The organism is Kitasatospora sp. NPDC048722 (assembly GCF_040650235.1).
In the GTDB taxonomy this organism is placed as follows: Bacteria; Actinomycetota; Actinomycetes; order Streptomycetales; family Streptomycetaceae; genus Kitasatospora.
In genome coordinates, this window is the sequence record NZ_JBEZGX010000015.1 from 1 (window position 1) to 57,671 (window position 57,671).

At 70.6% G+C, this 57,671-nt stretch carries 47 protein-coding genes (1 of these 47 running past the window's edge); 22 read left to right on the plus strand and 25 right to left on the minus strand.

Annotation, left to right across the window (positions count from 1 at the left end):
* Positions 1-133: 133 nt before the first annotated feature.
* The gene (locus AB0C76_RS13670; RefSeq protein WP_359964074.1) at positions 134-898 is read right to left on the minus strand and encodes a polyprenol monophosphomannose synthase; all 765 of its coding nucleotides are present in this window, start codon (positions 896-898) and stop codon (positions 134-136) included.
* 335 nt (positions 899-1,233) lie between these two features.
* Here AB0C76_RS13670 and manA point away from each other — a divergent pair, with 335 nt between their 5' ends.
* Positions 1,234-2,433: a mannose-6-phosphate isomerase, class I gene (manA, locus tag AB0C76_RS13675; protein ID WP_359964076.1), complete on the plus strand. Its 1,200-nt coding sequence runs from the start codon at positions 1,234-1,236 to the stop codon at positions 2,431-2,433.
* A 90-nt stretch (positions 2,434-2,523) separates the two neighbouring features.
* On the opposite strand, the gene AB0C76_RS13680 is transcribed toward manA, so the two are convergent.
* A complete protein-coding gene (locus AB0C76_RS13680; protein WP_359964078.1) occupies positions 2,524-3,948 on the minus strand; it encodes an acyltransferase in 1,425 nt (474 codons plus the stop codon).
* A 131-nt stretch (positions 3,949-4,079) separates the two neighbouring features.
* Between AB0C76_RS13680 and AB0C76_RS13685 the strand changes: the two genes are divergently transcribed.
* The gene (locus tag AB0C76_RS13685; protein WP_359964080.1) at positions 4,080-5,018 is read left to right on the plus strand and encodes an ATP-binding cassette domain-containing protein; all 939 of its coding nucleotides are present in this window, start codon (positions 4,080-4,082) and stop codon (positions 5,016-5,018) included.
* Positions 5,015-5,776, plus strand: a complete 762-nt coding sequence (locus tag AB0C76_RS13690; RefSeq protein WP_359964082.1) for an ABC transporter permease — start codon at positions 5,015-5,017, stop codon at positions 5,774-5,776. The genes AB0C76_RS13685 and AB0C76_RS13690 overlap by 4 nt, the downstream gene beginning before the upstream one ends.
* 23 nt (positions 5,777-5,799) lie before the next feature.
* On the opposite strand, the gene AB0C76_RS13695 is transcribed toward AB0C76_RS13690, so the two are convergent.
* On the minus strand, positions 5,800-8,976 hold the full coding sequence (locus AB0C76_RS13695) for a BTAD domain-containing putative transcriptional regulator (RefSeq protein ID WP_359964084.1): 3,177 nt from the start codon (positions 8,974-8,976) through the stop codon (positions 5,800-5,802).
* Between the two features lie 540 nt (positions 8,977-9,516).
* Here AB0C76_RS13695 and AB0C76_RS13700 point away from each other — a divergent pair.
* A complete protein-coding gene (locus AB0C76_RS13700; protein ID WP_359964086.1) occupies positions 9,517-10,077 on the plus strand; it encodes an AbiV family abortive infection protein in 561 nt (186 codons plus the stop codon).
* A 216-nt stretch (positions 10,078-10,293) separates the two neighbouring features.
* Here the strand turns inward: AB0C76_RS13700 and AB0C76_RS13705 are convergent, their stop codons facing one another.
* Genes AB0C76_RS13705 through AB0C76_RS13715 form a run of 3 tightly spaced genes read right to left on the minus strand, consistent with a single transcriptional unit; the run spans position 10,294 to position 12,096 of the window.
* On the minus strand, positions 10,294-10,695 hold the full coding sequence (locus tag AB0C76_RS13705; protein ID WP_359964088.1) for a DUF6527 family protein: 402 nt from the start codon (positions 10,693-10,695) through the stop codon (positions 10,294-10,296).
* Entirely contained in the window at positions 10,692-11,861 is a 1,170-nt protein-coding gene (locus tag AB0C76_RS13710) for a ThiF family adenylyltransferase (protein WP_359964090.1), read from the minus strand. The genes AB0C76_RS13705 and AB0C76_RS13710 overlap by 4 nt, the downstream gene beginning before the upstream one ends.
* Positions 11,836-12,096, minus strand: coding sequence for a multiubiquitin domain-containing protein (locus tag AB0C76_RS13715; protein ID WP_359964092.1), 261 nt, complete (start codon positions 12,094-12,096; stop codon positions 11,836-11,838). The genes AB0C76_RS13710 and AB0C76_RS13715 overlap by 26 nt, the downstream gene beginning before the upstream one ends.
* Before the next feature lie 151 nt (positions 12,097-12,247).
* On the opposite strand from AB0C76_RS13715, the gene AB0C76_RS13720 reads away from it, so the two are divergent.
* Positions 12,248-12,610 carry a helix-turn-helix domain-containing protein gene (locus AB0C76_RS13720; protein WP_359964094.1) on the plus strand — a complete coding sequence of 121 codons (363 nt, stop codon included), beginning with the start codon at positions 12,248-12,250 and terminating at the stop codon, positions 12,608-12,610.
* A gap of 1 nt (position 12,611) precedes the next feature.
* Positions 12,612-13,196 (plus strand): ImmA/IrrE family metallo-endopeptidase, encoded by a 585-nt coding sequence (locus AB0C76_RS13725; protein ID WP_359964096.1) that lies wholly within the window; start codon positions 12,612-12,614, stop codon positions 13,194-13,196.
* A gap of 129 nt (positions 13,197-13,325) precedes the next feature.
* Here the strand turns inward: AB0C76_RS13725 and AB0C76_RS13730 are convergent, their stop codons facing one another.
* The 6 genes from AB0C76_RS13730 to dnaB all read right to left on the minus strand — a co-directional run bounded on the left by AB0C76_RS13730 (position 13,326) and on the right by dnaB (position 23,163).
* Positions 13,326-14,618 carry a hypothetical protein gene (locus tag AB0C76_RS13730; protein WP_359964098.1) on the minus strand — a complete coding sequence of 431 codons (1,293 nt, stop codon included), beginning with the start codon at positions 14,616-14,618 and terminating at the stop codon, positions 13,326-13,328.
* Between the two features lie 135 nt (positions 14,619-14,753).
* On the minus strand, positions 14,754-17,387 hold the full coding sequence (locus AB0C76_RS13735; RefSeq protein WP_359964099.1) for a TniQ family protein: 2,634 nt from the start codon (positions 17,385-17,387) through the stop codon (positions 14,754-14,756).
* Positions 17,384-18,502, minus strand: coding sequence for an ATP-binding protein (locus AB0C76_RS13740; RefSeq protein ID WP_359964101.1), 1,119 nt, complete (start codon positions 18,500-18,502; stop codon positions 17,384-17,386). The genes AB0C76_RS13735 and AB0C76_RS13740 overlap by 4 nt, the downstream gene beginning before the upstream one ends.
* Complete coding sequence (locus AB0C76_RS13745; protein WP_359964103.1) at positions 18,499-20,628, minus strand: Mu transposase C-terminal domain-containing protein; 2,130 nt, start codon at positions 20,626-20,628, stop codon at positions 18,499-18,501. The genes AB0C76_RS13740 and AB0C76_RS13745 overlap by 4 nt, the downstream gene beginning before the upstream one ends.
* Positions 20,625-21,344: a TnsA-like heteromeric transposase endonuclease subunit gene (locus AB0C76_RS13750; protein ID WP_359964105.1), complete on the minus strand. Its 720-nt coding sequence runs from the start codon at positions 21,342-21,344 to the stop codon at positions 20,625-20,627. Before AB0C76_RS13750 ends, AB0C76_RS13745 begins: the two co-directional genes overlap by 4 nt.
* 202 nt (positions 21,345-21,546) lie before the next feature.
* Complete coding sequence (dnaB, locus tag AB0C76_RS13755) at positions 21,547-23,163, minus strand: replicative DNA helicase (protein WP_359964106.1); 1,617 nt, start codon at positions 23,161-23,163, stop codon at positions 21,547-21,549.
* Positions 23,164-23,589: 426 nt separating this feature from the next.
* Between dnaB and AB0C76_RS13760 the strand changes: the two genes are divergently transcribed.
* Positions 23,590-24,924 (plus strand): MATE family efflux transporter, encoded by a 1,335-nt coding sequence (locus AB0C76_RS13760; protein ID WP_359964108.1) that lies wholly within the window; start codon positions 23,590-23,592, stop codon positions 24,922-24,924.
* 72 nt (positions 24,925-24,996) lie between these two features.
* Here the strand turns inward: AB0C76_RS13760 and rplI are convergent, their stop codons facing one another.
* The 4 genes from rplI to rpsF form a co-directional block, all read right to left on the minus strand.
* Positions 24,997-25,443 carry a 50S ribosomal protein L9 gene (gene rplI / locus AB0C76_RS13765; RefSeq protein WP_359964110.1) on the minus strand — a complete coding sequence of 149 codons (447 nt, stop codon included), beginning with the start codon at positions 25,441-25,443 and terminating at the stop codon, positions 24,997-24,999.
* 17 nt (positions 25,444-25,460) lie between these two features.
* The gene (gene rpsR / locus AB0C76_RS13770) at positions 25,461-25,697 is read right to left on the minus strand and encodes a 30S ribosomal protein S18 (RefSeq protein WP_030304537.1); all 237 of its coding nucleotides are present in this window, start codon (positions 25,695-25,697) and stop codon (positions 25,461-25,463) included.
* A gap of 80 nt (positions 25,698-25,777) precedes the next feature.
* A complete protein-coding gene (locus tag AB0C76_RS13775; RefSeq protein WP_359964112.1) occupies positions 25,778-26,383 on the minus strand; it encodes a single-stranded DNA-binding protein in 606 nt (201 codons plus the stop codon).
* Between the two features lie 96 nt (positions 26,384-26,479).
* Positions 26,480-26,770: a 30S ribosomal protein S6 gene (gene rpsF, locus AB0C76_RS13780; RefSeq protein ID WP_063348486.1), complete on the minus strand. Its 291-nt coding sequence runs from the start codon at positions 26,768-26,770 to the stop codon at positions 26,480-26,482.
* Between the two features lie 315 nt (positions 26,771-27,085).
* Here rpsF and AB0C76_RS13785 point away from each other — a divergent pair, with 315 nt between their 5' ends.
* The 3 genes from AB0C76_RS13785 (at position 27,086) to AB0C76_RS13795 (ending at position 29,743) form a co-directional block, all read left to right on the plus strand.
* A complete protein-coding gene (locus tag AB0C76_RS13785; protein WP_359964114.1) occupies positions 27,086-27,385 on the plus strand; it encodes a hypothetical protein in 300 nt (99 codons plus the stop codon).
* 191 nt (positions 27,386-27,576) lie between these two features.
* A complete protein-coding gene (locus AB0C76_RS13790; protein WP_359964116.1) occupies positions 27,577-28,695 on the plus strand; it encodes a peptidoglycan bridge formation glycyltransferase FemA/FemB family protein in 1,119 nt (372 codons plus the stop codon).
* Positions 28,696-28,708: 13 nt separating this feature from the next.
* Positions 28,709-29,743 (plus strand): alanine racemase, encoded by a 1,035-nt coding sequence (locus tag AB0C76_RS13795; RefSeq protein WP_359964118.1) that lies wholly within the window; start codon positions 28,709-28,711, stop codon positions 29,741-29,743.
* 34 nt (positions 29,744-29,777) lie between these two features.
* Here AB0C76_RS13795 and AB0C76_RS13800 read toward each other — a convergent pair whose 3' ends face one another.
* Both AB0C76_RS13800 and AB0C76_RS13805 read right to left on the minus strand, forming a co-directional pair.
* Positions 29,778-31,355 (minus strand): glycosyltransferase 87 family protein, encoded by a 1,578-nt coding sequence (locus tag AB0C76_RS13800; RefSeq protein ID WP_359964120.1) that lies wholly within the window; start codon positions 31,353-31,355, stop codon positions 29,778-29,780.
* Positions 31,356-31,529: 174 nt separating this feature from the next.
* The gene (locus AB0C76_RS13805) at positions 31,530-33,983 is read right to left on the minus strand and encodes a transglycosylase domain-containing protein (RefSeq protein WP_359964122.1); all 2,454 of its coding nucleotides are present in this window, start codon (positions 33,981-33,983) and stop codon (positions 31,530-31,532) included.
* Between the two features lie 514 nt (positions 33,984-34,497).
* On the opposite strand from AB0C76_RS13805, the gene AB0C76_RS13810 reads away from it, so the two are divergent.
* From AB0C76_RS13810 to AB0C76_RS13830, 5 genes are all read left to right on the plus strand, one after another.
* Positions 34,498-35,199, plus strand: a complete 702-nt coding sequence (locus AB0C76_RS13810; protein WP_359964124.1) for a PadR family transcriptional regulator — start codon at positions 34,498-34,500, stop codon at positions 35,197-35,199.
* A gap of 120 nt (positions 35,200-35,319) precedes the next feature.
* Positions 35,320-36,402, plus strand: a complete 1,083-nt coding sequence (locus AB0C76_RS13815; protein WP_359964126.1) for an inositol-3-phosphate synthase — start codon at positions 35,320-35,322, stop codon at positions 36,400-36,402.
* Positions 36,403-36,592: 190 nt separating this feature from the next.
* Positions 36,593-37,930, plus strand: a complete 1,338-nt coding sequence (locus AB0C76_RS13820; protein WP_359964128.1) for an MFS transporter — start codon at positions 36,593-36,595, stop codon at positions 37,928-37,930.
* A gap of 98 nt (positions 37,931-38,028) precedes the next feature.
* The gene (locus AB0C76_RS13825; RefSeq protein WP_359964130.1) at positions 38,029-38,661 is read left to right on the plus strand and encodes a hypothetical protein; all 633 of its coding nucleotides are present in this window, start codon (positions 38,029-38,031) and stop codon (positions 38,659-38,661) included.
* A gap of 84 nt (positions 38,662-38,745) precedes the next feature.
* Positions 38,746-39,720, plus strand: a complete 975-nt coding sequence (locus AB0C76_RS13830) for a hypothetical protein (RefSeq protein WP_359964132.1) — start codon at positions 38,746-38,748, stop codon at positions 39,718-39,720.
* Positions 39,721-39,776: 56 nt separating this feature from the next.
* Here AB0C76_RS13830 and AB0C76_RS13835 read toward each other — a convergent pair whose 3' ends face one another.
* The gene (locus tag AB0C76_RS13835; RefSeq protein WP_359964272.1) at positions 39,777-41,204 is read right to left on the minus strand and encodes a CCA tRNA nucleotidyltransferase; all 1,428 of its coding nucleotides are present in this window, start codon (positions 41,202-41,204) and stop codon (positions 39,777-39,779) included.
* A 395-nt stretch (positions 41,205-41,599) separates the two neighbouring features.
* Here AB0C76_RS13835 and AB0C76_RS13840 point away from each other — a divergent pair, with 395 nt between their 5' ends.
* The 7 genes from AB0C76_RS13840 (at position 41,600) to trxA (ending at position 52,265) form a co-directional block, all read left to right on the plus strand.
* Positions 41,600-44,113, plus strand: coding sequence for a DUF6049 family protein (locus tag AB0C76_RS13840; RefSeq protein ID WP_359964134.1), 2,514 nt, complete (start codon positions 41,600-41,602; stop codon positions 44,111-44,113).
* Positions 44,114-44,170: 57 nt separating this feature from the next.
* Positions 44,171-46,594, plus strand: a complete 2,424-nt coding sequence (gene murJ / locus AB0C76_RS13845) for a murein biosynthesis integral membrane protein MurJ (RefSeq protein WP_359964136.1) — start codon at positions 44,171-44,173, stop codon at positions 46,592-46,594.
* A 304-nt stretch (positions 46,595-46,898) separates the two neighbouring features.
* Complete coding sequence (locus AB0C76_RS13850) at positions 46,899-48,905, plus strand: serine/threonine protein kinase (RefSeq protein WP_359964138.1); 2,007 nt, start codon at positions 46,899-46,901, stop codon at positions 48,903-48,905.
* A gap of 40 nt (positions 48,906-48,945) precedes the next feature.
* Positions 48,946-49,677 (plus strand): RNA polymerase sigma factor SigM, encoded by a 732-nt coding sequence (sigM, locus tag AB0C76_RS13855; protein ID WP_359964140.1) that lies wholly within the window; start codon positions 48,946-48,948, stop codon positions 49,675-49,677.
* Positions 49,674-50,612: a hypothetical protein gene (locus AB0C76_RS13860; protein ID WP_359964142.1), complete on the plus strand. Its 939-nt coding sequence runs from the start codon at positions 49,674-49,676 to the stop codon at positions 50,610-50,612. Before sigM ends, AB0C76_RS13860 begins: the two co-directional genes overlap by 4 nt.
* A gap of 214 nt (positions 50,613-50,826) precedes the next feature.
* Positions 50,827-51,792: a thioredoxin-disulfide reductase gene (gene trxB, locus AB0C76_RS13865; RefSeq protein ID WP_359964144.1), complete on the plus strand. Its 966-nt coding sequence runs from the start codon at positions 50,827-50,829 to the stop codon at positions 51,790-51,792.
* 146 nt (positions 51,793-51,938) lie between these two features.
* Entirely contained in the window at positions 51,939-52,265 is a 327-nt protein-coding gene (trxA, locus tag AB0C76_RS13870; protein ID WP_329931281.1) for a thioredoxin, read from the plus strand.
* A 91-nt stretch (positions 52,266-52,356) separates the two neighbouring features.
* Here trxA and AB0C76_RS13875 read toward each other — a convergent pair whose 3' ends face one another.
* The 6 genes from AB0C76_RS13875 to yidC all read right to left on the minus strand — a co-directional run.
* On the minus strand, positions 52,357-52,974 hold the full coding sequence (locus AB0C76_RS13875; protein ID WP_359964146.1) for a GNAT family N-acetyltransferase: 618 nt from the start codon (positions 52,972-52,974) through the stop codon (positions 52,357-52,359).
* 125 nt (positions 52,975-53,099) lie between these two features.
* Positions 53,100-54,170, minus strand: a complete 1,071-nt coding sequence (locus AB0C76_RS13880; protein ID WP_359964148.1) for a ParB/RepB/Spo0J family partition protein — start codon at positions 54,168-54,170, stop codon at positions 53,100-53,102.
* A complete protein-coding gene (locus AB0C76_RS13885; protein WP_359964150.1) occupies positions 54,167-55,144 on the minus strand; it encodes a ParA family protein in 978 nt (325 codons plus the stop codon). The genes AB0C76_RS13880 and AB0C76_RS13885 overlap by 4 nt, the downstream gene beginning before the upstream one ends.
* A gap of 246 nt (positions 55,145-55,390) precedes the next feature.
* Positions 55,391-56,221 carry a 16S rRNA (guanine(527)-N(7))-methyltransferase RsmG gene (rsmG, locus tag AB0C76_RS13890; RefSeq protein WP_359964152.1) on the minus strand — a complete coding sequence of 277 codons (831 nt, stop codon included), beginning with the start codon at positions 56,219-56,221 and terminating at the stop codon, positions 55,391-55,393.
* A 179-nt stretch (positions 56,222-56,400) separates the two neighbouring features.
* Positions 56,401-56,931, minus strand: coding sequence for a R3H domain-containing nucleic acid-binding protein (locus AB0C76_RS13895; RefSeq protein WP_359964154.1), 531 nt, complete (start codon positions 56,929-56,931; stop codon positions 56,401-56,403).
* Between the two features lie 67 nt (positions 56,932-56,998).
* On the minus strand, positions 56,999-57,671 hold the 3' portion of the coding sequence (gene yidC, locus AB0C76_RS13900) for a membrane protein insertase YidC (RefSeq protein ID WP_359964156.1). 485 nt of this gene lie beyond the right edge of the window; 673 of the gene's 1,158 nt are visible here — the last part of the coding sequence; its start codon lies off the right edge, out of view; it ends in the stop codon at positions 56,999-57,001.

Genomic DNA, 57,671 nt, shown 5'->3' on the forward strand with positions numbered 1-57,671 from the left:
AAACGCTCGGCTGGGAAACCCCAGCCGAGCGCCTGCATAAACTCATCGCGGCCTAACCAACCGACCACGTGTTGCGACGACCGCTAGAAACCGCCACACAGCCGGCGGGCCCTTCGCCCGGAAAGTCAGAGGTTCAGCGCCGCCCAGCGCCCCGCAGCCGGGCCACCCGGTCCGCGATGCCCCACGAGGTCACCCGCCAGAGCGCCTCGATCACGATGTTGCGGCTCATCTTGGACGCGCCCAGCTCGCGCTCGACGAAGGTGATGGGCACCTCGGCGACCTTGAACCCGGCCTTCACCGTGCGCCAGGCCAGGTCGACCTGGAAGCAGTAGCCGGCCGAGGCGACCTCGTCCATGCCCAGGCCGAGCAGCGTCTCCTTGCGGAAGGCGCGGTAGCCGCCGGTGACGTCCCGGATCGGCACGCCCAGCATCAGGCGCGAGTAGGTGGACCCGCCGCGGGAGAGCAGCAGGCGCGACTTCGGCCAGTTCACCACCCGGCCGCCGGGCACCCAGCGGGAGCCGAGCACCAGGTCGGCGCCGCGCAGCGCGGCGAGCAGCCGGTCGAGCTCCTCGGGCTGGTGCGAGCCGTCCGCGTCCATCTCGACCAGGACGTCGTAGCCGTTGTCGATGCCCCAGCGGAAGCCCGCGAGGTAGGCGGCGCCCAGGCCCTCCTTGCCCTTGCGGTGCAGGACGTGCACGTGCCCGTCCTCGGCGGCCAGCTTGTCGGCGAGCTCGCCGGTGCCGTCGGGGCTGTTGTCGTCGGCCACCAGGACGTGCGCCTCGGGCACCGAGGCGCGGACCCGTCCGACGATCCGCTCGACGTTCTCCGCCTCGTTGAACGTCGGAATGATCACCAGCACCTTGCCGAGATCAGCAAAACGCGGCTGGTTCACGGTCACGTACAAACCTCTCGGCCAATGGCGGGAGTGCCGGTCACCGTCGCGCCCGCACTCCGGAACGCCGCTCCCGTCGGCGGCCCGCCGAGGGGTTCCGCGGCGGAAACTGCTGCGCACGGTGGAAACAATGGGTCCTGGCATCCTACTACCGCGCCTGCCGGACACCGGCCCGATCGCCGCCGCGACCACGGCACTCGCACCGGACGCCCGCCGTTTCCCCTCACGTGACGCGCGTCGGCTAGGGTCGATGCCTCGCCCCGGCCCGGACCGCCCGCCCGGCCCGTTTCCCGACGATCCGGCACACCCCGCCACCGCAGCGAAGGAGTAGGACCGCGCGCATGGACAGGCTCGTCAACACCATCCGCCCGTACGCCTGGGGATCGGTCACCGCCCTCCCCGAACTCCTCGGGCAGGACCCCACCGGCGAGCCGCAGGCCGAACTGTGGATGGGCGCCCACCCCGGCGACCCCTCCCGCACCGACCGGGGCGCGGGGCCGCGCCCGCTGGACGAACTGATCGCCGCGGACCCCGAGGGCGAGCTCGGCACCGCGACCGTCGCACGCTTCGGACCCACCCTGCCGTTCCTGCTCAAGATCCTCGCGGCCGGCATCCCGATCTCCATCCAGGCCCACCCCACGCTCGACCAGGCCCGGGCCGGCTTCGCCGCCGAGAACGCCGTCGGCATCCCGCTGGACGCCCCCCGGCGGAACTACCGCGACGCCAACCACAAGCCCGAACTCATCTGCGCGCTGGACGAGTTCGAGGGCCTGTGCGGCTTCCGCCCGGCCGCCGAGGCGGCCGCGCTGCTGACCGGCCTGGCGGTGCCCGCGCTCGCCCCGGTCGTCGAGCTGCTGAGCACCGGGGACGAGCCCGAGGCGCTGCGCCGCGCACTGGCCGCGATCCTCACCATGGACGACGCGACCGCCGCCGACGCGGTCCGGCAGGCCGCCGCGCAGGTGGACCTCGCCGCCAAGGAGGACCCGCGGGGCCCCTACGCGGCGTACGCCCGGATCACCCGCGACTTCCCCGGCGACCGCGGCCTGATCGCCGGCCTGCTGCTCAACCACTTCCGGCTGAACCCGGGCGAGGCCCTCTACCTGGGCGCCGGCGTGCCGCACGCCTACCTGCACGGCGTCTGCGTCGAGCTCCAGGCCAACTCCGACAACGTGCTGCGCGCGGGCCTCACGCCCAAGCACATCGACGTGCCCGAGCTCATGAAGGTGGTCGTCTTCGAGGCCGGCGCCCCCGACGTCCTCCACCCCACCCCGGTGGACGGCACCCCGGGCGAGGAGCTCTACCCCGTCCCGATCGACGAGTTCCGCCTCTCCCGCTTCCGGCTGGACGGCACCGACCGCGAGATCGACGGCCGCACCCCGCAGATCCTGCTCTGCACCACCGGCACCGCCCGCCTCACCGGCGCCGACGGCACCGTCCTCGACCTCTCCCGCGGCGAGTCCGCCTTCCTCCCCGCCGCCGGCACCCCCACCCGCCTCTCCGGTACGGCCACCACCCTCTTCCGCGCCACCGTGACGATCTGAGGGCGGCGAGCGCCGGGGGAACGCAAAGGGCCGGGGTCGGATCACGGGGTGCGCACCCGTGATCCGACCCCGGCCTTCACGTCCCTCGGATCAGCCGGAGCGTTCCGCCCCGCCGGACGAACCCGCACCCACCAGCTCCGGTTCCTGGCGCGGCGCCGGTACGGCGGCCGACGGCACCCCCGGTGCGGCCGGCTCCAGCGACTGCGGCGGCCAGCGGCGGTTCATCGCCTTGGTCAGCTTGCGGCCCAGGTTCTGGAACGGCACCTCCACCAGCCGGTACACCGCCCAGCAGACCACCAGCAGCACGGCGACGTACCCGGCCACCCACGACCACCGCTCGGCGAACGGCATCGCGGCCAGCTTGACGTAGTAGCGGTTGCTGTCCCAGCCGAGCTGCCACAGCAGGAACTTCTTCACCGGCCAGTGCAGCAGGTAGACCGAGAAGCTCACCGCGCCCAGCCAGGTCAGCACCCGCGGCAGCCGCCGGTTGCGCAGCAGGAAGAAGAGCCCGAACGACGCCCACGCCGCCAGGTAGGCGTTGGTCCACGCCGGCCAGGTGAAGGTCGAGGTCGCGCGCGCCATCGCGTCGCGGTTGTACATCCACCCCACCATGGCACCCGCCACCACCACGAAACCGACGGACAGCCAGGCCTCGATGCGCTCGATCTGCCCGTGCTGCGCCCGGTAGACGACCGTGCCGGCGAACATCGTCGCGAGGATGGTGAAGCTCTCGTACGCGGGGTCCCGGCCGTTGGTGAACACCAGCAGCAGGCCGAGGCCGCCCAGCAGCAGACCGCCGACCCGGGCCAGCGCCGCATTGCCGCTGAGCATGCAGAGCACGCCCATGACCACGACGACCACGGTGGCGGCGACGAGGTTGTTGGTCTCCGTGAGGGTGTGGTTCAGGCTGTACGACGGGATCCAGACGCCAAGCACGAGTGCGATCGCCGCCGCCGCGACCGCGACCGGCGTGCTGCGCCGGTGCCAGGCGACCGTGAAGAGGCTGCTGACGAAGAAGTAGAAGAGCATCTCGTACGCGAGCGTCCAGGAGATGCCGAGCGCGTTCACCACGCCCAGCATGTCCGACAGCAGCAGGCCGTTGGCCGCCAGCCAGAGCTTGTGGTACGGGACGCCGTCGTAGCTGACGACCTGGTAGGTGAGCGGCAGGACGAACTCGGCGAAGAGCACGGTCACGATCAGCGCCGGGTAGATCCGGAAGATCCGGCCGATCCAGAAGGCCCGGACGTCACCGCGGCGTTCCAGTGAGGCCGGGATGATGTACCCGCTGACGATGAAGAACGCGATGACCCCGTAGAACCCGAGGTCGAAGTGGGCGGCGATGACGTCGCCGTACGGGACCAGCCTCAGGATCTCGAAGTGGTGCGCCGCCACGGCCAGCGCGGCGATGCCCCGCAGGGCGTCCAGCCAGCCGAGCCTGCTCGTCGGTGCGGCCGCACGGTCCGCACGACGCTCCTTGTATGCCCCCCACCGAGGCAGCGATCTGATAATCGTCACGCGCTGGAGGGTAGCCCATTCGAACACAACCCTTTCACGACTCCTTGATCACTTCGTGTCGGAGGCCGTGTCAGAGGCCGTGTCAGGGGTGTGACAGGGGGGTGTCAGGCCCGCCCGGGATCGTTCCGGGCATGAGGAATTCGGCGATCGCGGTCTCGGGACTGCGGAAGGCATACGGCGACCGGGTCGTGCTCGACGGCATCGACTTCGAGGTCGCCGAGGGATCGGTCTTCTCGATGCTCGGCCCGAACGGGGCCGGCAAGACCACGACGGTGAACGTCCTGACGACGCTGGCGAAGGCCGACGCCGGGACGGTGCGCGTGGCCGGGCACGACGTGGTGACCGGGACGCGCAGGGTCCGCTCGGCCATCGGCGTCACCGGCCAGTTCGCGGCGGTGGACGAGATCCTGTCGGGCCGGGAGAACCTGCGGCTCATGGCGGACCTGAGGCGGGTGCGCCCCGTCGACCGGGTGGTGGCCCGGCTGCTGGAGCGGTTCGACCTGGGCGGGGCGGCGGACAAGCCGGCGGCGGAGTACTCCGGGGGCATGCGCCGCAAGCTGGACCTGGCGATGACGCTGGTCGGCGACCCGCGGATCATCTTCCTGGACGAGCCCACGACCGGGCTCGACCCGCGCAGCCGGCGCACGATGTGGGAGATCGTCCGCGAGCTGGTCGCCGACGGCACCACGATCTTCCTCACCACGCAGTACCTGGAGGAGGCCGACCAGCTCGCCGACCGGATCGCGGTGCTCCACCGGGGCCGCATCGCCGCGCACGGCACGCCCGCGGAGCTCAAGCGCCAGGTCCCCGGCACCCACGTCCGCTTCCGCTTCGCCACCCCGCAGGACCTCGACGCGGCGGCCCTGCTCCTCGCCGGCTCCACCCGGGACGACCAGGAGCTGACCCTGCGGGTGCCCGGCGACGGACGGTCCCGGTCCGTGCGGGCCCTGCTGGACCGCCTCGACGACCACGCGATCGACGCCGAGGAGTTCTCCGTGCACACGCCGGACCTCGACGACGTCTTCTTCGCCCTGACCGGACACGCAAGCACGGAGGACCCCGCGCGATGAGCACTCTCCCGACCCCGCTGGGCGACGCGGCGATCATGCTGCGCCGCAACGTCAGGCACACGCTGCGGAACCCGGTCACGGTGTTCCAGGCCGTGCTGTTCCCCATCGTGATCATGTTCATGTTCGTCTACGTGCTGGGCGGCGGCTTCGACGTCGGCGGACGGTACGTCGACTACGCCATGCCCGGCCTGATCGTGATGGCCGTCAGCTACGGCCTGGGCCCCACCGCCACGGCCGTCAACGGCGACATGACGAAGGGCATCATCAACCGGTTCAGGGCCATGGACGTCTCCCACGGCGCCGTCCTGGCCGGCCACGTCGTCGCCACGACGGTCCGCGGCCTGATCGCCGACGCGGCCATCGTCGGCGTCGGCTTCGCGATGGGCTTCCGGCCGCACGCGGGCGTCCTCGGCTGGCTCGGCGCGATCGGCCTCATGCTGCTGCTCGGCTTCGGCGCCAGCTGGCTCACCGTCGCCATGGGGCTGGCCTCGAAGACCGCGGAGTCCGCGGGCATGGCCACCGTGCCGCTGATCATGCTGCCGTTCCTGAGCAGCGCGTTCGTGCCCGCCCACACGATGGGGGCCGGCGTACGACAGTTCGCGGAGTACCAGCCCTTCACCCCGATCATCGAGACCCTGCGCGGCCTGCTGACGGGCACGGCCTCGACCGGCACCGCGCTCACGGCCGTCGCCTGGTGCGTCGGGTTCGCGGTCGTGGGCTACGCGTGGGCGGTCGCCACCTTCCGGAAGCGGGCCTGACCACGCGAGCGCGACCCCGGCACTCAGCGCACGAGCGCGACCTCGACCAGCCGGGACCAGTCGCTCCCCGCCCCCTCCCGAGCCGCCTCGGCGAATCCCGCGTCGCCGAGGCGGCTCCGCGCCCTCCCCTCGATCCGGGCCGCGTCCGGCTGGAGGAGGTCCGGCAGACCGCGCACCGCCGTGCTCGCCGCGAGCAGCCGCGCCGCCTGCCCGAACTCCTCCCGGCGCAGCGCCAGGTCCGCGACCCCGACCAGCACCTGGGCGATCAGCGGCGCGTGCCCCGCCTCGGCCGCCGCGGCACAGGCCACCGCACGGTGTTCGCGGGCCTCGTCGAGGCCGTCGGCGAGGTACCCGAGCAGGTCGTGCCGCACCGCCCGGAGGCTCGCCCGCTCCGCCCCGTCGCCCAACAGGGCGGTCGCGACGCCGAGTTGCTCGTACGCCGCCTCGACGTCACCGTCCCACCTGGCGAGTTCGGCCTTCGTGAGGGCCAACTCGGCCAGCGCGTCCGGCCAGGCGACCCGCTCCGCGCAGCGCTGCGCCTCGGCGAGCGCGGCCGCGCTCGCCGCCTCGTCGCCCAGCCGCCGGTACAGCTGCGCCTGCCGCGAGCGCATCCGGATGACGTCCTCGGTCGCGCCGAGCTCGGTGACCACCGCGACGGCCCGCTCGTAGTGCTCGCACGCGGCGGCGAACTCCCCGCGCACGGCGATCCGGTCCGCGAGCTCGGTCAGGGCGAAGGAGATCCCGAACCGCTCTCCCAGCGCCAGCAGTTCGTCGAGCGCCGCCTCCAGGTGCGCGTCCGCGTCCCGTCCCGCGTGGCCGAGCATGATCCGCATCTTGCCCAGCTGCAGCCGGGCCAGCGCCCGCGCCCACGGGTCCTCGTGCTCCAGCAGCGGCTCCCAGGCGGCCAGGACCGCGCCGGGCTCCCGCAGCATGCGCTCCAGCGGGGCGACCAGGCCCGGAGCCGGGTGGCGCGTCCGACCGCCCCGGGCGAACCGGTGGGCCTTGTGGATCCACTCCGCGGCCTGGTGCTCGTCTCCCCGTCCGGAGCTCACGAACATCACGAGGATCGCGTACACCGTGGCCCTGACCTCGTCGGTCACCTCGCCGGGCAGGGCGGCGGCCGCGGCGATCAGCTCCATGCCCTCGGCCCGGCGACCGCCCAGCCACCAGTACCAGCCGGCCCCCGCCGCCAGCCGCATCGCCGCCTGGGCGTCGCCGACCGCGAGGGCGCCGCGCATCGCGGCACCGAGGTTGTCGTGCTCGGCCTCCAGCACGGCGAGCCACTCCAGTTGCTCGGCCCGGCGCAGGTGCGGGTCGGCGGTCTCGGCGAGCTCGGTGACGTACGCGAGGTGCGCCCGGCGCAGCGCGTCCGCCTCCCCCGCCTCCGCGAGGCGGTGCGCGGCGTACTCCCGGATCGTGCCGATCATGCGGTAGCGCGGCGCGTCGCCGTCCTCACCGTCCGCCACCAGCAGCGACTTCTCGGTGAGCGAGGTGAGCAGTTCCAGCACCTGCTCCTCCCCGAGCGCGCCGTCCGCCCCGGCCGCGCCGCCCTCCCCGACCGCACAGACGCGTTCGGCCGCCTCCAGGCCCGCGCCGCCGGCGAACACCGAGAGCCGCCGCAGCACCGTCCGTTCGGCGTCGGTGAGCAGCTCCCAGCTCCAGTCGACGACCGCGCGCAGCGTCCGGTGCCGAGGCAGCGCAGTGCGGCTGCCGCCGGTCAGCAGGCGGAACCGGTCGTCGAGGCGGTGGGCGAGCTGGTCGACGGTCATCGTGCGCAGCCTGGCCGCGGCCAGTTCGATCGCCAGCGGCATCCCGTCCAGGGCGCGGCAGACGCGGACCATCGTCGCCAGCGTGTGCGGGTCGGCCGTCAGGTCCCGCCGCACCGCGCCGGCCCGGTCCCGCAGCAGCCGGACGGCGGGCGAGGACGCGATCTCCTCCGGGCCCGCCCCCCACGCCGGCAGGGACAGCGGTTCGACCGACCACAGCGCCTCGCCGGTGATGCCGAGCGGCTCCCGGCTCGTCGCCAGGATCCGCAGCTTCCGGCACTCGCCGAGCACGCGGTGGGCGAAGAGCGCCGCCGCCTCGATCACGTGCTCGCAGTTGTCCAGGACGAGCAGCACCTCGCGCTCGCGGATCGCGGCGACGAGGCGGTCCACCGGGTCGGCACCGGAGGTCTCCCCGAGCAGGGCGTCGCGCAGGCCGAGGGCGGCGAGCGCCGACTGCGCCGGGTCGCCGTCGGCGCCGAGCGGGGCGAGCTCCACGAGCCAGGCCCCGTCGGGCAGTTCGGCGAGCAGGGCGCGCGCGGTCTCGGTGGCGAGCCTGGTCTTGCCGGAGCCGCCCGGTCCGATGAGGGTGGTGAGGCGGTGCTCGGCGACGAGTCCGCGGACGGCGGCGACGTCGGCGTCCTTGCCGACGAACGTGGTGAGTTCGGCTCGCAGGTTGGTCGTGCGGGCTTCCTCCCGGCGTCCCAACTCTCCGCGGAGCAACGCGACATGGAGAGCGGACAGCTCCGGCGACGGGTCGACGCCCAGTTCACCGGCCAGGGCCTCCCGCGCGGCCTGGAAGGCCTGCAGGGCCTCGCTGTCCCGGCCGGCCGCGGCCAGGGCCCGCATCAGCGCGGCGACGAGCCGCTCCCGCACGGGGTGCGCGGCCACCAGATCGGTCAGTTCGGTGACGAGCTCCGCCCCGCGCCCGTGGGCGACCTCGGCCTCGAAGCGCTCCTCCACGGCGGTCAGGCGCAGCCCCTCCAGCCGGACGACGGCGGCGTCGAACGGGCCGCTGCCCTGGAGCCCGACGTCCTGCAGGGCCGCCCCGCGCCAGAGTTCGAGGGCCTCGCGCAGCAGCCGCAGGCGACCCGCGCCGTCCTCGGAGCGGGCCCGTGCGGCGCCGACGAGGCGTTCGAACCGCACGGCGTCGACGGTGTCGGGCTCCACCGCCAGCAGGTAGCCGTCCGTCCGCCCTTCGAGCACCCCGGCCGGCAGCACCTTCCGCAGCCGGGAGACCAGGCGCTGCAGGGCGTTCGTCGCGTCGGCGGGCGGGTACTCGCCCCAGATCCAGTCGACCAGCGAGGCCCTGGGAACGACGCGCCCCGGCCGCAGCGCGAGGGCGACCAGCAGGCCGCGCAACCGCGCCCCGGGCACGTCGACCGCGTCGCCGGCATCCGTGCGAACCTGCAATGTCCCCAGCATCCCGATCTGCACCCGCCGATTTTGTCACGGGCGCCCTGGAGCCATCCCCCGCAAAGCCAGGGCCTCGTGCGCCGGGAGCTGTAGGATCTCGCGGCTCGTGTCACAGGCCGTCGCTGTGACCTGCGGCTCCCGGATCCGTCTCACCACCTGTTGCGGTTGATCAGTCTCACCACGGTGGCAGATCCCCGGAGCTGATCTCGTCACCCGTCGAAGTCGTAGGGCGGGCTGCTGCATCGCACCACCATCTCGCCCGCCGCAGCGGGTATCGCCCTTCGACTACCACCCGCCCCGGCGACGCCACCCTTCATGGTGGAGCCGACGGCCTCTCCACCACGCCCGAGTCGTACGGGATGTTCGGCGGCGCCCTGGCCGCCTTGGCCGGGTGGGCCTGACTATCGCACTGTGTCCACCCCGTCCCATTTGAGCACTTTCACCAAGAACCAAATAATCCAAGCGAGTTGTCAGCATTTCTGCTTACCATCCTGATGGTTGGCTCGCGCCCTGCGGGCTACCGCACACACCTCCGACATCACCGAGAAAGAAGGCCCCTGGATGGCGAAGAAGCGCCTCCCCACACAGGACGAGGCAGCCATCGGCCTCAAGATCGCCGCGGCGAACGCCCGCGAGATGCTGGACAGCGCGGACCTCGTGGCCGCCGGCCAGCTCTTCGGGCAGGCCGCTGCTCTTGCAGTGCTCGCGTTCGAGGAGTCGGTGAAGTCCCGGACGCTCGCCGCCGTCGCGGTGGGCGGCCAGCACATCGCCTTCACCGAGGACGCCCTGAGCAAGATCATCTACAGCGGTCACAAGGAGCGCCACACCGCAGGGTTCTACCAGCACCTCTTCACCGAGCACCCGGGCATCTTCTCGAAGGCTCTGACGGGTCACCAGCTCAAGGCCGACGAGGGCACGCTGGTGACCGAACTGCTGGAGCTGCTCGACTCCGCGAACCGGAAGAAGCAGGCCGGTTTCTACACGGACTTCGACCCGGACTCCTCGTCCTGGGGGAGGCCCGCGGACATCACCAAGGCCGAGTTCGACAATATCCGTGCTCTGGCTGAGGCATACCAGGCCGAGACCGAGCGACAGGTCCAGAACTTCCCGGCGGGGCAGTAGGCCCGGGGTCGGACTCCGACAGCCCGGAGTCCGACCCACCAGCGGCTGTCGCGCACCCAGCCGAGCGGCGGCAACGTGAACTCGGCTCAGGAGAGAGCATCAGAAATCGCACGCAGTCCGGACCGAGGGCCTGGGGGTCCATCTGCTTGTGGCGGCGGATTCCTAACGGGAGACTCTAAATGGTCCAACCACAGATCCGTCCCACTCAGCAAAGACTCACCGATGCCGCAAGCCCAACCGCGCGCGCATCCTGGCAAACCGGCCTCCCATGATCTCGCCAGCTTGCTGCGCGAGCTCGTGCCGATCGCGTTCACGGTTCTCGGCAACCTCGTCGGGCGAGTACCGGCGGCTCCACTGCACCGCGCCCTTGCGGATCCAGTAGTGCGATCGGCACGGCAAAGCCCAGTTGCCGACCGAAGGGGTCAGGGAGACGTTCTCGCCGTCGTAGGTGAACGACCACTGTGCGGGCGACAGCGGCGTGATCACCTCCTGCCCGCAGCCGCAGCAACAGAGGTGGCCGCAGGTGCTGTACGTAATCGAGATGTACAGCACCCCCTGCTCCATCGTCGCTGGGAAGCTCTCGGCAAACTCCGGCCGAAGAAACCCGACTGCGGTCACGACAGGTCCTCGTTGGAGATCTCGTTCGTGATCAACGAATAGGTGGCGAAGCCCTCACCTGTGGCGTCCGCGTAGGTGCCGACGTAGCGCTTCCAACGGATGATCGCGAGCATCGCGTTGAGCGCGTTCAGGTCGGCGGTCTGGATGTTGCGCCCGTAGTCGTCTCGTTCGGGTGCCGGGATCGGAACCCTCCGGCGCGCCTGCTCGCGCCGCCCCGGCAGACTTGTCGTGACCCGCAGCAGACCGCCGAGCCGACCATCGGTTTCGTCGATGCCCAATCCAACATCGATGAACGGCACGTCCTGGGCCTCCAACCAGTCCATGATGACGGGCTTGCCCGCGGCGTCGTCGGACGCGAGAAACACGAAGGTCGCCCCTTCGAGAATTTCGAGGTTGTCCTCGTCCAGGTACTGCTCGTACGCGGTTATACCGCGGTGCATGTTCGAGTAGACCGTCGCGAAGTACGCGGCCTTGTTCGGGCGGTCGCGCAACGTGTCGAGCGTGGCCGCACCCGGAGCTCGGAAGGCGTTGTGATTGTCGAAGGTGTCGCCGTCGACGAGGACGATCGTGTCAACCTCCGTCTTGGCAACCTGGTCGAGGATGTAGGTCCCGGTCCCGCCGAGGCCGACGATCACGATTCGGTGGCCCCGGTATCGCCGGTTGACGGCGGCGAGGCCGGCACGCGACGTCGCCGTGTCCCGGTACACGAACGGCGTGTCATCGTCGATCATCTGCCAGGCCGCGCCAGGGGTGGGCGTCACCGCGCGGTCAATCGCCTGCGCTTGGTCAGCGATCATTCGCGCGTACGCCGTGACCTTGGAGTACTGGTCGGGGTACCCATTCGGCGTCGGCTTGCTGGAGAGCATGAAGCTCGCCTGCAGCCCGTCGGCAATGGCTCGGGCTTCGGGATTGGCCAGCGGGAGCTTCCGGCCGTGCTCGTCGCAAGGGGCCGAGCCTCCGAACCAGATGCGATGGTCGGTGTCGGATACGACGCGGTCTCCGCTGACAGTCACCGGATAGGCGAGGAAGCCGTACTCGATGGTCCGCACCTCGGTCACATAAGGAATATGCCGAACGAGCAGGTGCCCTGCCTGCACGACGACATCGAAACCGTCGTCGAGCAGGCGCGACAGATCGGGATCACGAACGAGAGGTGCGGTAGACATCGAAGACCATCCCCTCCTTCGCCCGCACGCTGTGGCCGGCCGTCAAGCTCCCCGACCCGTGACCGTCATGGCCACGGCTGTACCGGACCGTGAAGGTGTCCTCGCCGGTCCCCGGCTGGCCGGGGTAGGCCAGCTCGACGACCTGCTCGAAGGAAATCTCCTTCGAGTCCCAGTGGTGCGGTCGGGTGTTAACGATGATCGTGACGGGGCCGGGCCCGTGGCTCTCCTGCGACATCGGTACTCCTACGGCGTGTGAACAGGCCGACAGACACCCACGCCGAATGTCAATCGATGCTCGAAGTTTCGAGCAGGTACACTGTAGCAGAAGTGATCGACATGTCGAGCACCATGAGAAGTCAGGGGCAGTGATGAGTGACGGCCCAAGCGTGGACGTGAAGGCCTTGCATGCGGCCTTGGAGGCGGCCCGCCTGGAAAAGGATCTATCCGGTCGACAGCTGGCGAAGGAGATCGGGGTAAGCGCCTCGACCATCTCGCGCATGGCCAACGGACTGAAGCCTGATGTCGTGGCGTTCGCGGCGATGACGACGTGGCTGCGTATGCCGGCGGAGGCCTTCTACGTGGTCCCAGGTCGGGAGGCCCACGCGGAGGAGCCAGAGCTCGTGGCCTCCCTCGTCCCGCTACTCCGGGCTCGTAGCGATCTCTCCGAAGGCGACGTGGCCTACCTCCAAGAGGTAATCGGCGCGGCTGCGCGGCGCTTCCGCACGGAACGTGGCACTCGGAGCCACTGAGATGCGCTGGACGCAGGCCTTGATGCGAGAGGTCGCACAGGAGGAGCGAGCCGCGCTCGACCTGAGGCCCAACGACCCGTTCGACCCGTATGTGCTCGCCGAAGAGCACGGCATCGACGTGTACACACTCAGCAGTCTGGTCGAGTTCGGAATCGGAACCGAAGTCCTCAACCACTTCACCGCGCTCGACTCGTCAGCCTGGTCGGCCGCGCTGGTGCCCTTGGGCACAGCGCGGGTCATTGTCGAGAACGAGTCGCATGCTGTGGTCCGGCGCCGGTCGAACATTGCTCACGAACTCGGCCATCACCTGCTGGAACATCCCTTTGACAACGTGATCTTCGGCGAGGACCACAAGCGGCAGTTCAATGAGGAGCAGGAGAAGCAGGCAACCTTCATGGCAGGCGAGCTGCTGATCCCGCTCGCCGCGGCGGAGCGCATGGCGTTCGACGGTTGGGACAACGCACGCGTCGCCACCGCGTACAGAGTGAGTGAGCAGTTTGCGCAGATGCAGATGAAGGGCCAGCGAGTGCGCGCACAGCGGGCCGCGCAGAAGTATGGATTCCGGAGTTCGGCTAGTCGATCCTGAGATCGTTCAGCAAGTCCTGAGACCCTACCGTCGGCGTAGGATCTCTTCGCTCTCGCCGCCTGGATAAGCTGCGACCAGGCTATCCTCATAGGATCTGAACGTCGACTAGCCCACCGGCCTCGCCACCCCTCAGTTTGATGAGCCAGCATTCCTATGGTAATTCACTAGCCAGCCGTTACTGGTGACTGAAATCGTCTTCCTTCGCTGATCATCTTCGTCAATCGCACTATCGATGAGGTTCGCTTCCTCCAGTCGCTGCAGATGGAATCGCATGGCCTGGGCACTATTGAAGCCAAATGCTTCATAGTCCCCCGGAGCCATCACCCCGCCGGCGGCAATGATTTTGTCAAACAAGGTCCACTGCATTGGCTGGAGCGGCGAGGCAACAGCATACTCCGATGCAGTGATTTCGATCCAGCGCTCCAGCAATTCCTTTTTCTCCCCTGGGGGAGCCGCAAGATTATCTTCTTCATCCAGCCATACTGCAAAGTCCTGAGCATGCTTGAATGAGTTGCGGAGGTTCATATTTGAGATCTTGTAGAGATGGGCAAATTCTTCAGGACCGACTGGAGCATCCGGGTCGGGCCTTGTCGCAAAATGAGATAGCCGACGCCGCACAAGCTCGGGGACATCCGCATCCAGAACAGGCTGAAGGTCGATCGGCCTTCCGATCCTTCCCGATAGCCGCGGGGAGGAGACAACACTCCGAACGATCCCCTTGGCCCCACAGAGGACCCACCTGATACCGGGCAGAGACAAAACGCCATCGCGAACGGATTCGAGGACCCTGCGGGCCTCGGCAGACGTCCGCAGTAGTTCGATATTATCGATGACGCCAACAAATGCGCCGTGCTCTCGGGTTGGGAAGGTTGTCTCCAGGCAGATCTTCACCAACTGCCGAAACCCTGCCTCAGTGAATCCTTGGCTGGTATTGGCCGCAACGCTGCGAGTGAAATTCCCCCCGAAGCCAGCCGCAGAAACCCCTCCACCACCTCCGTAAATAAACGGGGCTTCTAGCCACTTCTTCAACTCCGAGGCGTCGACGACTTCAAACCCAAGGTCATCCAGCTTTTGGGCGTTGGAGACATACGCCTTCGCAATTGCAAAGTATGCCGACCGCTCGAACTCGGCCACGTCGGACGTCATCTGAACGAGGTCAGGGATCGCGAGGAGGAGCTGCTTCTGCACCCCATTGCGGTACTCTTTCTCCGCCCGGTACGCGGCCACTGCAACCAGGCTTGTCTTGCCAGAGCCATTTTCCCCTTCGATAGTGGGGTGCGTATCCGTCGACCTCAGCTGGATCGTCAACTTGCGCAACTCTTTGTCGCGGCCGACGATTAGCTCGGAACCTTCCTCATTAGACCCCAGGGGACTAACCGCATACGGGTTCGCCGAGTAGCCGATCTGGTTCCACAAAGACACGGGGGTCCCCCTCGGAGTGTGGGCATCGCGCAAGACTGAGCTCAGACGCTCATAGCGTAGACGTTTCGAGGTTGGTCGGGGCGTGCAACGCCCAGTCCCAGAAACCGCCAGCGTCTTCGATGACGGCCCAGCCGGTCAACGGGCAGTGCCCGAGTGGTCGTCCATCATGGTCTTCGGAACGGCTGCGGCGACCGCCCGTCCGAGCTCGGTTAGTTTCATGGAGTTACTGCGTTTGGCACGTTCCAGCAGTGCTCCTCCGAGGTCCTGTTCGAGACGCCGGATCTGGGAGGAGAGCGTCGACTGGGAGATACCCAGGCCGTCGGCTGCCTCTCTGATCGTGGAGTAGCCGGTCGCTCGGGCGAAGCGTCTCAGACGCTGTCTGGCGTAGGCACTGGTCAGCACGGGTTGGAGGATGGCCGGAGCTCGTTCCACCGACTCTGCGTTGCGGAGTGCGTCTGCGTGGCTCGCGCCGCCGCTGGGGCGCATCGGGAGCTTGTGGATCCGGGCCCACCTCCGCATGTTGGCCTTGCTCATGCCCTTCTCCTGAGCAAGGTCAGACAACGGCCGCTGACGGAGTACGTACTGCTCAAACAACCAGTCGCGGTCGACAGGTTCGTGGTGCGCATAGCCGTGCGCTGGGCGGAGAGGGGCTTCGTACTCTCCCGCGAGAGCAGTGAGGGTTCCTCGGGAGAAGCCTGTTAGCTGTGAGATGCGGTCGAGGGACAGGTGCTCGTCCACGTACAGGCGGCGGAACTCCTCAGCGGGGATGCTCTCCCTGGCCGCTGCGCGGAGGAGGCGGAGGCTGTCCATGGGGAGGCCAGGTGCCGGATGCTCGTCGAGAGTGTGCCGAACAGCGTCAAGGCTGGTACTGAGCGCTTCGGCAGCCCGTTGCAGCGAGTGCTTCTCGCCCCGAATCAACTCGTGCAGGCGGACGAGATCGATCCGGGCTGGATCAGGCCCAGGAAGATCGAGACCGTCGAGCAGCCTCAAGGGAGGTTGCCAGGAGACAGGTTCGTCTCGGATGCCGTGTTGCGCGAGGAACTCGTGGGCGCCCTGGCGAAGGGCCCTTGCCAGCTCAGGGTTCTGGGTGATCGGGAAGGTGGTGATCTGATGTCTGAAGTGATCGTCGGTGATGTCAGCGTTGGCGGGGTCGGCCGTGAAGGGCAGACCGCTGATGCGCTGAAAGACGATGGCGCGGACCACTCGCTGTCGGCGTCCGTTCCCTGCCATCGCTTTAGTGTGGCGGCAGATCCTCAGCCACTCGTCGTCGGGGAGAAGGCCGCTGTAGTCGAGCTGGCGACGGCGTCGGTAGTCGATCGGTGTCTCGTGGCTGTCGAGGTAGGTGACAAGGCGGTCCATCGCGCGCTGGATGTCGGGCCAGGTCGGGCCGTCGCGAAGGACCTCAAGCACGCGGGAGACGTTCACTTTGTCGGTGGCAGAGCCAAGTTCAGCTGCTGCTTCGTCGCGTTCGGTTCTGCTGCCGATCAGAAGGAGGGCGCTCGCCAGGACGGACTGGAGCACGGTGTGGCTAACACCGGCGGCTGGCGTTAGCCGGATAGTCCAGGCCGGCCAGAGCATGGTCGGAATCTTGCGGGCCCGGAGTGCGGTCTGCTCGCTGCCGGACGTGGCTCGACGCGGGAACTCGGTGATGGTCCGGTGCCGGAGCTGCAGGCTGGGCCGCATGGACGGTCCGTGGGCCGCGAGACAGACGGCGTGCAGGAATGGGCTGATGTCCTTTCCCCAGATCTGTGGAGTGCCCGGACTGGTGGCCGACTGCTGCTCGTTCTTAATCTCGTTAAAGAGGCTCCGAAGCGCGCTTCCTGCTTGCTGGATGTCGGGCTGGCGCAGGATCTGCATGGCTGCGGTGACTGCGGCCGCCGTACTGGCTGCGGAAGGGGGCGCCATGAATCCGGGCCGCTTCTTCGGTGTCGCGCGGTGGCCTGGTAGCGCGGTCAGGTGCGCCTGGGCAAGGTCATCGGGTATCAGATGGGACAGTGCGGTCGCTCCAGCGTCGGCCAGGATACAGCTGGCCAGTGCCCGGATGTCCGACAGGACGGCGGTCACCGGCTGGGGCGAGATGGCGTAGACACCGAAGGCCGGTGCTCCGGATTCGATGGCCTCCAGGATGAGTTGCTGCGCTGCGAGAGCGGGATGTCCGGTCGGCAGCGGCAGCGTGGTGGTTGCGGCGAACGGGTGATCGCAGCGCGCTCGGCGGCCACGGTCCAGCAGGGTTGTGCAGTGTCCAGGCCGTGGAACCTCATGGAGGTGATGCGGGCGCTCCCTTGGGGTACGGCGGCACCGCGGACATGAGTCGGCGAGCAGACGCTGGTGGCGGGGACAGGCGAAGGACCAGCCGAGCCGCCATGTGGTCTGCCAGCGGCCGGCGGTGTCGTCCAAGCAGCCGGGGCAATACCGCGATCCGGAGCCGCGACCCCACAGAACATGCCGGTTGACCCGAGGCCGGTGTTCTTCCATCAGCAGAGCTCGGTTGTGGAAGTGAGCGAGTGTCATTCTGCTGATCTGCTGTGGATGCAACCCACTGGCGAACGCGATGCGGGCGGCATCGTCGGGCCGAAGGACCGTGACCCAGCTCAGGGGAGCGTCCTGCGAAAGACTCGCCTGGCCTGCTTGCTTCGGCAGTCCCAACTGCGAAAGTACCTCCTCCAGCGGGGTTTTGAGGCGCTCGGCTAATGCCTCCAGCCAGGAGTCGAGGGCCTCGCCCGGAAGTGGCTGCAGCCGGATCGGCAGCGTTCTCGAGGCGCTGGTCACGCGACCTTCTTGCGTGAGGGCCGAGGGCGGCTGGTCAACCGACGGGCCTCCAGTGCGGCTTCGAGCTCCTGGCGGGCCTTCTCGGATGCCTCGTCGTTCTTCACGCGGTTCAGCAGGTCCCGATCGAGGCATTCGTCGCCGTTTCGGATGGCTCGCTGGCATCCGCGGTTGATCAGCGTCATCAGCGAGCCGATGTGCCCGGTGCTCCGGGCGAAGAGGTAGTCGGACAGGTCGTCCGCGAGCATGCCGGGGCGCTTGTTACTCAGGACCACGCGCTGTTCGAGGGCGAGGAGCATCTGCCGCCATTCTCGGCGGCCCTTCTCGTTCTCGATCGTGAAGGGCCGCATGCCCAGCCGGGTGGTGCGGCGGCCTGTCTGGGCCAGTGCTGCGTCACCGGTGGTGCCACCTTCGCTGAACAGGCCCTTGTCGGCGAGGCCGACACCGATCATCAGCAAGGTGACCGGGAACTCGTTGGCGATCCACTTCAGGTGGTTGCTGACCTCAATGCCGCTGGTGTTGCCCCACTTCAGAAAGTGCAGGTCGTCGATCGCGAGCACGCGGACCTCACAGGACAGCACACAGTCCAGCGCCCGTTGGCCGAACTGGGCGGTGGTTCCGCGGTTTCGCCCAGGGTGACCGAAGAACTCCAGCATGGCCCGGTTGAGATCCTTCATACCGGTATTGCCTGTCAGCCCGACCCGGCAGACCGGCAGCCGTTCGTGCCCTTGGGCGGTGTACTCGCCCTGCTCGGCGACCTCCCGACGATGAAACTCCCGCAGGAACGCGAGCGCCGAGGTGGTCTTCCCCAGGCCGGGAAAGGCGTCAACGGCCACGGCCCCTTTGGCCTTGTCGCCGTCCTGGAGGTTGCTGTCGACGATGTCCCACAAATCTTCGAGGAACTCGATCAGTTGGGGGGTCTTGATCGGGCCGAGGTTCGCGTGCCATTCCCGCCGCCGGCGGTTGTACTCAGCCCGCGCCTTCATACCCAGTGCTTCCAGCTGAGCCTGAGTCAGAGACTCGGGCTGGTCGCGGCGCGGTGCATCAACGAAGGCCTTGAAGTCCTCCTTCCGCGACAGCGCCAGGTTGCTCAGATTCTGCAGGCTGGTGTCGGTCACACATCCTCCAGGGCGTCCGCGTAGAAGTCGCCCTCGTTAGTGAGGCCCTCCAGGTCGGCCTCGTCGTCATCGCCAAGCTCAGTCGGCTCCGGTTGCTCGGGCTCCGCCATGTCCGAGTCCGCCCCGAGGGCCTTGCGTACGGACGAAAGCGAGATGACCGTCTCGGCCTCGGTATCCGGCAGTTCGATCGCAGCCTGTTCACGGGAGAGCCGCAATGCCATGCGCCGTTCAGCCAACGTCGTTCCCAGCCCGAGGTTCCACCGTTCCAGCAGGTCGGCAACAGCGAGCCGGTCGTCCGGGTAGCGGTACTTCGAGGCGGCCAGCTTCCGAGCGAAGGCCAGGGCGTCCTCGCTCAGCGGCATGTGCGCCGCTGGAGCATGCTCCCAGAGCAGGGTGTGCCAGCGACGGCTGTCAGGATCCCGGAAGTAGATCTTGGTGATGTCGTCGGGGTCCACCTGGAACGGCCAGCTGTTCTTGACCGGTCCGTCGTAGGGGCTCTTGAGGTTGCGGTAGGCGTTGAGCGCGGGTCCGTTGTAGCGCCGGCGGTCAATCTCGACGCCGTAGTGCTGGATCGTGCGCCACTTGGTCTGCAGGAACTCGAAGGCGAGGTTCGGATCCCGCGGGGCCTCGATGTAGCCGGCCCTCGCCATGCCGTGCTCGAACATCTTCGCCGGGGACATCCTCATCCCGGGCAAGCCCGGGTCGAGGAGACCGGAGTGAGGTCGGCAGTGATAGACCACCGCGGTCCACTCACGGATGATCGCCTCCAGCTCGTCCAGGAAGAAGAACGCGTCGTCCTCCGGTCTCTCGCCCCGGGAGTGGATATCGGGCCCCTTGTAGCCGGGCAGGGCCTGTAGGAGGTCCTCGCGGATGGTCCGGAAGAACCGCTCGACCGGGCCCTTGTCTCGGCCTGTACGCAGCCGGGCTGGCTGGATCGAGATCCCCATTCGACGGCAGACGCTGGTCAGATGTTCCGAGACGTAGACCTTGCCGTGGTCGACCACCAGCGTCTCCGGAACGAGAGCCGGCGAGGCGAGCCCTGGGCCTTCGGCCGCGTCGACGTCCACCAGCACCGTTCTGGGGATGCCGTGCTCGGGCCAGACCGCGTGCCTGGGCCAGTCTCGAACCGCCGGGCGGGGCCGGAAGGACTGGTAGAGCACCGCGCTGACGTCCACCGCCTTCGTAGAGACCGGCGTGATCCGGATCCCGGTGATGCAGCGGGTGTACCAGTCCATCCCGACCGAGAGCTCGGCCTGCACCCACCGCAGCGTGATCGGGTCGAACGCGAAGACATCCAGCCGGGTGGAGTCCATCACGAGGTACTCGCCCGGCCTGGTCGGGCGAAGCTTGCCGTAGGCACCCTCGGGCCGGTCGGCGATGTCCCGGTTCCGCTTCGTGCTCAGCCGGAACAGAGGGTGCCGCCGTTCCAACTCAGCCAGCAGCCGAAACGCCGTCGCCCGGCTCGGCTGAGGCACCACGTCCGGACCAAACCTTGCGATCACCCGTGCCCGCGTTCGATCGATGACCATCGTGCGGGACGGCTTGGACTGCCCCGTGTGCTCGACCATCACCTCCAGCGCGGTCTCCACCCACCGGTCGTCGGCTGTGACCTGCGACTTCCTCTCCAGCCCCTTCCTAGGAGCCAGTCCGGCCTCGCCGTGCTCGCGGAACGCAGTGACCCAACGCCTTACCGAGCGTGCGGCAACCCCGAGCTCCGCACCCTTCGCGGCGTACTTGGCCTCCAAAGGCTTCTCCGGCGCGTACTCGGGACGAGGCTCGCCTTCACGCGCCAGTTCCGGGCTTCCGGACCGATATCCCGTCAGGACCTCACGAACGTGCTCGGCTTGGTCGAGGATCTTCCGCCTCTCAGCCTCGTGGAGCTGGCCCAGCACTACCGAGGCAATCTCGTCGACATCGTCGGTCGCCGGTCCGGGCTGGTCCGCAACGACGGTGGCGTGGTCGGAGAACAGCAGTTGCCTCAATGACAGCCGAAGCAGTCGGCCCCGGCCGTCCTTGAGGACCACTTCGTTCCCTGCGGTGGTCGCGACCATCTCCACAACCTCGACGGTCTCCCCGTCGTAGCGGAAGCGAGTGCCAACTCCTACCCGGGTGCCGGCCCGGGTCACGCGCCCCTCCTCAAGGTCTGGGAAGGAACGAGGGGTTGGTCGAGGTCGGTGACGAGATCGTGCGTCCAGAGCAGGTGATGGATCGCGGACCGCACTTGAGGCGCCGGATGGCAGGGCAGGAGACTTTCGGCTTGGCCAATAGAGACTCCGTCAAGCTCGGCCTCGCGGAGTTCGTCCAGGAGATCGGAACTGAAGAGCCAGTCCCGACGGTAGCCCGCCAGGAAACGGATGTTCTCCAACTTCGGGGTCGGCGGCTCGCTCCAGACCTCGTACTGCCATCCCTGTGACTCCACCGCCCACCGAGTCCAGTCGAAGGTGAACGCCACCTCGGGCCTGGACAGCCGGCTGAGCGGCTTGACGTCCACGACCATTGGTCCTTGCCCAGTCACCAGCAAGTAGTCCGGGACGTGCCTACGGAGTTGCCCTTCCACCTGAGCCTTCAACAGGAAAGGCTGGGCCGTGATGCGCTGCACGGAGGGATCGAAGTCGGCAAACAGCAGTCGAGCCAGCTCAAGGCGCGACTCGTAAATCACGTGGTCCTGCATCGTCGCCGACCAGTAGACACCGGAGTAGTGCCTCTGCCCCTTGTACCAGCGGAAGGTTCGCCACGGCACGGCCGTCTTCAGCAGCCCGACCGACACTTCAGCCCACGCTCGGTCTTCGACGACCTCGCCACCTCGATGACGAACGCTGACAGTCGCAGCGGCACCGTCCATCGTGCACCCCCAGCCTCGGGCAACTGCCCGTACGGCCACGGTGCCAGCACGCTGTTCACGGACGGTCCGCGTCGCGATCAGAATCACTCAAACGGATGAACGGCCTGACCGGCCGGTCTCAGATCCGCGTCCTATCGGCCATCACTTGGCCATTGATCCTGAGATTAGGACACGAAATCTGAGACCCTACAGGAGCGCGGGATCAGTCCCGGGTCATGTCCACGAAGCGCGAGTAGTGGCCCTGGAAGGCGACGGTGATCGTCGCCGTCGGGCCGTTACGGTGCTTGGCGACGATCAGGTCGGCCTCGCCCGCGCGCGGGGACTCCTTCTCGTAGGCGTCCTCGCGGTGCAGCAGGATGACCATGTCGGCGTCCTGCTCGATCGAGCCGGACTCGCGCAGGTCGGAGACCATCGGCCGCTTGTCGGTGCGCTGTTCGGGACCACGGTTCAGCTGGGACAGCGCGATCACCGGCACCTCAAGCTCCTTGGCCAGCAGCTTCAGGTTTCGCGACATGTCCGAGACCTCCTGCTGGCGGTTCTCGGCCCGGCGGGAGCCGCCGGACTGCATCAGCTGGAGGTAGTCGATGACGATCAGCTTGATGTCGTTGCGCTGCTTGAGCCGGCGGCACTTGGCCCGGATCTCCATCATCGACAGGTTCGGCGAGTCGTCGATGAACAGCGGCGCCTCGCTGACGTCCGGCATGCGGCGGGCGACCCGCGTCCAGTCGTCGTCCGTCATGTTCCCGGAGCGCATGTGGTGCAGTGCCACCCGGGCCTCGGCGGAGAGCAGGCGCATCGCGATCTCGTTGCGCCCCATTTCGAGCGAGAAGATGACGCTCGGCAGCTTGTTGTGGATCGAGCAGGCCCGGGCGAAGTCCAGCGCGAGCGTGGACTTGCCCATGGCGGGACGGGCCGCGATGACGATCATCTGGCCCGGGTGCAGGCCGTTGGTGAGCTGGTCGAAGTCGGCGAAGCCGGTCGGTACGCCGGACATCTGGCCGTTGCGCGAGCCGATGGCCTCGATCTCGTCGAGGGCGCCCTCCATGATGTCGGCGAGCGGGGCGTAGTCCTCGTTGGTGCGCTGCTCGGTGACGGCGTAGATCTCCGCCTGCGCCGCGTTGACGATCTCGTCGACGTCGCCCTCGGCCGCGTAGCCCATGCCCGCGATCCGGGTGCCGGCCTCGACCAGGCGGCGCAGGACGGCGCGCTCGTGGACGATCTGGGCGTAGTACTCGGCGTTGGCCGCGGTCGGGACGGAGTTGACCAGGGTGTGCAGGTAGGGGGCGCCGCCGACGCGCTGGAGCTCGCCGCGCTTGGTGAGCTCACCGGCCACGGTGATGGGGTCGGCCGGCTCGCCGCGGGCGTAGAGGTCGAGGATCGCGCCGTGGATCATCTCGTGCGCGGGCCGGTAGTAGTCGGCCGGCTTGAGCACCTCGACGACGTCGGCGATCGCGTCCTTGGAGAGCAGCATGCCGCCGAGCACGGACTGCTCGGCCGCGAGGTCCTGCGGCGGGACGCGCTCGAAGCCGTCGGCGCCGCCCCGGCCCTCGTCGTCACGGCGGTCGCGGCGCTCGCCCTGGCCGTTCTGGGAGCCCTTCTGGAAGCCCCCGCCCTTCTGGGAGCCCTTCTGGAAACCGCCGCCCTTCTGGAAGCCGTCGCCCTGGCCCCCGCCGCGACCCCGCGAGACCGGGAGCCGGTCGCCGGGCCCGTCCGGGAACGGCGCGTCGTCGAACGCACCGGCCGGGAAGGGGTCCTCGGCGGTCTGCCAGTCGTCCTCCGGCGGCGGGGCGTCGTGGTCGTCGTACTGGGGGCCGGTCACGCGTGTTCCCCGATCAGCGAGTGGTGCGAGTTGGAGCGGAGCCGCTCCTCTTTGTACGCCACGGGGCCGACAAAACGGACGCCGGGGCGGGTGGGAGTGTCGGGCGGAGAGCCCACGCTAAGGGGCCGGACGCCCTTCAGCCAACACGGTTATCCACAGGGGGTGTGGACGAGCGGGCCCGGGCTGTGGAGAACTGCCGCAAAGCTGTGGACGCCCCTGTGGAAGGTCCTGTGGATAACCGGACCATCGACCCCACGTCAACTCTCTGACCTGGAATTACCTCTTCCGGGGTCTGTGCATGAGAAATTCTTCACACACCACCGGACGGCTGTGGGCGCGGAGCCCGCCGGGCTCGCCACTCATCCGTTCGAGTAATAGCCAATTAGTCCTAGCAGTCATTACCTGTGGATGAGTAACCTGGAGCGCATGACCGCCGCCACCACCGGACCCTCCAGACGCCGGCACGACCGCGAGATCCTCGCCCTCGCCGTCCCCGCCTTCGGCGCGCTCGTCGCCGAGCCGCTCTTCCTGATGGCCGACTCGGCGATCGTCGGCCACCTCGGCACCCCCCAGCTGGCCGGCGTCGGCGTCGCCGCGGCCGCGCTCTCCACCGCCACCGGCATCTTCGTCTTCCTCGCCTACGCCACGACCGCCGCCGTGGCGCGCCGGATCGGCGCCGGGGACCGCCGGGCCGCCGTCCAGCAGGGCGTCGACGGCATCTGGCTCGCCCTGGGCCTGTCCGTCGCGGTGGTCGCGCTCACCCTCCTGCTGGCCCCCTGGGCCGCGGACGTCCTCGGCGCCTCGGACACGGCCGCGCCCTACGCCGTGACGTACCTGCGGATCAGTTCCCTCGGCATCCCCGCGATGCTCATGGTCATGGCCGCCACCGGCGTGCTGCGCGGCCTCCAGGACACCCGCACGCCGCTCGTGGTCGCCGTCGCGGGCTTCACCGCCAACATCGGCCTGAACGCCGGCCTGGTGTACGGCGCCGGGCTCGGTGTGGCCGGCTCGGCGTGGGGAACCGTGCTGGCGCAGACCGGGATGGCCGCCGTCTACGTGGTCGTGGTGGTCCGCGGCGCCCGCCGGGAACGGGCCTCACTGCGGCCGGACCCCGCCGGCATCCGGGCGAGCGCCAGGGCGGGCGGGCCGCTGCTGGTGCGGACGGCGAGCCTGCGGGCCGTACTGATGATCGCCACCGCGGTGGCCGCCCGGCTCGGCGACACCCAGGTCGCCGCGCACCAGATCGCCATGACGCTGTTCAGCTTCCTGGCCTTCGCGCTGGACGCGATCGCGATCGCCGGCCAGGCGATCATCGGCCGCTACCTGGGCGCCTCGGACGTCCCGGGGGTGAAGGCGGCCACCCGGCGGATGGTCGAGTGGGGCATCGGGTCCGGCGTCGTGCTGGGCCTGCTGGTCGTCGTGGCCCGCCCGCTGTACGTCCCGCTGTTCACGCCCGATCCGGCGGTGCAGGCTCAGCTGCACACCGCGCTGCTGCTGCTCGCGCTCACCCAGCCGCTGAGCGGCCTGGTGTTCGTGCTGGACGGGGTCCTGATGGGAGCCGGGGACGGCCCGTACCTGGCGTGGGCGATGCTCGCGACCCTGGCCGTGTTCGCGCCGGCGGCCCTCGCGGTCCCGGCGACGGGCACCGGGCTGGCCGGGCTGTGGTGGGCGATGAACCTGTTCATGCTGGTCCGCGCGGGGTTCATGGTCCTGCGCGCCCGCAGCGGCAGGTGGCTGGTCACCGGCGCGGTCCGGGGCTGAGTCCCGTCCCGGGAGAGCGCAGAGGGCCGGACTCCGTGGAGGAGTCCGGCCCTCGGGCCACTGCTATGCGGTTCAGGCAGCCACGACGGCGACGTCGAGGTTGGCCACGACGTCCGAGTGCAGCTTGACCGAGACCTTGTGGGTGCCCACGGTCTTGATCGGCGAGGCGATCGCGACGGCGCGCTTGTCCACGGCCGGGCCGCCGGCGGCCTTGATGGCCTCGACGACGTCGGACTGGGTCACCGAGCCGAACAGACGGCCGGCGTCGCCCGAGCGGACGGCCAGCTTGACCTGGACGCCCTCGAGCTTGCCCTTGACCTCGTTGGCGGCCTCGAGCGTCTGGATGGCGTGGATCTTGCGGGCGCGACGGATGGCGTCGACGTCCTTCTGGCCACCCTTGGTCCAGCGGATGGCGTAGCCGCGCGGGACCAGGTAGTTGCGGGCGTAGCCGTCCTTGACCTCGACGACCTCGCCGGCGGAGCCGAGACCCGGCACCTCGTGCGTGAGGATGATCTTCATTACTCGGTCACCCTCTCTTAGCGCGCGGTGCTGGTGTAGGGCAGCAGCGCCATCTCACGGCTGTTCTTCACGGCCGTGGCGACGTCACGCTGGTGCTGGGTGCAGTTGCCGGTGACCCGGCGGGCACGGATCTTGCCGCGGTCGGAGATGAACTTCCGCAGCAGGTTCGTGTCCTTGTAGTCAACGTAGTTGACCTTGTCCTTGCAGAAGACGCAAACCTTCTTCTTCGGCTTGCGAGCAGGCGGCTTCGCCATTGTGTGCTCCATTTGGGGTTCACGACCCGGCGGGCGTCCGGGGACGCCTGCGGCCGGGCCGCACGAAATCTGTCAGCTCTTTAGAACGGGGGCTCTTCCGAGAAGCCGCCACCGGACGGGGCACCCCAGCCGCCGCCGCCCTGGTTGCCGCCGGACGGGGCGCTGGAAGCCCACGGGTCGTCGGAGGGACCGGACTGGCCGCCGGAGTTTCCACCCCAGCCGCCGCCCTGCTGGCCGCCACCGCCGCCCCAGTTGCCACCGCCGCCCTGGCCGCCCTGCTGGCCGCCGAAGCCGCCACCGGGGCCGCCGGGGCCACCGGAGCGGTTGGCCCGGGTGACCTTGGCAGTCGCCGAGCGCAGGCTCGGGCCGACCTCGTCGACCTCGACCTCGAAGACCGTCCGCTTCTCGCCTTCCTTGGTCTCGTAAGACCGCTGGCGCAGTCGGCCCTGCACGATGACGCGCATGCCGCGCTGGAGCGACTCGGCCACGTTCTCCGCCGGCTGCCGCCAGACGTTGCACGTGAGGAAGAGGCTCTCGCCGTCCTTCCACTCGTTCGTCTGGCGGTCGAAGGTGCGGGGGGTGGACGCGATGCGGAACTTCGCGACCGCCGCACCCGACGGGGTGAAGCGCAGCTCGGGGTCGTCGACGAGATTGCCGACGAGGGTGATGACGGTCTCGCCTGCCATGGTGGTGATGACCTCTCGGGAAGATGTCCGTTCACCGCTGTTTCACGTGAAACAGCGGTCGCGAGCTACCCGAGACCCGAAGGCCTCAGAGGTGGCTCAGTGGGTGTCCGGGCGCAGGACCTTGGTCCGCAGAACCGACTCGCTCAGGCCCATCTGGCGGTCGAGCTCCTTGACGACCTCAGGCGTGGCCTTCAGGTCGATGACCGAGTAGATGCCCTCGGACTGCTTGTTGATCTCGTAAGCCAGACGGCGACGACCCCAGGTGTCGACCTTCTCCACCTTGCCGCCGGCGTTGCGGACGACGGTGAGGAAGTTCTCGATCAGGGGGGAGACAGCGCGCTCCTCGACCGAGGGGTCGAGGATGACCATCACCTCGTAGTGACGCATGGGTAACCCACCTCCTTTGGACTCAACGGCCACGGTCTCTCCGTGGCAGGAGGGTTGTGCAGCGTCGGCACCGGAGCTCGTGACGACACCGGCCACCGTAGCGGCCGGGTCCGACAGTCGGGCCCCGCTCACCCGATCGGGCGGCCGCCCGCAAGAGGGCGCAAGGGGGCACAACTACACCAGTGCAGACGGCACAGCCTACCCGCACCCGTACGGCCGAACAAAACGCATAGGGGTTGTGAGACCAGTCCAACCGCCGCAATCTGGACGGAACGGGATCCTGCCCGTTCGTCTCCACGCCAGGAGGTGGGACACATGGCACAGTCCGTCCACCGCATGCCCGCCCTCACCCTCAACACCGACGGCCACCCGCACCCGCGGGAGAACACCCTGGTGGCGCTGACCGCGCTGCTGGGCGTCATCTCCTTCACCACGTCGTTCTTCCACAACCTGCACCTGTTGACCTCGTGGACGGGCCTGCTCGGCATCGTCGCGGGGCTCTGGGGCGTGTTCGTCTCGGTCACCACCGCCGAGCGCTTCGTCCTGATGATCACGCTCGGCGCATCCGCCGTCGGTTTCTACCTCGGCGTCGCCCGGGGCGGCCTCTGGGGCTGATCCCGGGCCTCCGGGACCGGTTCCGGCCCCCCGCGCCAGGAACCCTCGGCGCCCCCGTCGCGTATCTGCAGGAGACAGGTACGCACGGGGGCGCCGTCACGCCCGCGCCCACGGGCGCCGGTGCCGCTGGACGATAAGGTCACCCCGAGAACCCGGGGCCGCCACAGCCCGACCGACGAGGAGCACCGAGCATGAGCCTGCGCCTGAGGACGATCACCCGCGAGGAGCACCTCGCCTTCATCAGGAGCCGCGCCTCGGCCAGCCACATGCAGGTGCCGTCCTGGGGCGACGTGAAGGCCGAGTGGCGCTCGGAGTCGATCGGCTGGTTCGACGAGGGCAACCAGCTCGTCGGCGCCGGCCTGGTGCTCTACCGGCAGCTGCCCAAGGTCAAGCGCTACCTGGCCTACCTGCCCGAGGGTCCGGTCATCGACTGGTTCGACCGCGACCTCGACCGCTGGCTCTCCCCGATGCTCGCCCACCTCAAGTCGCAGGGCGCGTTCTCGGTGAAGATGGGCCCGCCGATCGTCATCCGCCGCTGGAACGCCCCCACCATCAAGGAGGCCATCGCCGCCAAGCAGGCCAAGCGCCTGCGCGACGTCGAGGCCGACTGGTACGAGGCGCGCGCCTTCGAGGTGGCCGACCGGCTGCGCAAGGCCGGCTGGCTGCAGGGCGAGGACGGCGGCGCCGGCTTCGGCGACGTCCAGCCGCGCTACGTCTTCCAGGTGCCGCTGGCCAACCGCTCGCTGGACGACATCCACAAGAACTTCAACCAGCTCTGGCGCCGCAACATCAAGAAGGCCGAGAAGAGCGGCGTCGAGGTGTACCAGGGCGGCTACGACGAGCTGCCGATCTTCCACCAGCTCTACCTGGTGACGGCCGAGCGCGACAAGTTCACCCCGCGCCCGCTGTCCTACTTCCAGCGCATGTGGAAGGCCCTCACCGCCGAGGACCAGAACCGGATGCGCCTCTACATCGCCTACCACGAGGGCGAGCCGCTGGCCGCGACCACGATGCTCGTGGTCGGCGAGCACGTCTGGTACTCCTACGGCGCCTCGGCCAACCACAAGCGCGAGGTCAAGCCGTCCAACGCCATCCAGTGGCGGATGATGCGCGACGCCTACGCGCTGGGCGGCGGCGTGTACGACCTGCGCGGCATCAGCGACACCCTGGACGAGAACGACCACCTGTTCGGCCTGATCCAGTTCAAGGTCGGCACCGGCGGGCAGGCGGCCGAGTACCTCGGCGAGTGGGACTTCCCGCTCAACAAGCTGCTGCACAAGGCCCTCGACCTCTACATGTCCCGCCGCTGAGGAGGCTGACCCGATGACGCTGTCGCTCTACCTCGAAACCGAACGCTGGCGCGCCCACCAGCGCTCCGTCCTCGCCGAGTTCCCCGGCCTGGTGCCGGTCGCCAAGGGGAACGGCTACGGCCTGGGCAACCACCGGCTGGCCGAGGAGGCGACGCTGCTCGGCACCGGGGTGCTGGCCGTCGGCACCGCGTACGAGGCAGCCGACGCCGCCGAGTGGTACGGCGGCGAGCTGCTGGTGCTCACCCCCTACCGGGTCGGCGAGGAGGTGCTCCCGCTGCCGCACGCCCGGGTGATCCGGACGGTGGCGAGCGTGGACGCGCTGCGCGCGCTGCACGGCGCCCGGGTGGTCGTGGAGTGCATGACCACCATGCGCCGGCACGGCGTGAGCGCGGCCGACCTGCCGGCGGTGGCCGCCGAGCTGGAGGGCGTCTCCTTCGAGGGCCTCGCACTGCACCTGCCGATGGACCGGCCGGACGGCTCCAGCCCGGTCGAGGAGGTCGCGTACTGGGTGGACACCGCCCGGGCGGCCGGGATCCCGGTGCACACCGTGTTCGTGAGCCACCTCGGCTCGGCCGGCATGGACCAGCTGGCCCAGCGCTACCCGGGCACCGTCTTCCGCGCCCGGATCGGCACCCGGCTCTGGCTGGGCGACCACGGCGCGCTGGAGGTCCGGGCCACGGTCCTGGACGTCACCCCGGTGAAGAAGGGCGACCGCTACGGCTACCGCCAGCACCCGGCGCCCTCCGACGGCCACATCGTCGTGGTCGCCGGCGGCACCGCGCACGGCATCGGTCTGGAGGCCCCCAAGTACGTGGCGAGCATGGGCGCGCGGGCCAAGGGCATCGCGCGGGCCGGTCTGGCGACCGTCAACAAGACCAAGTCGCCGTTCCACTGGGCCGGCAAGCAGCTCTGGTTCGCCGAGCCGCCGCACATGCAGGTCTCGCTGCTGTTCCTGGACGGCGAGACCAAGCCGCCGGTGATCGGCGACGAGCTCGGCCTCCAGGTCCGGCACACCACGACGCACTTCGACCGCGTCGTGGACCGCTGAGGCCCCCCCGGAGGCCCCTCCCACCAGCCCTCCGCTAGCCCTTCTCGGCCGGCTCCGGCAGTTCCGGCTCGTCCAGCCACTGCCCGGGGCCGGCCGCCGCGTACTCCGCGTAGCTCTCGTCCTCCCGCAGGCGGCGGGCGGCCCCGATCACGACCGCGTCGGGGGCCCGGTCGAGCACCCCGCCGGACGGGTCGTCACTCCCGTCCCAGCGCACCGGGTCGCGGTCCGGCAGCAGGACGTCGCGGACCACCAGCGCGACCAGGTAGAGCGTGCCCAGCAGGTGCAGCACGATCGCGAAGTGGTACCAGGCCTCGCCGATGCCGTGCTGCTTGGTCCCGGTGACGAAGCCCAGGTGAGACCAGATGCCCAGGGTGTAGAGCACCTCGCAGGCCTGCCAGACCAGGAAGTCCCGCCAGCGCGGCCGGGCCAGCACCGCGAGCGGCAGCAGCCAGAGCGAGTACTGCGGCGAGTAGACCTTGTTGGCCACGATGAACAGGGCGACGACCAGGAAGGCCAGCTGCGCGAAGCGCGGGCGGCGGGGCGCCGAGAGGCCCAGCCACGCTATGGCCGCGCAGCCCAGCACCATGAGCACCGCGATGTAGGAGTTGAGGTGCTCCAGCCCGGTCCCGCGGTTCTGCATGACGATCAGCCAGAACGAGCCGTAGTCCTCGGCGCGGTGGTTGCTGAAGACGTAGAAGGTCGACCAGCCCTGCCAGTTGGCGATCATGATCGGCAGGTTGACCAGCAGCCAGGCGCCGAGCGCGCCGCCCAGCGCCGCGCGGAACTCGCGCCACTTGCCGGCCCGCCAGCACAGCACCAGCAGCGGGCCGAGGAGCAGCAGCGGGTAGAGCTTGGCGGCGGTGGCGAGGCCGATGAACACGCCGGCCCAGAACGGCCGGGAGCCCGCCCACCAGGCCATCGCGACGGCGGCCAGCGCGACGGCGAGCAGGTCCCAGTTGACGGTGCCGTTGAGCAGCAGGACGGGCGCGAGCGCGAACAGCATCGCGTCCCACGGGCGGCGCCGGTGGGTGCGCGAGAGCGCCACCGCGGCGACCACCGCGCAGGCCATCAGCAGGCCCGCGTTGATCGCCCAGAACCACTGCTCCTGGTCCTGCTGGGTGCCGCCGCCCGGCGTCAGCCAGGCCGCGATCTGCATGAACAGACCGGTCAGCACCGGGTACTCCAGGTACTGGAGGTCCCCCGAGGAGCCCGGGATGCGGTCGACGTACGGGTGCAGCCCGGCGGCGAAGCCGCGTCCGGCGAACAGGTGCGGGATGTCGCTGTAGCAGGCGTGGATGTACTGCGGCGAGCCCGCCTGGAACCACGCGTGGCTGTAGCAGGGCGCCTTCTGCACCATGCCGAGCACCGAGATGACGATGACGGCGAGCGCCAGGACGCGCACCGGGATCCACCACGAGACGCCCAGCAGCGCCCGGCGGCCGGGCGGGCCGCCGAAGAACTCGCTGCCGGCCGCCGCCACCGGGTCCTCGTCGGCCGGGACCACCACCGTGTTGGCCGGCGGCCCGGCGACGGCGGCGGGCGCCGGGGCAGGCCCGACGGCGTCGCTGGGCCCGGTCAGGCCGGCGGATTCGTCAGGTGCGCTCGACGTCATGCCGGACATCCTGCCGCACCGGCCCCGCCGGGACGAGGAGGCCCCCACGGCGGGGCCGCCCGGGCCGTGGCGAATCATGACGAAACGGCGGTGGCGGCCCTCCGTGGAGGGCCGCCACCGCCGTTTCACCGCTTGTCCGCCTGTCCGGCCGTCCGGCCGTCCGGCCGGTTCCGGCTAACCGCCTGCGGGCGGCGCCGACGGGGTGATCTTGCCCGGCTTGGTCGGCGGCGGGGTGCTGTCCGTCGGCGTCGGCGAGGGCTGCTGCGTCGGGCACAGGCCCAGCAGGCAGGAGCTCGACGGACCGGGGTGGGTCTTGGGCGGCTGGGTCGGCTGCGGACCGGGACAGTCGACGCCCGGGACGCAGGCGCCGCCCTGGGTGGGCTGCGGGGGCTGCGGCTGGCCGCCGTTCGACGGGGGCTGGTTGCCGGTCGGCGGCTGGGTGGCCGGCGCCGACGGGGTGTCGGTCACGGTCGGCGTGGGCGTGGCGGTCGGCGAGACCGGAGCGCCCGAGGAGTCGACCTCGCTGCCGATCGCGGTCGGCGCCGGGAAGTCCAGCTTCTTCTCGTTCGCCAGCGCGACCTTCATGTACCGGGTGAAGATGTCGGTCGGGATGTCACCACCGTGGATCGACTCCTTGCCGCCGGTGCCGTTGAGCGAGAGCCGCACGTGGTTGTTCGGGTCCTCGCGCCACATCGCGACGCTGGTGACCAGCTGCGGGGTGTAGCCGACCCACCAGGCCGACTTGTTCTGGTCGGTGGTACCGGTCTTGCCCGCGACGGGGCGGCCCAGGTCCTTGCTCTTCGTACCGGTACCGTTCTTCGCCACGTTCACCAGCACGTCGGTGACGTTGTCGGCGACGGGCGCCTCCAGCGCCTGCTTGAGCTGGGGCTTGGTGAAGCCGGTCCGCTCCACGCCGTTCACCTCGACCTTGGTGACCGAGTAGGGCTCGGCCTCCTTGCCGCTGGCGGCGAGCGTCCCGTAGGCGGTGGCCATCCGGATCGGGCTGATGGTCGAGGTGCCGAGCGGGAAGGTCGGGGTCTTCGGGTCGGCCAGGCTCTCCTTCTTGATGCCCATCTGCACGGCCATGTCGGCCACGTTCTGGCCGCCGACATCCTGGTTCAGCTGGACGAACGGCACGTTGTACGAGAACTGCATGGCCTGCCGCAGCGAGACGTAGCCGTGCTTGCTGGAGTCCTCGTTCTTCTGCCGGTAGGGCTTGCCGTCGTCGCCGATCACCAGCGAGCCGTCCGGCTTGCGGATCTCGGACAGGTCGTCGGCGAGGTAGCGGCTGTCGGCGTTGATCCGCTTCGGCTTGCCGCTGTCGTCCTTCGCGGTCTGGACGCCGACCTGCATCGCGGTGGCCAGCACGAAGGGCTTGAAGGTCGAGCCGACCTGGACGCCGGTGGCCTCGGCGTTGTTGTCGAAGTGACCGTTCTCCACGCCGTCACCGCCGTAGATCGCGACGAGCGCGCCGTCACCGGGCCGGATGCTGGCGGAGCCGAACTGGATGAACTTGTCGTTGTCGGGACGCTTCTGCGGGTCGAGCGTCGCGGCCTTGACGTCGTCGACGGCCTTCTTCAGGGCGTCGACCTTGTCCTTCTCGAAGGTCGTGTAGATCTTCAGACCGCCCTTGTCGATCACCTGCTGGGTGATCGAGGGGTCCTTGCTGGTGACGTACCGGTTGGCGGTGTCGACCAGGTAGCTGATCTCGCCGTTCATGTTCGAGGAGGTCTTGCGCTGGATCGGGACCGGGAACGCCGTGCACTTGGCACGCTCCTCCGGGGTGACGGCCTTGATCTTCACCATGTTGTCGAGGATCCACGACCACCGCCCCTCGGCCCGATCCTTGTTGGCCGGGACGGTGGGGTCGTAGTACGCCGCGCCCTTGAGCAGGCCCGCCAGCATGGCGCTCTGGCAGAGGTTGAGGTCCTTGGCGTCCACTCCGTAGTACGCCTGGGCGGCGGCCTGGGCGCCGTTCGCGCCGCGACCGAACCAGCTGGTGTTCAGGTAGCCCGTGAGGATCTCATCCTTCCCGATCTGCTGGTTGAGCTTCAGCGTGATGAAGAACTCCTTCAGCTTGCGGCTGAGGGTCTGCTCCTGGCTCAGGTAGGCGTTCTTCACGTACTGCTGGGTGATCGTCGAGGCGCCCTGGGTCTCGCCTCCCCTCGCCATGTTGTAGACGGCGCGGAGCATGCCCTTCGGGTCGATGCCGTTGTCGTTGCGGAAGTCCTGGTTCTCCGCGGCGATGACGGCGTTCTGCAGGTTGGGGCTGATGTCCTTGAGCTCGACGATCTGACGGTTCGTCTCGCCCTTGCGCACCATCTCCGAGCCGTCGGCCCAGTAGTAGATGGTGTTCTGGTCCTTCACCAGGTCGTTGAGTTTCGGGACCTCGGTGGTCTGGTACAGGTAGAACACCAGGCCCACGAAGCAACCGAAGACGAGCAGGAAGCCGCTCAGCCACTGCTTCCACGACGGCAGCCAGCGCCGGACGCCGGTCTTGCCGAAGCGCGGGTAGTCGATGAACCGCTTCTTGCCGGGCCCGGCCGCCGCGGCGGAGGCCGCGGCAGCGGCGCCCTGGCCGCCCTTGCCCTTCTTCTGCCCGGCCTTGCGCATCTCAGCTCTGGTCATCCGAGGCTGCTGAGCGGTGTCCCGAACGCCCGGGGGGCGACGCCGGCCCAGCCCCTGCGAGCTCAGTTCGTCCGGTCCGGGCCCGCCCCGGCGGGCTCCGTCACCCGGGGGCCGTTGGCCCTCGTCACCCGGGCCCGGCGTCCTCCGCCGTCGTTCGCTCATGTTCCAGCCACTCCTCGCCAGGCGGTTCCAGCCTGAAGGCAGGGTTCACGTTCGATGCCCGCCAACCGCCCTAACCCCGGAGGTGGTCCTCGTGCACACGCGACAGCGTACGCAGACCTGAAATGCACCTAATCGGGCATCAGCCGCCAAATACCGCAAAAGGGCAGCAGATCATTACACGCCCGTTGCCAACCATCCCCGCGCGTCGGCTTGTGATCACATTCACGCGTGCCCCCCTTGCCCGTTCGGAGGGCCAGGTTTACTGTTCTCGATATATCGAGCCGATACATCGAAGCGGCATACCGCCGGAGACGGCGGCCGGACACCGGTCGAAGGGAAGGAGGACGACGGCATGGGCAGGCGCTCAGGAGTGCTGGAGTTCGCCGTTCTCGGCCTGCTCCACGACGCCCCGATGCACGGCTACGAGCTGCGCAAGCGGCTCAACATCCTGCTCGGAACGTTCCGGGCCCTCTCCTACGGAACGCTCTACCCCTGCCTGAAGAGCCTGGTCGCCCAGGGTTTCCTGGTCGAGGACAACCCGGACGTCGAGTACGTCCCGGCCACGGCGCTCAACGGCAAGCGGTCCAAGATCGTCTACCGGCTCTCCCCCGAGGGCAAGCAGCGCTTCGAGGAGCTGCTCGCCGACTCCGGCCCCGACGCCTGGGAGGACGAGCACTTCGGCGTCCACTTCGCGTTCTTCGGCCAGACCGACCGGGCCGTGCGGATGCGCGTCCTGGAAGGCCGGCGCAGCCGGCTGGAGGAGCGCCTGGAGCGGATGCGCAACTCGCTGGCCCGGGCCCGCGAGCGGTTCGACGACTACACCATCGAGCTGCAGCGGCACGGACTGGAGTCGGTGGAGCGCGAGGTCCGGTGGCTCAACGAGCTGATCGAGACCGAGCGGGCCAACCGCACCGGCCGGACCGGACCCGCCACCGGCGGCAACCCCGCCGCCGGACACCCCAAGACTTCGGACGGCCGTGGCCAGGAGACCGGGTCCCCCGACCCGTCCGGGCCACCGTACGACCGCCCGGGGCGCTCCGCCCAGGAGCGCTGAGCCCGCGTCAGCCACGCGGCAGGAGTGGGCGCCTCGCGCCCGTACAAGCAGTCATTCGAAGAAGCAGGACGAGTGCCGCCGACCTCGGCGGCCCTCATGAGATCACAGGGAGCAACCGGAATGGGTTCGGTTCGCGTAGCCATCGTGGGCGTGGGCAACTGCGCCGCGTCGCTGGTGCAGGGTGTCGAGTACTACAAGGACGCCGACCCGGCCGGCAAGGTCCCCGGGCTGATGCACGTCCAGTTCGGTGACTACCACGTCCGTGACGTGGAGTTCGTCGCCGCGTTCGACGTCGACGCCAAGAAGGTCGGCTTCGACCTGGCCGACGCCATCGGCAACAGCGAGAACAACACCATCAAGATCTGCGACGTGCCGCCGACCGGCGTCACCGTGCAGCGCGGCCACACCCTCGACGGCCTGGGCAAGTACTACCTGGAGACCATCGAGGAGTCCGACGAGGCGCCGGTCGACGTCGTCCAGGTCCTCAAGGACCAGCAGGTCGACGTCCTGGTCTGCTACCTGCCCGTCGGTTCCGAGCAGGCGGCGAAGTTCTACGCCCAGTGCGCCATCGACGCCAAGGTCGCCTTCGTGAACGCCCTGCCGGTGTTCATCGCGGGCACCAAGGAGTGGGCGGACAAGTTCACCGAGGCCGGCGTGCCGATCGTCGGTGACGACATCAAGTCCCAGGTCGGCGCCACCATCACGCACCGCGTGATGGCGAAGCTGTTCGAGGACCGCGGTGTCATCCTCGAGCGCACCATGCAGCTGAACGTCGGCGGCAACATGGACTTCAAGAACATGCTGGAGCGCGAGCGCCTGGAGTCGAAGAAGATCTCCAAGACCCAGGCCGTCACCTCGCAGATCCGCGACCGCGAGCTGGGCGCCAAGAACGTCCACATCGGTCCCTCGGACTACGTGGCCTGGCTGGACGACCGCAAGTGGGCGTACGTCCGCCTCGAGGGCCGCGCGTTCGGCGACGTCCCGCTGAACCTGGAGTACAAGCTCGAGGTCTGGGACTCCCCGAACTCCGCCGGCGTCATCATCGACGCCGTGCGCGCCGCCAAGATCGCCAAGGACCGCGGCATCGGCGGCCCGATCCTGTCCGCGTCCTCGTACTTCATGAAGTCGCCGCCGGTGCAGTACTTCGACGACGAGGCCAAGGAGAACGTCGAGAAGTTCATCCGCGGCGAGGTCGAGCGCTGAGCGCAGCGAGGTTCGCGACTGTCGAACGCTGAGCGCTGGGCACTGAGCTCTCGGCTCGCTCGGGTGTGACGGCTCATAACCGCTCATAGCTCCTCGGAAGGGCCCACGATCGCGAGATCGTGGGCCCTTCACCGTTTTCCGGCGAATGTTTCACGTGAAACGGCGACCGGTTCCGTGGCACCCTGGGCGGGTGGCGATCACCGAGAACGGCAGCACCCACCAGTCCGCGCAGCGCGCCACGCTCCTCCAGCTGCTCCGGGGCCGGGACTTCCGCAGACTGCTGACCGCCCGGGTGCTCTCCCAGCTCTCGGACGGCGTCTTCCAGGTCTCGCTGGCCGCCTACGTCGTGTTCTCCCCGGAGAAGCAGTCGTCCCCCGCCGACATCGCCTCGGTGCTGGCCGTGATGCTGCTGCCGTTCTCGGTGATCGGCCCGTTCGCCGGCGTCCTGCTGGACCGCTGGCGCCGCCGCCAGGTGCTCTACGTCGGCAACCTGGCCCGCTTCGGGCTCGGCCTGGTGACCGGGGCGCTGCTCCTGGCCAAGGCGCCGACCTGGCTCTTCTTCGCCTCGGCCCTGCTGGTCACGGCGCTCAACCGGTTCATCCTGGCGGGGCTCTCCGCCGCGCTGCCCCGGGTGGTGCGGCAGGACCAGCTGGTCACCGCCAACGCGCTCTCCCCCACCCTCGGCACCGTCGCCGCCGCCCTCGGCGGGGGCATCGGCTTCCTGCTGCACCAGGTGATGACGCCCGGGCCGAAGGCCGACGCCGCGCTGGTCACGGTGGCCGCACTGCTGTACCTGTCGGCCGCGCTGGCCGCCCGCCGGATGGACCGCGACCTGCTCGGCCCCGAGCGCCACGGCGAGCGCCCGGCGCTCGGCCAGGCCCTCGTCCGGGCCGCGGTCGACCTCGGCGCCGCCGTCCGCCACCTGGTGCGCGACTGCCGGCCCGCCGTGCACGCGCTGGCCGCCGTCACCGCCGCCCGGTTCTGCTACGGCGTGCTGATCGTCGTCGTGGTGATGCTCGCCCGGTACACCTTCAACGACCCGGCTGACAGCGCGGCCGGGCTGGTCACCCTCGGCCAGGCGGTCGGCCTGTCCGCCGCCGGGTTCTTCATCGCCGCGGTGGTCAGCCCGTGGTGCTCCCGCCGGCTCGGCCTGGCCGGCTGGATGACGGCCTGCCTGGTCGCGCCGGTGCTGTTCGTCCCGGCGCTCGGACTGAGCTTCTCGCTGGTGCCGTGCCTGGTGGCCGCGCTGCTGCTCGGGGTGGTCACCCAGGGCACCAAGATCTGCGCGGACACCGTGGTCCAGGAGTCCGTCGAGGACGACTACCGAGGCCGGGTGTTCGCCATCTACGACGTGCTGTTCAACGTCGCGTTCGTGGCCGCCGCTGCCGTCACCGCGCTGGTGCTGCCACTGTCCGGGCGGTCGGTGGCGGTCGTCGTCGGGGTGGCTGCGGTGTACGCGCTGTCTGCGCTCCTGTACTTCCGCGCGGCCCGGCGCCACGGGCCGCTGCCCGGTGACCGGGCCTCCTGAGGTTTCGCGGGGGGCTCGAAACCGGGAGCGTCGGAGAGGGTCGCTAAGGTACGTCAGACCTGTCGGAGCGACAGCACTCGGTCACGGGGGACTACCTGATGAGCACACCACCCGGCCCCTACGGGCCTCCACCTCAGTACGGGCCGCCCCCGCAGGCCCCCCAGTACGGTCCGCCGCCGGGGTACGGGGCGCAGCCGTACGGTCCGCCGCCCCCGCAGGTGCCCGCCCAGCCCGGCCCGCCGGGGTACGGGCCGCCGCCGCCCGCGTACGGGGCTCCGCAGCAGCCGTTCGGCGGGCCCCCGCAGCCGGCGCAGCCGTACCCGCCCGCCGGGCCGTACGGCCACCCACAGCCCGCCCCGGCCGCCGGTGCGCCGGGCGGCAAGCGCACCGCCCGCTCGAAGCTGAAGGCCGTCGGCGTGCTGATCGCCGCCGCCGTGGTGGGCGGCGGCTACCTCTTCAGCGGCCCGAGCGTCAGCAGCGCCAAGCCGGGCGACTGCGTCCGGGTGAGCGGCACCCGCGACGTCGAGATCGTCAAGTGCACTGACAGCAAGGCGAATTACCGAGTCCTGTCGAAGTTCGAGGACACCACCGACACCAACCGCTGTCGGCAGACGCCGCAGTCCACCAGCGCCGTCTCCGGCAAGAGCGGCCGCCGCTGGAACAAGAAGCGGTACGTGCTCTGCCTCGGCCCGCTGAAGCCCGCCGGCACCGCGCCGGTCGGCGCCTCCTGACCTCCGGCCGGGTTTCCCGTCCGGCCGTCCGACTTGTCCGTCACCGTTTCCCCGGGGGACCCCTTGTCCGTTCCGCCTCCCCAGATGCCCTACGGCGCCCCGCCGCCGAACGACGCCAACCCGTACGCCGGCGGCAACCCGTACGGCCAGCCCGCCCCGCCCCCGCCGCCGATGAACTACGGCTACCCGCCCGCCGCGCCCGCGCCCGACCCGTCGGCGTACGGCTACGGCTACCCGGGCGGCGCCGTCCCGCAGGGCCCGGTCTGCCGCTTCTGCGGCGGCTTCCCCGCCGTGGAGGCCACCGTCCGCGGCCACCAGGGCATCATCGTGATCATGCGGTTCCTGAAGCTGCGGGGGCCGTTCTGCCGCGTCTGCGGCGACGCCACCGTGCGCGACATGTCCGCGAAGACCCTGGTCCAGGGCTGGTGGAGCTACCTCGGCGCGCCGATGACGATCATCACGCTGCTGCTCAACCTGGGCCCGCACAACAAGCTCAAGCAGCTGCCGCCGCCCGCCCCGGGCACCCACGGTCCGCAGCTCGACCCGGGCGTCCCGCTGTCCAAGCGCCCGCACGTGTTCATGCTGCTGCTGCCGGTCGGCTGGATCATCACGGTGATCGCGCTGATCGCCACGGGCGCGTTCGTCCCCAAGAACGACCCGTACGTGCCCCACCCGATCGTCATGCCCACCGTGTCGGTGCCGCCGATGCCGAGCTTCAGCCTCCCGCCGGTCCCCACGCCGACCTTCTCGCTGCCGCCGGACACCTCCGGCAAGCCGCAGGCCCCGGTCCCGGCGCCGGCGAGCATCGACTCCGCCAAGGTCGGCGACTGCCTGCGCAACGAGAACGGCACCGGGGCGACGTACGATCCGACCCCCCGGATCACCATGCTGCCGTGCACCGACCAGCGTGCCCAGTACAAGGTGCTCTGGAAGTACCTGGCCACCTCGGACGAGAAGGTCTGCGAGGCGCAGCCGAAGTCCGACAGCAACTACGTCCGCACGAACACCGGGATGCCAGCGCTGAGCTACGTCCTGTGCCTGCAGTCGATCCACACCTGATCGGGCACGCGTGAGGGGCGGTCCCGGCACCCCGGGACCGCCCCTCACGCGTTCGCTCAGCCCTGCGGCTGCTCCGCCCACCAGGCGCGGAGGGCCGCCACCGCCTCGTCGTGCTCCATCGGACCGTGCTCCAGCCGGAGTTCGAGCATGTGCTTGTAGGCCTTGCCGACCTGCGGTCCCGGCCGGAGGCCGAGCAGCTCCATGATCTGGTTGCCGTCCAGCGCCGGGCGGATGGCGTCCAGCTCCTCCTGGGCCTTCAGCTCGCCGATCCGCTGCTCCAGGCCGTCGTAGGTGCGCGACAGCGTCGCCGCCTTCTTGCGGTTGCGGGTGGTGCAGTCGGAGCGGGTCAGCTTGTGCAGGCGCTCCAGCAGCGGCCCGGCGTCGGCGACGTAGCGGCGCACCGCGGAGTCGGTCCACTCGCCGCCGCCGTAGCCGTGGAAGCGCAGGTGCAGCTCGACCAGGCGCGAGACGTCCTCGGTGAGCTCCTTGGAGTACTTGAGCTCGCGCATCCGCTTGCGGGTCATCTTGGCGCCGACCACCTCGTGGTGGTGGAAGGAGACCCGGCCGTCGGACTCGAAGCGACGGGTGCGCGGCTTGCCGATGTCGTGCAGCAGCGCGGCCAGCCGCAGGGTCAGGTCGGGGCCGTCCTGCTCCAGGTCGATGGCCTGTTCCAGGACGGTCAGCGAGTGCTCGTAGACGTCCTTGTGCCGGTGGTGCTCGTCGCGCTCCAGGCGCAGCGCGGGCAGCTCGGGCAGGACGTGCCCGGCCAGGCCGGTGTCGACCAGCAGGCGCAGGCCCTTCACCGGGTGGGCGGCCAGCAGCAGCTTGTTGAGCTCGGCCTGGACCCGCTCGGCCGAGACGATGGTGATCCGCTCGGCCATCGCCGTCATCGCGGCGACGACCTCGGGGGCCGGGTCGAAGTCGAGCTGGGCGGCGAAGCGGGCGGCGCGCATCATCCGCAGCGGGTCGTCGGAGAAGGACTCCTCGGGGGTGGCGGGGGTGCGCAGCACCCGGGCCTCCAGGTCGTCCAGGCCGTGGTGCGGGTCGACGAAGCCGCGCCCGGGCAGGTCGACGGCCATCGCGTTGACGGTGAAGTCGCGGCGGACCAGGTCCTGCTCGATGGTGTCGCCGTAGGTGACCTCGGGCTTGCGGGAGGTGCGGTCGTAGGCCTCGGACCGGTAGGTGGTGATCTCGATCAGGAACGAGCCCTGCGGGGTGTCCTTGCGGGCGCCGACCGTGCCGAAGGCGATGCCGACGTCCCAGACCGCGTCCGCCCAGCCCTTCACGAGCTTGAGGACCTGCTGGGGTCGGGCGTCGGTGGTGAAGTCCAGGTCGTTGCCGAGCCGGCCGAGGAGCGCGTCCCGCACGGAGCCGCCGACCAGCGCCAGCCGGTGCCCGGCCGCCTGGAAGCGGCGGGCGATCTCGTCGGCGACCGGCGACACCCGCAGCAGCTCTTGGAGGCCCAGGGTCTGGGCCTCGCTCAGGCCTGGTACGACCTGGGTGGCGGTGCTGGAAGGATGGGTGAGGGCGGTGGGCTCATTGGCAGTGGACACGGCTCACAAGGGTACGTGCCCGCGCAGGTCAACCGCCCGCGCGTTTTCGGCGTCTCACCCCAAGACCCGCAACACCGCACCCGGTGCCGCATCGTTACCATGCCGGTGAACGAGTTCTCGGGCACCGGACAGGGGATTGCGGTGCCGCGTGCCACCACGGCCGGCCGGGCGACCGGAGGCCGCACTCTTCACGGCCGCCCCACCCGGCTGCTTCGCACGGCTGATCCTCTCGGCCCGCGGCGGCGGTCGCGGCACCGAGCGGCGAACAGCGTCAAGCGAACAGCAACAGCAGCAGCGAGCGAGCGAGAACGGCGAGGGCGAAACGAGTGAGTGAGCCGGCACGGCACTCGGGCCTGGGGGCGTACGGACGGCCTGGACGGCCCGGGGATCCCGCCGACGGGCGGCGCCCCGGCCGCCGCACGGCCCGGCGGCTCGCGGCCGCCCTGGGAGCCGCGCTGGCGGTGGTCGCGGCCGCCCCGGCCGGCGCACTGCCGGCCGGCGGCAACGTACCGGCCACGGACGGGGCGGTCTCGGCCGAGTCACCGGTGATCATGACGATCGACACGGTGGCCCCGCAGGTGGCCAGCCCCAACGGCACGGTGACGATCACCGGGCACGTGACCAACGGCGGCAAGTCGGTGCTCAAGGGCGCCCACGCGGCCGTCCGCAAGCCGTCGCTGGGCAAGCCGCTGCAGCGGCGCAGCGAGCTGCAGAACGTGGTCGCCCGCACCGCACCGCTCGGCGCGGACGGCATAGAGCTGGACAGCCCGCAGTACGCGCTGCCCGAGCTCGCCCCCGGCCAGAGCCAGGCGTACACCCTCGGTGTCGCGGTCAACGACCTCTCGCTGAACGGCGACGGCGTCTACGAGCTCGCGGTGGACGCCTGGGGCTCGACCGCGGACAACCAGCACGAGCGGGCGCTGGGCATCGCCCGCACCTTCCTGACGTACAGCTCGAACGCCGACGCCCAGCCGACCAGGGTCGCCACGGTCTGGCCGCTGGTGCACGGGCCGGAGCTGGCCGCACAGACCGTCACCGAGGGCGAGCAGACGCTCTCGGTGCTGCGCGACGACAGCCTGGCGACCGAGTTCGCCCCCGGCGGCCGGCTGTACGAGCTGGTGGACACCGGCTCGAAGCTGACCGGCCTGACCTGGACGATCGACCCGGACCTGCTGGACACCGCGTTCGCGATGACCAAGGGGTACAAGGTCCAGAAGCCGGGCACCGAGAAGAACGGCAAGCCGGCCAAGGACGACAACGTCGTCAACGGCACCGGACAGGCGGCCGCGACGGCCTGGCTGGAGAAGCTGCGGGCCGCCGTCGCCAAGCCCGGCAACCAGGTCGTGGCGCTGCCGTACGCCGATCCGGACGTCGCCTCGATCGCCCACAACGGCGCCGACCTGGGCGGCATGGGCACCGCCCTGAACAAGGCCGCCACCGCAGGCCGGCTGACCGTCGAGGGCCGGCTGTCCGTGGACACCCGCTCCGACGTCGCCTGGCCCTACCAGGGCTACCTGGACCAGCAGATCGCCGGCGTCGCCAAGCAGGCGGGCAGCGACCTCCTGCTGGTGAACGGCGCGAGCATGCCGGAGCCGGACGCGCTCAACCACACGCCGACCGCGGTGCGCCCGGTCGGCAACGGCCAGAACGCCGTCGTGGCGGACGAGACCGTCTCCTCCCTGTTCGACGGCGACCTCGGCACTCCGCAGGCGCAGACCCTGGCGGCCCAGCGCTTCCTCGCCGAGACCTACGCGATCACCCACGAGCAGCCGCAGAACCAGCGCGGCCTGCTGGTCCTGCCGCCGCGCGACCTGACCGTGAGCACCGCCAAGGTGCTGGCGAGCGCCCTCCAGACGGCGGCGAGCGGCAAGTGGGTCGAGCCGGTCAAGCTGGACGCCGTGGCGCAGGCCGCGCCCGACTCCGGCGCCGCCACCGCCGTCCCGGCCGCCGCCGACTACCCGGCCAAGGCCCGCTCCTCCGAGCTGTCGGCCGCCGACCTCAGCAACACCGACAGCGTCCAGTACGACCTCGACACCCTGATGCAGGTGCTCACCCTGCCGCAGCGCGTGCGCGGCCCGTTCAGCGCGGCCATGGTCCGTTCGCTGTCCACCGAGTGGCGCTCCGACGCGCCCGGGGGAGGCGCGTACCGCGACGGTGTGAAGAGGTACCTCGGCGAGCTGACCGGCGCGGTGCAGGTGCCCAAGAAGACGGTCGTCACCCTCGCCGGGAACACCGGCCAGCTCCAGGTCAGCGTCCGCAACGACCTCACCCAGACGGTCACCAACCTGAGCCTGCACCTCGTCTCGCACCAGCAGAACCGGCTGTGGGTCGCCCCGCAGGAGGACCTGGTCATCCCGGCCGCGCAGGGCGTCACCGTGCGGTTCCAGGCCCAGGCCCGCAACAACGGCCCGGTCCAGATGACCGCCCAGCTCTTCACCACCGGACCCAACCCGCGCCCGTACGGCCTGCCGCAGAACTTCCAGGTGGAAGTCACCTCGGTGACCAACGGGGTGCTGTACGTCTTCGCGGGCGGGGTGCTGCTGCTCCTGCTGGCCGCCCTGCGGTTCTTCCGCCAGCGCAAGCGGCGGGCCGGGCAGCCGCACGAGGACGGCGACCAGCCGATCGGCGAGGCCGGGGCGGACGGCCCGACCGGGGAACCCGAGGACGCCGACGACGCCGACGACGCGGACGACGCCGACGAGCGGGGCCGCGGGGACCGTACCGACGAGGACCACGCCGACGGGGACGGCCCCGCCGGTGACGATCCCGCGCAGACACCGCGCGGCAGCAGCGCCGATGGCCGGGATCGGACCTCCAGTGATGAGAAGGTTGGTCCTTGATACCGCCGACCCCGCACCCGACCGGGCCGGCCTCCCCCACGAACGCGAAGAGGTGACATGACCGGGCGCAGCGAGGAGCGGCCGCCGGGCCGCGGTGAGAACCGGCCGGGTGCCGAGTCGCCGTCCGGCGACTGGTACGTGGCCGACACCTACGCCCAGGACCCGTACGCGGCCGACGCGTACGGGGGGCCGCAGGACGGCCAGGACCCGTACGGCCTCCGGGCCGCCGGGCCCGCAGCACCACAGCCGCAGGCCGCCGCGTACGACGTGCCGCCGCAGCTGCCGCCGCAGGCCGGCGGCTACCCCGCGCCGGTCCCGGCGACGCCGTTCGTGCCGCCGGTCCCGCCCGTGCAGCCCGGGTGGGACACCCCGGTCGGCTGGCGGGAGCCCCGCGAGGAGGCCCCGGCGGCCGACGGTCAGTGGGGTGCCGCGGAGCAGCCGCAGCAGCAGTGGGAGCCCGGCCCCGCGCACTCCCGGTGGGACTCCGAGACCACCGAGTACGTCGGCGTGGACGCGCTGTTCGGCGGTGGCCGGGCGGAGACCGCGCCCCCGCCGCAGGCGCCCCGGCCCGCGCCCGTGCCGCCGGTCGCCCCCGTGCCGTCCGGCCCCGGGCCGTTCCCGCCCGCAGGCGGGTACCCGGCGCAGGATGGCCGCGGCGACGGGCCGCGCCCGTTCGTGCCCCCGATCGAGTTCGACCCGCCGCTCTCGGAGGAGGAGGCCACCATGCAGGTGGCCGCGGTGGCGCTGCCGCCCGCGGTCGAGCCGCTGGAGGACCTCACCGCCGAGGAGCACGCCGTGCAGGCGCCGCCCGCGGAGTCCGCCCCGGCGGCCGGCGGCGGCAAGGTCGCGAGCCTGCTGAACTCCAGCGCGATCATGGCGGCCGGCACGCTGGTCTCCCGCGGCACCGGCTTCCTGCGCACGATGGTGATCGCGGGCGCGATCGGCATCGCCGTCATGGGTGACTCCTACAACGCGGCGAACACCCTGCCGACCCTGCTGTACATCCTGATCGGCGGCGGCGCGCTGAACGCCGTCTTCGTGCCGCAGCTGGTCCGCAGCATGAAGAACGACGAGGACGGCGGCACCGCCTACGCCAGCCGGCTGCTCACCCTGGTGATGGTCGGCCTCGGCGGTGTGGTGTTCCTGGCCGTGCTCGGGGCGCCGATCCTGGTCCAGCTGATCGCGCACCCGATGATGGAGAACGCGGCCCGCGCCGAGACCACCGTCGCACTGGCCCGGTACTGCCTGCCCACCATCTTCTTCATGGGCATCCACGTGGTGATGGGCCAGATCCTCAACGCACGCGGCCGGTTCGGCGCGATGATGTGGACCCCGGTCCTCAACAACATCGTGGTGATCTTCACCTTCGCCGCCTACATCTGGGTCTACGGGGGCTTCAACTCCACCCAGGTGACGCCGGAGAACATCACCCCCGAGGGCGTGCGGCTGCTCGGCCTCGGCACACTGATCGGCCTGGTCGTCCAGTCGCTGGCGATGATCCCGTACCTGCGGGCGGCCGACTTCCACTTCCGTCCGCGCTTCGACTGGCGCGGCCACGGCCTCGGCAAGGCCGCCCGCCTCGCCAAGTGGACGTTCTTCTTCGTCCTCGCCAACCAGGCCGGCTACCTCGTCATCACCCAGCTGGCCACCGCGGCCGGCAGCGCCGCCGAGCACGGCGGCCACGGCGGCGTCGGCCTCGCCGCGTTCTCCAACGCGCTGCTGATCTGGCAGCTGCCGCAGGCCGTCATCACCGTCTCGATGATGAGCGCGGTGCTCCCCCGGCTCTCCCGGGCGGCGGCCGACGACGACGCCGGTGCCGTCCGCGACGACCTCTCGTACGGGCTGCGCACCACCGCGGTGGCGGTCGTCCCGGCCGCGTTCCTGTTCCTGGCCCTCGGCCCGGCGATCGGCCGCTCGATCTACGCGGTCGGCGGCGGCACCGCCTCCCTGAACAACGCGACCAACGTCGGCCTGATGCTGTCCGCGTTCGCGCTCGGCCTGATCCCGTACTCGGCGCAGTACGTCATGCTGCGCGGCTTCTACGCCTACGAGGACACCCGGACGCCGTTCTCCAACACCGTCTGGGTGGCGGCCTGCCAGGCCGGCTTCTCGCTGATCTGCTGGTTCGCCCTGCCGCCGCAGTGGACGGTGACCGGCATGGCCTTCGGCTACGGCCTCGCCTACGCCGTCGGGGTGACGGTCGCGGTGCCGAAGCTGAAGAAGAAGATCGGCGGGCTGGACACCAAGAGCATCGGCCGGACCTACAGCCGCCTGGCCGCCGCGTGCGTCCCGGCCGCCCTGGTCGGGCTCGGCGTCAGCCTGGCGGTCCAGCGCGCGCTCGGCGGCTGGCCGGGCAGCGTCGCCTCCGTCGTCGTGGCGGGCGGCCTCCAGCTGGCCGTTTTCGTGCTCATCGCGAAAAGGCTCCGGATCGAGGAGCTCAACGCCATGCTCGGCATGGTGCGCGGCCGGCTCGGCCGCTGACCCGACGCACCAACCGGCCGGACCGGCCGACTCCCTGAGCGGGCGTCAACCGTGAGGATCGGCTCACGAACCGGTCCGGCCCGGCACCGGGCCGTCACCGCACCGGGCCCGCCCGGCCCCGCAGGTGGCGGCCCGGTGTCGGTTCTGCACCACATCTCTCCACCTCCGGGCAACCGAGCGGCCCCCTCAGCGGTCGTACCCGGTGGAGAAGAGTGGGCACAATTGTCCTGGAGCACAGGGCCGCCAACCCGCGGGCTCCAGCGACTCTCTCAGCCGGGGCGACACAAGGGGAGGCAGGACCACGGTGGCTGATGGCACCAAGGCGGTCGTCGACACGTCAGCAGCTGACGCGGCGGCGGACGACGCCGCACTGGCTGCGGCGATCGACGAGCTCGCGGGCGCGAAGACCGCCACGGGCGACGACGCCCCCTCATCCGGCACCTCCGCCCCGGACGGCCCGGCGGCCACCACCGGCTCCGGCTCTCCCGCCGACGGCACCTCGGTCGACGAGGAGACCTCGGCCGGTGAGGAGACCTCGGTCGGTGAGGAGACCTCGGAGATCACCGCGCCGCTCTCGGTCGACGAGATCGCCGCCGAACTCGCCGCCGGGGGCAAGGCGAAGAAACCGGCCGGGGCTCCGCAGCCGGCCAACGGCGCCCCCCGCCGCGCGCCCACCGATCCGCAGCCCACCCTCGACCCGCGCGACACCTCCACCCTCCCCCGCACCCTCCCCGCCCCGCTGCGGCACAGCGGCGACAAGATCGGCCACCGGTACCGGCTGGAGGAGTGCATCTCCCACACCGAGACCTTCAGCAGCTGGCGCGCCGTCGACGAGAAGCTGCGCCGGGCCGTCGGCGTCCACCTGATGGCCTCCGGCCACCAGCGGGCCCGCAAGGTGCTCGCCGCCGCCAAGTCCGCCGCCCTGCTCGGCGACCCTCGCTTCGTCCAGGTCCTGGACGCCGTCCAGGAGGGCGAGCTGGTCTACGTCGTGCGGGAGTGGCTGCCGCACGCCTCCGACCTCGCCAAGCTGCTCGCCGACGGCCCGATGGAACCGCACGAGGCGTACCAGATGGTCCGCCAGGTGACCGACGCGGTCGCCGCCGCGCACCGACGCGGCCAGGCGCACCTGCGGCTCACCCCGCGCTGCGTGCTGCGCACCGACAGCGGCCAGTACCGGATCAACGGCATCGCGGTGGACGCCGCCCTGCGCGGGCTGCCCGCCGAGGGCGACACCGACGACGCCGAGCGCGCCGACACCCGCGCCATCGGCGCCCTGCTCTTCGCGGCGCTCACCCACCGCTGGCCCTACCCGGAGGACCGCTACGACCTCCAGGGACTGCCGAAGGGCATCCAGAACGCCGCCCCCGACCAGGTCAGGGCCGGCGTCCACAAGGGCCTGTCCGAGCTCGCCGCGCGCGCCCTGTTCGACCACCCGCCGCACCACGCCGAGCCGATCACCACGCCGGAGGAGCTGGCCAAGGCGATCGCGCTGATGCCCCGCATCCGCCAGCCCGAGCCCGAGCTGCCCGTCTTCACCCCTCCGCCCCGGCACAACACGCACTCCCTGCCGACCGCGCCCAACCCGACCCGGGTCATCGACGGTCCCGTCGTGCCGCCGCTGCCGCCCCAGGCCCGTCCCCGTCCGTCCGCCGTCCGGCGCACCCGGCGGCGGCTGCGCCGGGTGGTCAAGGCGACGGCCTGGACGGTCGCCCTGGGCGCCATCGGCGTCGCCTCCTGGCAGGCCGTCGACCATCTGCGCAACAACGGCTCGGCCGTCGCGGCCCCCCAGCCGTCGATCAGCACCGCCGCACCGAGCGCGCACGCGGCCACGCACCCGCCCGTGCCGATCCAGATCAGGGAAGCCCAGTCGTACAACCCCCTCGGGCGCACCCCCGGGGAGCCCGAGGGCAAGGACACCCTCGCCAACGCCTACGACGGCGATCCGCGCACCTCCTGGGACACCGGCTGGTACGTCGACCAGTTCGGCCCCGCGAAGCCCGCCCTCAAGGCGGGCACCGGGCTGATGATCGACCTCGGCTCCGTGCAGACGGTCTCCTCCGTGACCGTCCAGTTCTCGGGCGGCGAGCAGACCGCGGAACTCCGCGTGCCCCCGGCCGGCGCCACCAACCCCATGGACGCGAAGCCGGACGCCTTCACCGTCCTCGACAAGCAGAGCGGCACCAACGTCTCCTACAACCTCGGCACACCGGTCACCACGCGTTACCTCTTGCTCTGGCTGACCGCCCTGACGAAGGATGTCAGCGACGGCAGGTACCACGGCCACGTCGCCGAGGTGAAGGTCTTCGGCTGACCGGCGTCCGGTCTCCGGAACGACGGCAAGGGGTCAAGGGGTGACGGTGGCGGACGACGACGCGACGCTGCTGGCCCGGCACGTCGCCGGCGACCCGGACGCCTTCGGGCAGCTGGTGAACCGCCACCGCGACCGGCTGTGGGCGGTCGCCCTGCGCACCCTGGGCGACCGGGAGGAGGCCGCCGACGCGCTCCAGGACGCCCTGGTCTCCGCCTTCCGCGCCGCACCCGGCTTCCAGGGCCGCTCCGCCGTCACCACCTGGCTGCACCGGATCGTGGTCAACGCCTGTCTGGACCGCGCCCGCCGCAGCGCCACCCGCCGCACCAGCCCGCTGGACGACGACCCGCAACGGCTGGACACCCTCGTCGGCGCCGCCGAGCCCGCCGACTCCCCGGTCGTCCGGGCCGAGGTGCACCGCGAGGTGACGGCGGCGCTCGCGGAACTGCCCGCCGACCAGCGGGCCGCCCTGGTCCTGGTCGACATGCAGGGCTACCCGGTCGCCGAGGCCGCCGAGCTGCTGGGCGTGCCGGTCGGCACGGTGAAGAGCCGCTGCGCCCGCGGTCGGGCCCGCCTGCTGCCACTGGTCCGCCACCTCCGCGAGGGCGGCGGAGGCGATGTTCCACGTGGAACGGCGTCCGCCCCGGGCGCCGCACCACCACGGCGGAAAGCGCCGGGGAACGCGCCGGGGAACCCAAGTGGCGCCCGCACCGTCACAGGAACAGGCCCGGACAACGGCCGGACGATTCTGGAAGGAGACGCGAGCACGCGATGACGGTCCCCTTCTCCTCCCCCGACCCGTCCGACCCCACCGCCTCTCCCGGGTCCCACCCCTCCGTCGACGAGCTCGCCGACCTCGCCGAGGAGCTGATCGGGGACGCCGCCGCCGAGGCCCTGCACCGGCACCTGGCCGGCTGCGCCGAGTGCCGCGAGACCGCGGACGCGCTCGGCGAGGTCCGGGCGCTGCTCGGCGGGGTCGAGGCCCCGCCCATGCCGGCCGACGTCGCCGCCCGGCTGGACGCCGCCGTCGCCGAGGAGGCCGCCCGGCGCGAGGCCGCCGAAGGGCCGCAGGAGGCCCCCGGGAGTACGCGCGGACCCGCCGCCCCGACGCCGCCGTCCCGTCCCGCCACGGCCCCCGTGGCGCCGCCCGCGCGCGCCGCCGGTGCCACCGGTCCCGGCCGCCCCCGCTCCCGGCGGCGGCGCTTCGCTCTCCTGCTCGGTGCCGCCGCCGCACTCGCCGCGATCGGGCTGGGCGGCGCGCTGCTGTACCCGGCGGACTCCGGCTCCCACGAGGCGGCCTCCTCGGCCGCCGCGCCGTCCACCGCCGACGCCGGGCACAGTTCCAAGGGCGAACACGCCCTGGGCGGGGGCACCGAGTACCGCGACGACCAGCTCGCCGCCCAGGTCCAGAAGCTCCTGGCCGGCTCGGGGGCCGTCGTGGGCTCGCCCCCGAACGGCGTCGCCAGGCCCTCCGCCGCGGCACCGGCCGAAGGGCGGCAGCCGCTCACCTCGGAGCCGGCACCCGGAGCCGGCCGGACCTGCCCGGCTCCCGCCACGGGCACGCCGCTGGCCACCGACCGCGGCACCTACGCCGGGTCCCCGGTCGACGTCCTGGTCTACGCCGTGCCCGGCAAGCCCGGCGAGGTCGACGTCTACCTGCAGTCCCCCGCCTGCGCGGTCGTGCTGCACCGCCAGGTCCCCGCCCCCTGATCGACCCGGGCCGGTCGTGCTTCCGGAACCCGTCCGGAACCCGTCCCGTTCCCGTGCGATCGACGCCCGGGCCGCCACGCCGCTTCCGGAGTGCGGGCACCTGGTACTGATCCGCCTGGGAATGCGAGACACTGGTCAGTCGTTGTCCCGGGCGGCGGAGCAGGACCGCCCTCCCCGCAGCAAACGCGGGTCGCGATGCTAACCAGGAGATGCAGTGAGCGACGTCCGTAACGTGATCATCATCGGTTCCGGCCCGGCCGGCTACACCGCCGCGCTCTACACGGCCCGTGCCTCCCTGAAGCCGCTGGTCTTCGAGGGAGCCGTCACCGCCGGTGGCGCGCTGATGAACACCACCGAGGTCGAGAACTTCCCGGGCTTCCGGGACGGCATCATGGGCCCGGAGCTGATGGACAACATGCGGGCCCAGGCCGAGCGCTTCGGTGCCGAGCTGGTCCCGGACGACATCGTCGCGGTCGACCTCACCGGTGACATCAAGACCGTCACCGACTCCGAGGGCAACGTGCACCGGGCCCGCGCCGTGATCGTCACCACCGGCTCCCAGCACCGCAAGCTGGACCTGCCGAACGAGGACAAGCTGTCCGGCCGCGGCGTCTCCTGGTGCGCGACCTGCGACGGCTTCTTCTTCCGCGACCAGGACATCGCGGTCGTCGGCGGCGGTGACACCGCCCTGGAGGAGGCCACCTTCCTGTCCCGCTTCGCCCGCAGCGTCACGATCATCCACCGACGGAACACCCTGCGCGCCTCCAAGGCGATGCAGGAGCGCGCCTTCGCCGACGAGAAGATCCGCTTCGAGTGGGACAGCGCGGTCGAGGCCATCCACGGCGACCCGAAGCTGAGCGGCGTGACCCTGCGCGACACCACCACCGGCGAGACCCGCGAGCTGGACGTCACCGGTCTGTTCATCGCGATCGGCCACGACCCGCGCACCGACCTGTTCAAGGGGCAGCTGGACCTCGACGCCGAGGGCTACCTCAAGGTCGAGGCCCCCTCCACGCGGACCAACATCCCGGGTGTGTTCGGCGCCGGCGACGTCGTCGACCACACCTACCGCCAGGCCATCACCGCGGCCGGCACCGGCTGCTCGGCCGCCCTGGACGCCGAGCGCTACCTCGCCGCGCTGGACGACCTGGAGGCCAAGGCCGCCGCCGTCGCGGTCTGAGTCCGGCCGCACCGACCGATCCCCCCGCGGGGGTGCCACACGGTGTTCCACGTGGAACACCCCCGCTCCGACCAGGCAGAAACAGAACGGGTCCGCCCGTTGTTCTCCTGGCAGCAGCCCTCTCCGTCCGAACCCGAGGAGTCCCCGTGGCCGGCGCCACCACCACCGTCACCGACGCGACGTTCCAGGCCGACGTCCTGGACAGCGACAAGCCCGTCCTGGTCGACTTCTGGGCCACCTGGTGCGGCCCGTGCCGCCAGGTCGCCCCGATCCTGGAGGAGATCGCGGCCGAGCACGGCGACAAGCTGACCGTCGCCAAGCTCGACGTGGATGCCAACCAGGTGACGGCCGCCCAGTACAACGTCATCTCGATCCCGACCCTGATCGTGTACAAGGGCGGCGAGCCGGTGAAGTCCATCACCGGTGCCCGTCCGAAGGCCGCGCTGCTGCGCGAGCTGGCCGAGTACATCTAGGTCCTCGACCGCCCGCGGAGGCGGGGCTCCCCAGCACCGGGGAGCCCCGCCTCGGTCGTTCCGGCACGGCCCCGGCGCGCGGCGGCACGGATCAGAACGGCCGCAGGGCCGGCTCCTTGCGGGCGCCGCCGAGCAGCCGCTCCAACGCCACCTCCACATCGCCGCGCCAGGACAGCGTGGTCCGCGCCTCCAGCCGCAGCCGCGGGTAGCGGGCATGCGGCCGGACCGTCTTGAAGCCCACCGCGAGCAGGTGGTCGGCGGGGAGCACGCAGCTCGTCGGCACCCGTCCCGTCGCGCCGAAGGCCTCGACCGCACGCACGCCGCGCCCCACCAGGTCCTTGGCCACCGTCTGCACGAGCACCCGGCCCAGCCCCTGCCGCTGGTAACCCGGCAGCACCCGGCTGACCATCAGCTGGACCGCGTCCGGCGACACCGGACTGGTCGGGAAGGACTGCGAGCGCGGCACGTAGGCCGGCGGCGCGTAGAGCACGAACCCGGCGGGCTGGTCGTCGACGTAGACGATCCGGCCGCAGGAGCCCCACTCCAGCAGCACCGCGGAGATCCACCCCTCCTTCTCCAGTTCGGGCTTGCCGGACTCCACCGCCGCTTTCCCGCTCACCGGGTCCAGCTCCCAGAACACGCAGGAGCGGCAGGTCGTCGGCAGATCCGCGAGGTTGTCCAGTGTCAGCGGAGCGATCCGGCGTCCCATGCCCCGCACCTCCTCGTCCACTCCACAGTCGAGCATTCCCCCCGAACGCCGATGGGTGCATGTTTCACGTGAAACAGCGCTCACGCGGAACATGCACCCATCGGGTCACGCCACTTCGACCGGCCTCAGCCCTGCGACAGCCGCAGTCCGTCCTCGCCCGGGGCCAGGCTGCCCAGGATCCGGTTCAGGTCCTCGACCGAGCCGAACTCCAGCACCACCTTGCCCTTGCCGAGCTTGCCCCCGCGCTGTGTCACCTCGACCTTGACCCGGGTGTCGAAGCGGTCCGACAGCCGGCTCGCGAGGTCGTTGAAGGCCGGGGAGTTCAGCTTGCCCGCCTTCGGCGCCTGGCGCTTCGGCTTCTCCTCCAGCCCCATCAGCTTGACGATCTCCTCGGTGGTCCGCACCGAGAGGCCCTCAGCGATGATCCGCTTGGCCAGCTCCTCCTGCCGGTCCGCATCCGGCATGCCGACCAGCGCCTTGGCGTGGCCGGCGGACAGCACCCCGGCGGCGACCCGGCGCTGGACGGACGGCGGGAGCCTCAACAGCCGCAGCGTGTTGGTGACGTGCGGGCGCGAGCGGCCGATCCGGTCCGCGAGCTCGTCATGGGTGCAGGAGAAGTCCCGCAGCAGCTGGTCGTAGGCGGCCGCCTCCTCCAGCGGGTTGAGCTCCGCCCGGTGCAGGTTCTCCAGCAGGGCGTCCAGCAGCAGCTTGTCGTCCTCGGTGGCCCGGACGATCGCCGGGATCCGGTCCAGCCCGGCCTCCCGGGAGGCGCGCCAACGGCGCTCGCCCATGATCAGCTCGTAGCGCTCCGGCCCGACCTGGCGCACCACGACCGGCTGGAGCAGACCCACCTCCTTGATGGAGGCGACCAGCTCGGCCAGCTTGTCCGGGTCGAAGACATCACGCGGCTGGCGCGGGTTGGGCGTGATCCCGTCGATCGGCAGCTCGGCGAAGGAGGCCCCGGGCACCGGTGCCGGCTGCTCCCGCAGGCTCTCCACAGCCACCCGGGCGGCCACCGTTCCGCGACCGCCCGGCAGCACCGGCACGGCGGTCGGCGAGACGACTCCGGTCGCCACCACCGAGGCCGGCGCGGGCACGGCCGTGGCGGGCTGCGCCGCAGCCCCGCCGTCCGTCGGCGCCGCGGGGCCGATCAGCGCCCCGAGCCCCTTACCCAGACCCCTGCGACCACCACTCACTGCTGCCCCTCCGTCGTACCGTGCTGTGCCACCGGGGCGCCGTGCCCCGTACCGCTGCCGTTGCGCTGCTGGCCCACCAGCGAGCCCCCGGCCTGGCCCACCGCACGCAGTGCGAGCTCCCGGGCCGCCTCCAGGTAGGAGAGCGCTCCGGTCGAACCCGGGTCGTAGGTGAGCACCGTCTGACCGTAGCTGGGCGCCTCCGAGATGCGCACCGAGCGCGGGATGGCCGTGCTCAGCACCTCCTGCGGGAAGTGGGTCCGGACCTCCTCGGCCACCTGGGCGGCCAGCCTGGTCCGGGCGTCGTACATGGTCAGCAGGATGGTCGAGACGTGCAGCGAGGGGTTGAGGTGCGCGCGCACCAGCTCGACGTTGCGCAGCAGCTGGCCGAGGCCCTCCAGCGCGTAGTACTCGCACTGGATCGGGATCAGCACCTCCTGGCCGGCCACCAGGGCGTTGACCGTCAGCAGGCCCAGCGAGGGCGGACAGTCGATCAGGATGTAGTCCAGCGGCTGCTCGTAGGCGGCGATGGCGCGCTGGAGGCGGCTCTCCCGGGCCACCAGCGACACCAGCTCGATCTCCGCGCCGGCCAGGTCGATGGTGGCGGGGACACAGAAGAGCCCCTCGACGTCCAGCACCGGCTGCACCACGTCGGCGAGCGGCTTGCCCTCCACGAGGACGTCGTAGATCGACGGCACCTCGGCGTGGTGGTCGATGCCGAGGGCGGTGGAGGCGTTCCCCTGCGGGTCGAGGTCGACGACCAGGACGCGCAGTCCGTGCATCGCGAGCGAGGCGGCCATGTTGACGGTGGTCGTCGTCTTGCCGACCCCGCCCTTCTGGTTGGCGACCACGATCACCCGGGTCGCGGCGGGCCGGGGAAGGCCCTCACCCGCCCGGCCGATCGCCTGGACCGCAGCCTGAGCAGCACGCGCGATGGGCGTGTCATCGATCTGGTCGATGGTCTCCGAGTCCTGCATGGGGGTCAGTGTTTCACGTGAAACCGGAGCGGCAACAGTCGCAGCCCGGCCGCGACTCAGGATTCCGGAGAGCAAGGAGCGACGTTTCACGTGAAACACCATGCCCGCTTTGTCGGAAATCTGACGTTGCGACACTCCGGTGACCGTACAGTGGACCGCTCTTCACCTCAATGACGACGGGCGGGTGGCCCTCCGAAGGGGGAGGGCCACCCGCCCGTCGTGGCGAGTGTCGAGCGTCACCCGGGGTCAGCGGCCCCGGCGCCGCCCGCCCCGGCCGCGCTCACCGGTACGGGGGGCCGCGGTCCGGCCGGCCCGGGCCGCCTTGGCCCGCCGGGTCGCCGCCTTCACCCCGCCGGGGCTCTCCCCCGCCTTGACCTGGACCACCCGGGTCGAGGTCTCCAGGGTGCCCTCGCCGACCGAGATGACGCTCCACTCGACCGCGCCGAGCTTGGTCAGCCCGGCCCGCGAGTCGGCCAGCTCCTGCTCGGCACTGTCGCCCTTGAGCGCCAGCATCTGCCCGTGCGGGCGGAGCAGCGGCATGCCCCAGCCGGCCAGCCGGTCCAGCGGGGCCACCGCCCGGGCGGTCACCACGTCCACCGAGAGCTTGCCGACCATCTCCTCGGCCCGGCCGCGCAGCACGGTGACGTTCTCCAGGGCCAGCTCGCGGACGACCTCCTCCAGGAAGGTGGTCCGCCGCAGCAGCGGCTCCAGCAGCGTCACCGAGACGTCCGGACGGGCCAGCGCCACCGGGATGCCCGGCAGACCGGCGCCGGAGCCGACGTCGCACAGGGTGGCGCCGGCCGGCAGCAGCTCGGCGAGCACCGCGCAGTTCAGCACGTGCCGGTCCCAGAGCCGGGGCACCTCGCGCGGCCCGATCAGCCCGCGCTGGACGCCCGCGGTGGCCAGCAGCTCGGTGTAGCGGACCGCGGCGTCGAAGCGCTCACCGAAGACCTTCCGGGCGACGGCCGGCGCCTCGCCAGGCTCGCCCGCGGCGGGCGACGGGGCACCCTCGCCCGCCGCGGCCGGATTGACGGCACCCGCCCCCGGCTGGCCGTCAGCCGTGCTCTCCGTGTCCATCTCGACCTCTCCGATCCCCGGATCCACCGACCCGCTCTCCCGCACAGTTCCACGTGAAACATCTGTCGCCGGGCCACCGCCCCGCGAAGGGACGACGACCCCGCCCGCACGAGGCGGACGGGGTCGCGTCCTGTGAAGCGCACCGGTCGCCGGGGCGACCGGTCGTCGACCTGCCGGCCTCAGGCCGGCAGCACGACCACGCACCGCTGGGGCTCCTCGCCCTCGGACTCGCTGCGCAGACCCGCCGCGGCGACCGCGTCGTGGACCACCTTGCGCTCGAAGGGCGTCATCGGCCGCAGCTTGACCTGCTCACCCGTGCGCTTGGCCTGCTCGGCCGCCTTGGCACCGAGCGCCGCCAGCTCCTCACGCTTGCGGGCCCGGAAGCCGGCAATGTCCAGCATGAGGCGGCTGCGCTCACCGGTCTCCCGGTGGACGGCCAACCGGGTCAGCTCCTGCAGGGCCTCCAGCACCTCGCCGTCCTGGCCGACCAGGCGCTGGATCGCCCGGTCGTTGCCGTCGCTGACGATGGAGACCAGGGCGCGGTCGCCCTCGACGTCCATGTCGATGTCACCGTCGAGGTCGGCGATGTCGAGCAGACCCTCCAGGTAGTCCGCCGCGATGTCGCCCTCCTGCTCCAGACGGGAGATGAGGCTCTCGTCGGCGCTGGCGGCGGCCTCGGCCTCGACGGCGGAGGTGGTGCCTTCCGTCACTGATGGACTCCTTCGGAGATGAGGCCCAGGTTGGATGGGCCGGGAACGAAGCTCTGGACGAAGCCGGTCAGGACTTCTTCTTCGGCCGCTGGCCGCCGCGCTTCGGCTGCTGACGGGCGGTGCCGGGCTTGGCGCCGCCGGGGCGGGAGGCGCCGGGCTTGGCGGCGGCCGGCTTGGCGCTGCCGGCGTCGGCCGGAACGGCGTCCGCGGGCTCCTCCTCCGCCGGGGCGTCCTTGGTCAGGCTCGCGGTCTGGCCACCGGTGTGCTGGCGCTGGGCCTTGGTCTGCTTGCGCGGCTGCTGGCGACGCGCCTGCACCGACTCCTCGACCGCCGCGGAGGCCTCGGCGGCCGCGGTGAGGGCCGCCTTCGACGGGGGCAGCATGCCCCACAGGGCGCCCTTGATCTCCGAGCCGTCCGGGTTCAGGCGACCGGCCTTCTTGAGGCGCACCTGCCGCTCGTCCCAGGCCTTGCTGCCCGGAGTCGGGTTGTTGTGGATGACGATCAGCTGCTGGCCCATCGACCAGACGTTGGTGGTCAGCCAGTAGACCAGGACACCGACGGGGAAGTTGATGCCCATGACGGCGAACATGATCGGGAAGACGTACATCAGCATCTTCTGCTGCTGCATGAACGGCGTCTTCACCGTGAGGTCGACGTTCTTGGTCATCAGCTGGCGCTGGGTGATGAACTGCGACGCCGACATCATGATGATCATCACCGCGGTGACGATCTTGACGCTG

Coding starts and splice junctions, on each gene's coding strand:
- AB0C76_RS13690 (WP_359964082.1), top strand. CDS start 5,015: ATGAGCACTCTCCCGACCCCGCTGGGCGACGCGGCGATCATGCTGCGC.
- AB0C76_RS13775 (WP_359964112.1), bottom strand. CDS start 26,383: ATGGCAGGCGAGACCGTCATCACCCTCGTCGGCAATCTCGTCGACGAC.
- AB0C76_RS13725 (WP_359964096.1), top strand. CDS start 12,612: ATGCGCTGGACGCAGGCCTTGATGCGAGAGGTCGCACAGGAGGAGCGA.
- AB0C76_RS13830 (WP_359964132.1), top strand. CDS start 38,746: ATGCCCTACGGCGCCCCGCCGCCGAACGACGCCAACCCGTACGCCGGC.
- AB0C76_RS13875 (WP_359964146.1), bottom strand. CDS start 52,974: ATGGGACGCCGGATCGCTCCGCTGACACTGGACAACCTCGCGGATCTG.
- manA (WP_359964076.1), top strand. CDS start 1,234: ATGGACAGGCTCGTCAACACCATCCGCCCGTACGCCTGGGGATCGGTC.
- AB0C76_RS13800 (WP_359964120.1), bottom strand. CDS start 31,355: ATGACGTCGAGCGCACCTGACGAATCCGCCGGCCTGACCGGGCCCAGC.
- AB0C76_RS13795 (WP_359964118.1), top strand. CDS start 28,709: ATGACGCTGTCGCTCTACCTCGAAACCGAACGCTGGCGCGCCCACCAG.
- AB0C76_RS13700 (WP_359964086.1), top strand. CDS start 9,517: ATGGCGAAGAAGCGCCTCCCCACACAGGACGAGGCAGCCATCGGCCTC.
- rplI (WP_359964110.1), bottom strand. CDS start 25,443: ATGAAGATCATCCTCACGCACGAGGTGCCGGGTCTCGGCTCCGCCGGC.
- AB0C76_RS13750 (WP_359964105.1), bottom strand. CDS start 21,344: ATGGACGGTGCCGCTGCGACTGTCAGCGTTCGTCATCGAGGTGGCGAG.
- murJ (WP_359964136.1), top strand. CDS start 44,171: ATGACCGGGCGCAGCGAGGAGCGGCCGCCGGGCCGCGGTGAGAACCGG.
- AB0C76_RS13760 (WP_359964108.1), top strand. CDS start 23,590: ATGACCGCCGCCACCACCGGACCCTCCAGACGCCGGCACGACCGCGAG.
- AB0C76_RS13810 (WP_359964124.1), top strand. CDS start 34,498: ATGGGCAGGCGCTCAGGAGTGCTGGAGTTCGCCGTTCTCGGCCTGCTC.
- AB0C76_RS13685 (WP_359964080.1), top strand. CDS start 4,080: ATGAGGAATTCGGCGATCGCGGTCTCGGGACTGCGGAAGGCATACGGC.
- AB0C76_RS13710 (WP_359964090.1), bottom strand. CDS start 11,861: ATGTCTACCGCACCTCTCGTTCGTGATCCCGATCTGTCGCGCCTGCTC.
- rpsF (WP_063348486.1), bottom strand. CDS start 26,770: ATGCGTCACTACGAGGTGATGGTCATCCTCGACCCCTCGGTCGAGGAG.
- AB0C76_RS13885 (WP_359964150.1), bottom strand. CDS start 55,144: ATGCAGGACTCGGAGACCATCGACCAGATCGATGACACGCCCATCGCG.
- AB0C76_RS13790 (WP_359964116.1), top strand. CDS start 27,577: ATGAGCCTGCGCCTGAGGACGATCACCCGCGAGGAGCACCTCGCCTTC.
- AB0C76_RS13715 (WP_359964092.1), bottom strand. CDS start 12,096: ATGTCGCAGGAGAGCCACGGGCCCGGCCCCGTCACGATCATCGTTAAC.
- AB0C76_RS13815 (WP_359964126.1), top strand. CDS start 35,320: ATGGGTTCGGTTCGCGTAGCCATCGTGGGCGTGGGCAACTGCGCCGCG.
- AB0C76_RS13805 (WP_359964122.1), bottom strand. CDS start 33,983: ATGACCAGAGCTGAGATGCGCAAGGCCGGGCAGAAGAAGGGCAAGGGC.
- AB0C76_RS13785 (WP_359964114.1), top strand. CDS start 27,086: ATGGCACAGTCCGTCCACCGCATGCCCGCCCTCACCCTCAACACCGAC.
- AB0C76_RS13825 (WP_359964130.1), top strand. CDS start 38,029: ATGAGCACACCACCCGGCCCCTACGGGCCTCCACCTCAGTACGGGCCG.
- rsmG (WP_359964152.1), bottom strand. CDS start 56,221: ATGGACACGGAGAGCACGGCTGACGGCCAGCCGGGGGCGGGTGCCGTC.
- AB0C76_RS13860 (WP_359964142.1), top strand. CDS start 49,674: ATGACGGTCCCCTTCTCCTCCCCCGACCCGTCCGACCCCACCGCCTCT.
- rpsR (WP_030304537.1), bottom strand. CDS start 25,697: ATGGCGAAGCCGCCTGCTCGCAAGCCGAAGAAGAAGGTTTGCGTCTTC.